This is a genomic window from Halorubrum ejinorense (assembly GCF_039522565.1).
GTDB classification, from domain to species: domain Archaea; phylum Halobacteriota; class Halobacteria; order Halobacteriales; family Haloferacaceae; genus Halorubrum; species Halorubrum ejinorense.
The window spans coordinates 217,481-271,673 of sequence record NZ_BAAADQ010000015.1; the positions used below are offsets into that span (position 1 = coordinate 217,481).

56 protein-coding genes, 1 tRNA gene and 3 pseudogenes (2 of these 60 cut by a window edge) are annotated in these 54,193 nt (G+C 69.8%); 27 read left to right on the forward strand and 33 right to left on the reverse strand.

What is annotated here, in order from left to right; all coding sequences use genetic code 11:
* A protein-coding gene (locus ABDZ89_RS14375) for a DUF7993 family protein (protein WP_343780280.1) crosses the window boundary here: on the forward strand, positions 1-85 show its end. Its footprint begins 350 nt before the window's first position; the window shows 85 of its 435 coding nt (coding positions 351-435); its start codon lies beyond the left edge, outside the window; its stop codon occupies positions 83-85.
* A 132-nt stretch (positions 86-217) separates the two neighbouring features.
* Here ABDZ89_RS14375 and ABDZ89_RS14380 read toward each other — a convergent pair whose 3' ends face one another.
* Entirely contained in the window at positions 218-2,125 is a 1,908-nt protein-coding gene (locus tag ABDZ89_RS14380; protein ID WP_371152416.1) for a methyl-accepting chemotaxis protein, read from the reverse strand.
* A 268-nt stretch (positions 2,126-2,393) separates the two neighbouring features.
* On the opposite strand from ABDZ89_RS14380, the gene ABDZ89_RS14385 reads away from it, so the two are divergent.
* Complete coding sequence (locus tag ABDZ89_RS14385) at positions 2,394-3,674, forward strand: DNA double-strand break repair nuclease NurA (protein ID WP_343780281.1); 1,281 nt, start codon at positions 2,394-2,396, stop codon at positions 3,672-3,674.
* Positions 3,675-3,734: 60 nt separating this feature from the next.
* Positions 3,735-4,607 carry a mechanosensitive ion channel family protein gene (locus ABDZ89_RS14390; RefSeq protein WP_343780283.1) on the forward strand — a complete coding sequence of 291 codons (873 nt, stop codon included), beginning with the start codon at positions 3,735-3,737 and terminating at the stop codon, positions 4,605-4,607.
* 48 nt (positions 4,608-4,655) lie between these two features.
* Here ABDZ89_RS14390 and ABDZ89_RS14395 read toward each other — a convergent pair whose 3' ends face one another.
* The 12 genes and pseudogenes from ABDZ89_RS14395 to ABDZ89_RS14450 all read right to left on the reverse strand — a co-directional run bounded on the left by ABDZ89_RS14395 (position 4,656) and on the right by ABDZ89_RS14450 (position 14,301).
* Positions 4,656-5,390, reverse strand: a complete 735-nt coding sequence (locus tag ABDZ89_RS14395) for a CPBP family intramembrane glutamic endopeptidase (protein ID WP_343780284.1) — start codon at positions 5,388-5,390, stop codon at positions 4,656-4,658.
* Positions 5,391-5,469: 79 nt separating this feature from the next.
* Positions 5,470-6,756 carry a glucose-6-phosphate isomerase gene (locus ABDZ89_RS14400; RefSeq protein WP_343780285.1) on the reverse strand — a complete coding sequence of 429 codons (1,287 nt, stop codon included), beginning with the start codon at positions 6,754-6,756 and terminating at the stop codon, positions 5,470-5,472.
* A gap of 92 nt (positions 6,757-6,848) precedes the next feature.
* Positions 6,849-7,952 carry a DoxX family protein gene (locus ABDZ89_RS14405; RefSeq protein ID WP_343780286.1) on the reverse strand — a complete coding sequence of 368 codons (1,104 nt, stop codon included), beginning with the start codon at positions 7,950-7,952 and terminating at the stop codon, positions 6,849-6,851.
* Positions 7,953-8,219: 267 nt separating this feature from the next.
* Positions 8,220-8,777 (reverse strand): class I SAM-dependent methyltransferase, encoded by a 558-nt coding sequence (locus tag ABDZ89_RS14410; RefSeq protein ID WP_343780287.1) that lies wholly within the window; start codon positions 8,775-8,777, stop codon positions 8,220-8,222.
* A gap of 94 nt (positions 8,778-8,871) precedes the next feature.
* Positions 8,872-10,014, reverse strand: coding sequence for an aminotransferase class V-fold PLP-dependent enzyme (locus tag ABDZ89_RS14415; RefSeq protein ID WP_343780289.1), 1,143 nt, complete (start codon positions 10,012-10,014; stop codon positions 8,872-8,874).
* A 122-nt stretch (positions 10,015-10,136) separates the two neighbouring features.
* Positions 10,137-10,478 carry a thioredoxin gene (trxA, locus tag ABDZ89_RS14420; RefSeq protein WP_343780290.1) on the reverse strand — a complete coding sequence of 114 codons (342 nt, stop codon included), beginning with the start codon at positions 10,476-10,478 and terminating at the stop codon, positions 10,137-10,139.
* Between the two features lie 163 nt (positions 10,479-10,641).
* The gene (locus tag ABDZ89_RS14425) at positions 10,642-10,926 is read right to left on the reverse strand and encodes a translation initiation factor eIF-1A (protein WP_137688795.1); all 285 of its coding nucleotides are present in this window, start codon (positions 10,924-10,926) and stop codon (positions 10,642-10,644) included.
* Positions 10,927-11,013: 87 nt separating this feature from the next.
* Positions 11,014-11,688: a P-loop nucleotide/nucleoside kinase family protein gene (locus ABDZ89_RS14430; protein WP_343780291.1), complete on the reverse strand. Its 675-nt coding sequence runs from the start codon at positions 11,686-11,688 to the stop codon at positions 11,014-11,016.
* A 64-nt stretch (positions 11,689-11,752) separates the two neighbouring features.
* Positions 11,753-12,031 (reverse strand): annotated as a pseudogene (locus ABDZ89_RS14435) (helix-turn-helix transcriptional regulator); the annotation flags it as partial.
* Between the two features lie 66 nt (positions 12,032-12,097).
* Positions 12,098-12,388 (reverse strand): annotated as a pseudogene (locus ABDZ89_RS14440) (DUF3006 family protein); the annotation flags it as partial.
* Positions 12,385-13,824, reverse strand: coding sequence for a lamin tail domain-containing protein (locus ABDZ89_RS14445; protein ID WP_343780293.1), 1,440 nt, complete (start codon positions 13,822-13,824; stop codon positions 12,385-12,387). The gene ABDZ89_RS14445 and the pseudogene ABDZ89_RS14440, both read right to left, overlap by 4 nt.
* Positions 13,825-14,226: 402 nt before the next feature.
* Positions 14,227-14,301 (reverse strand) — tRNA-Val (locus tag ABDZ89_RS14450).
* Positions 14,302-14,518: 217 nt separating this feature from the next.
* On the opposite strand from ABDZ89_RS14450, the gene ABDZ89_RS14455 reads away from it, so the two are divergent.
* Entirely contained in the window at positions 14,519-15,640 is a 1,122-nt protein-coding gene (locus tag ABDZ89_RS14455) for a M24 family metallopeptidase (RefSeq protein WP_343780294.1), read from the forward strand.
* Positions 15,641-15,682: 42 nt separating this feature from the next.
* Here ABDZ89_RS14455 and ABDZ89_RS14460 read toward each other — a convergent pair whose 3' ends face one another.
* The gene (locus ABDZ89_RS14460) at positions 15,683-17,071 is read right to left on the reverse strand and encodes an NAD(P)/FAD-dependent oxidoreductase (protein ID WP_343780295.1); all 1,389 of its coding nucleotides are present in this window, start codon (positions 17,069-17,071) and stop codon (positions 15,683-15,685) included.
* A gap of 162 nt (positions 17,072-17,233) precedes the next feature.
* Between ABDZ89_RS14460 and ABDZ89_RS14465 the strand changes: the two are divergent.
* Positions 17,234-18,589 (forward strand): annotated as a pseudogene (locus ABDZ89_RS14465) (sodium-dependent transporter).
* Positions 18,590-18,814: 225 nt separating this feature from the next.
* Here the strand turns inward: ABDZ89_RS14465 and ABDZ89_RS14470 are convergent.
* The 4 genes from ABDZ89_RS14470 to ABDZ89_RS14485 all read right to left on the reverse strand — a co-directional run bounded on the left by ABDZ89_RS14470 (position 18,815) and on the right by ABDZ89_RS14485 (position 21,542).
* Entirely contained in the window at positions 18,815-19,468 is a 654-nt protein-coding gene (locus tag ABDZ89_RS14470) for an AIM24 family protein (protein WP_343780296.1), read from the reverse strand.
* Between the two features lie 134 nt (positions 19,469-19,602).
* Entirely contained in the window at positions 19,603-20,268 is a 666-nt protein-coding gene (locus tag ABDZ89_RS14475) for a cytochrome c biogenesis protein CcdA (RefSeq protein ID WP_343780298.1), read from the reverse strand.
* A 36-nt stretch (positions 20,269-20,304) separates the two neighbouring features.
* Positions 20,305-20,850, reverse strand: coding sequence for a TlpA family protein disulfide reductase (locus ABDZ89_RS14480; protein WP_343780299.1), 546 nt, complete (start codon positions 20,848-20,850; stop codon positions 20,305-20,307).
* Positions 20,847-21,542 (reverse strand): SCO family protein, encoded by a 696-nt coding sequence (locus tag ABDZ89_RS14485; RefSeq protein WP_343780301.1) that lies wholly within the window; start codon positions 21,540-21,542, stop codon positions 20,847-20,849. Before ABDZ89_RS14485 ends, ABDZ89_RS14480 begins: the two co-directional genes overlap by 4 nt.
* Positions 21,543-21,749: 207 nt before the next feature.
* Here ABDZ89_RS14485 and ABDZ89_RS14490 point away from each other — a divergent pair, with 207 nt between their 5' ends.
* Together ABDZ89_RS14490 and radB are read left to right on the forward strand one after the other, a co-directional pair.
* Entirely contained in the window at positions 21,750-21,956 is a 207-nt protein-coding gene (locus ABDZ89_RS14490; protein ID WP_004595330.1) for a cold-shock protein, read from the forward strand.
* 240 nt (positions 21,957-22,196) lie between these two features.
* Positions 22,197-22,904: a DNA repair and recombination protein RadB gene (gene radB / locus ABDZ89_RS14495; protein WP_343780303.1), complete on the forward strand. Its 708-nt coding sequence runs from the start codon at positions 22,197-22,199 to the stop codon at positions 22,902-22,904.
* A 151-nt stretch (positions 22,905-23,055) separates the two neighbouring features.
* Here the strand turns inward: radB and ABDZ89_RS14500 are convergent, their stop codons facing one another.
* Positions 23,056-24,195 carry a CBS domain-containing protein gene (locus ABDZ89_RS14500; protein WP_343780305.1) on the reverse strand — a complete coding sequence of 380 codons (1,140 nt, stop codon included), beginning with the start codon at positions 24,193-24,195 and terminating at the stop codon, positions 23,056-23,058.
* 126 nt (positions 24,196-24,321) lie between these two features.
* On the opposite strand from ABDZ89_RS14500, the gene ABDZ89_RS14505 reads away from it, so the two are divergent.
* From ABDZ89_RS14505 to ABDZ89_RS14520, 4 genes are all read left to right on the forward strand, one after another.
* A complete protein-coding gene (locus tag ABDZ89_RS14505; protein WP_343780306.1) occupies positions 24,322-24,462 on the forward strand; it encodes a hypothetical protein in 141 nt (46 codons plus the stop codon).
* Positions 24,463-24,496: 34 nt separating this feature from the next.
* Entirely contained in the window at positions 24,497-25,180 is a 684-nt protein-coding gene (locus tag ABDZ89_RS14510) for an HAD family hydrolase (protein WP_343780307.1), read from the forward strand.
* 98 nt (positions 25,181-25,278) lie between these two features.
* The gene (locus ABDZ89_RS14515) at positions 25,279-26,055 is read left to right on the forward strand and encodes an aldo/keto reductase (RefSeq protein WP_343780308.1); all 777 of its coding nucleotides are present in this window, start codon (positions 25,279-25,281) and stop codon (positions 26,053-26,055) included.
* Between the two features lie 93 nt (positions 26,056-26,148).
* Positions 26,149-27,042 carry a bifunctional methylenetetrahydrofolate dehydrogenase/methenyltetrahydrofolate cyclohydrolase gene (locus ABDZ89_RS14520; protein ID WP_343780309.1) on the forward strand — a complete coding sequence of 298 codons (894 nt, stop codon included), beginning with the start codon at positions 26,149-26,151 and terminating at the stop codon, positions 27,040-27,042.
* A 29-nt stretch (positions 27,043-27,071) separates the two neighbouring features.
* Here the strand turns inward: ABDZ89_RS14520 and ABDZ89_RS14525 are convergent, their stop codons facing one another.
* Positions 27,072-28,505, reverse strand: a complete 1,434-nt coding sequence (locus ABDZ89_RS14525; RefSeq protein WP_343780310.1) for a bifunctional metallophosphatase/5'-nucleotidase — start codon at positions 28,503-28,505, stop codon at positions 27,072-27,074.
* 273 nt (positions 28,506-28,778) lie between these two features.
* On the opposite strand from ABDZ89_RS14525, the gene rpl7ae reads away from it, so the two are divergent.
* From rpl7ae to ndk, 4 genes are read left to right on the forward strand one after another with little or no spacing between them, the layout of a single operon-like run.
* Positions 28,779-29,141, forward strand: coding sequence for a 50S ribosomal protein L7Ae (gene rpl7ae, locus ABDZ89_RS14530; protein WP_343780311.1), 363 nt, complete (start codon positions 28,779-28,781; stop codon positions 29,139-29,141).
* A 6-nt stretch (positions 29,142-29,147) separates the two neighbouring features.
* Positions 29,148-29,372 carry a 30S ribosomal protein S28e gene (locus ABDZ89_RS14535; RefSeq protein ID WP_343780312.1) on the forward strand — a complete coding sequence of 75 codons (225 nt, stop codon included), beginning with the start codon at positions 29,148-29,150 and terminating at the stop codon, positions 29,370-29,372.
* Between the two features lie 3 nt (positions 29,373-29,375).
* Positions 29,376-29,570, forward strand: a complete 195-nt coding sequence (locus ABDZ89_RS14540; RefSeq protein WP_343780314.1) for a 50S ribosomal protein L24e — start codon at positions 29,376-29,378, stop codon at positions 29,568-29,570.
* The gene (ndk, locus tag ABDZ89_RS14545) at positions 29,567-30,046 is read left to right on the forward strand and encodes a nucleoside-diphosphate kinase (protein WP_343780315.1); all 480 of its coding nucleotides are present in this window, start codon (positions 29,567-29,569) and stop codon (positions 30,044-30,046) included. Before ABDZ89_RS14540 ends, ndk begins: the two co-directional genes overlap by 4 nt.
* A 170-nt stretch (positions 30,047-30,216) precedes the next feature.
* Here ndk and ABDZ89_RS14550 read toward each other — a convergent pair whose 3' ends face one another.
* The 3 genes from ABDZ89_RS14550 to ABDZ89_RS14560 all read right to left on the reverse strand — a co-directional run bounded on the left by ABDZ89_RS14550 (position 30,217) and on the right by ABDZ89_RS14560 (position 32,595).
* Positions 30,217-31,473: an outer membrane protein assembly factor BamB family protein gene (locus ABDZ89_RS14550; RefSeq protein WP_343780316.1), complete on the reverse strand. Its 1,257-nt coding sequence runs from the start codon at positions 31,471-31,473 to the stop codon at positions 30,217-30,219.
* Between the two features lie 107 nt (positions 31,474-31,580).
* Positions 31,581-32,366 (reverse strand): carbonic anhydrase, encoded by a 786-nt coding sequence (locus ABDZ89_RS14555; RefSeq protein ID WP_343780317.1) that lies wholly within the window; start codon positions 32,364-32,366, stop codon positions 31,581-31,583.
* Between the two features lie 94 nt (positions 32,367-32,460).
* A complete protein-coding gene (locus ABDZ89_RS14560) occupies positions 32,461-32,595 on the reverse strand; it encodes a hypothetical protein (RefSeq protein WP_343780319.1) in 135 nt (44 codons plus the stop codon).
* A 167-nt stretch (positions 32,596-32,762) separates the two neighbouring features.
* Between ABDZ89_RS14560 and phoU the strand changes: the two genes are divergently transcribed.
* Complete coding sequence (phoU, locus tag ABDZ89_RS14565) at positions 32,763-33,437, forward strand: phosphate signaling complex protein PhoU (protein WP_343780321.1); 675 nt, start codon at positions 32,763-32,765, stop codon at positions 33,435-33,437.
* A 117-nt stretch (positions 33,438-33,554) separates the two neighbouring features.
* On the opposite strand, the gene ABDZ89_RS14570 is transcribed toward phoU, so the two are convergent.
* Both ABDZ89_RS14570 and ABDZ89_RS14575 read right to left on the reverse strand, forming a co-directional pair.
* Complete coding sequence (locus ABDZ89_RS14570; RefSeq protein WP_343780322.1) at positions 33,555-35,240, reverse strand: histidine kinase N-terminal 7TM domain-containing protein; 1,686 nt, start codon at positions 35,238-35,240, stop codon at positions 33,555-33,557.
* A 196-nt stretch (positions 35,241-35,436) separates the two neighbouring features.
* On the reverse strand, positions 35,437-35,694 hold the full coding sequence (locus ABDZ89_RS14575) for a hypothetical protein (RefSeq protein ID WP_343780323.1): 258 nt from the start codon (positions 35,692-35,694) through the stop codon (positions 35,437-35,439).
* Between the two features lie 161 nt (positions 35,695-35,855).
* Between ABDZ89_RS14575 and ABDZ89_RS14580 the strand changes: the two genes are divergently transcribed.
* The 3 genes from ABDZ89_RS14580 to ABDZ89_RS14590 all read left to right on the forward strand — a co-directional run bounded on the left by ABDZ89_RS14580 (position 35,856) and on the right by ABDZ89_RS14590 (position 39,295).
* On the forward strand, positions 35,856-37,412 hold the full coding sequence (locus ABDZ89_RS14580; protein ID WP_343780324.1) for an MATE family efflux transporter: 1,557 nt from the start codon (positions 35,856-35,858) through the stop codon (positions 37,410-37,412).
* A 147-nt stretch (positions 37,413-37,559) separates the two neighbouring features.
* Positions 37,560-39,005: a sensor histidine kinase gene (locus tag ABDZ89_RS14585; protein WP_343780326.1), complete on the forward strand. Its 1,446-nt coding sequence runs from the start codon at positions 37,560-37,562 to the stop codon at positions 39,003-39,005.
* Positions 39,006-39,076: 71 nt separating this feature from the next.
* Positions 39,077-39,295 (forward strand): YgaP family membrane protein, encoded by a 219-nt coding sequence (locus ABDZ89_RS14590; RefSeq protein WP_343780327.1) that lies wholly within the window; start codon positions 39,077-39,079, stop codon positions 39,293-39,295.
* Between the two features lie 75 nt (positions 39,296-39,370).
* On the opposite strand, the gene ABDZ89_RS14595 is transcribed toward ABDZ89_RS14590, so the two are convergent.
* The 5 genes from ABDZ89_RS14595 to ABDZ89_RS14615 all read right to left on the reverse strand — a co-directional run bounded on the left by ABDZ89_RS14595 (position 39,371) and on the right by ABDZ89_RS14615 (position 45,561).
* Complete coding sequence (locus ABDZ89_RS14595) at positions 39,371-39,538, reverse strand: hypothetical protein (protein ID WP_343780328.1); 168 nt, start codon at positions 39,536-39,538, stop codon at positions 39,371-39,373.
* A gap of 225 nt (positions 39,539-39,763) precedes the next feature.
* Positions 39,764-40,714 carry a carbohydrate kinase family protein gene (locus ABDZ89_RS14600; protein WP_343780329.1) on the reverse strand — a complete coding sequence of 317 codons (951 nt, stop codon included), beginning with the start codon at positions 40,712-40,714 and terminating at the stop codon, positions 39,764-39,766.
* 172 nt (positions 40,715-40,886) lie between these two features.
* Positions 40,887-41,498 (reverse strand): peptide-methionine (S)-S-oxide reductase MsrA, encoded by a 612-nt coding sequence (locus ABDZ89_RS14605; protein WP_343780330.1) that lies wholly within the window; start codon positions 41,496-41,498, stop codon positions 40,887-40,889.
* Positions 41,499-41,645: 147 nt separating this feature from the next.
* The gene (locus ABDZ89_RS14610; RefSeq protein WP_343780332.1) at positions 41,646-44,090 is read right to left on the reverse strand and encodes a DUF2309 domain-containing protein; all 2,445 of its coding nucleotides are present in this window, start codon (positions 44,088-44,090) and stop codon (positions 41,646-41,648) included.
* Positions 44,080-45,561 carry a proton-conducting transporter transmembrane domain-containing protein gene (locus tag ABDZ89_RS14615; protein WP_343780334.1) on the reverse strand — a complete coding sequence of 494 codons (1,482 nt, stop codon included), beginning with the start codon at positions 45,559-45,561 and terminating at the stop codon, positions 44,080-44,082. The genes ABDZ89_RS14610 and ABDZ89_RS14615 overlap by 11 nt, the downstream gene beginning before the upstream one ends.
* 297 nt (positions 45,562-45,858) lie before the next feature.
* Here ABDZ89_RS14615 and ABDZ89_RS14620 point away from each other — a divergent pair, with 297 nt between their 5' ends.
* Positions 45,859-46,875 (forward strand): amidohydrolase family protein, encoded by a 1,017-nt coding sequence (locus ABDZ89_RS14620; RefSeq protein WP_343780336.1) that lies wholly within the window; start codon positions 45,859-45,861, stop codon positions 46,873-46,875.
* A 20-nt stretch (positions 46,876-46,895) separates the two neighbouring features.
* On the opposite strand, the gene ABDZ89_RS14625 is transcribed toward ABDZ89_RS14620, so the two are convergent.
* The gene (locus ABDZ89_RS14625; protein WP_343780338.1) at positions 46,896-47,387 is read right to left on the reverse strand and encodes an Lrp/AsnC family transcriptional regulator; all 492 of its coding nucleotides are present in this window, start codon (positions 47,385-47,387) and stop codon (positions 46,896-46,898) included.
* Positions 47,388-47,497: 110 nt separating this feature from the next.
* Here ABDZ89_RS14625 and ABDZ89_RS14630 point away from each other — a divergent pair, with 110 nt between their 5' ends.
* The 5 genes from ABDZ89_RS14630 to ABDZ89_RS14650 all read left to right on the forward strand — a co-directional run bounded on the left by ABDZ89_RS14630 (position 47,498) and on the right by ABDZ89_RS14650 (position 49,589).
* Entirely contained in the window at positions 47,498-47,896 is a 399-nt protein-coding gene (locus ABDZ89_RS14630) for an acyl-CoA thioesterase (protein WP_343780340.1), read from the forward strand.
* 142 nt (positions 47,897-48,038) lie between these two features.
* Entirely contained in the window at positions 48,039-48,278 is a 240-nt protein-coding gene (locus tag ABDZ89_RS14635; protein ID WP_343780341.1) for a glutaredoxin family protein, read from the forward strand.
* Positions 48,275-48,808 carry a cob(I)yrinic acid a,c-diamide adenosyltransferase gene (locus tag ABDZ89_RS14640; RefSeq protein WP_343780342.1) on the forward strand — a complete coding sequence of 178 codons (534 nt, stop codon included), beginning with the start codon at positions 48,275-48,277 and terminating at the stop codon, positions 48,806-48,808. The genes ABDZ89_RS14635 and ABDZ89_RS14640 overlap by 4 nt, the downstream gene beginning before the upstream one ends.
* A gap of 44 nt (positions 48,809-48,852) precedes the next feature.
* Entirely contained in the window at positions 48,853-49,179 is a 327-nt protein-coding gene (locus ABDZ89_RS14645; RefSeq protein ID WP_343780343.1) for a cupin domain-containing protein, read from the forward strand.
* Positions 49,179-49,589 carry a rhodanese-like domain-containing protein gene (locus ABDZ89_RS14650; protein WP_343780344.1) on the forward strand — a complete coding sequence of 137 codons (411 nt, stop codon included), beginning with the start codon at positions 49,179-49,181 and terminating at the stop codon, positions 49,587-49,589. Before ABDZ89_RS14645 ends, ABDZ89_RS14650 begins: the two co-directional genes overlap by 1 nt.
* Positions 49,590-49,677: 88 nt before the next feature.
* Here the strand turns inward: ABDZ89_RS14650 and ABDZ89_RS14660 are convergent, their stop codons facing one another.
* Both ABDZ89_RS14660 and ABDZ89_RS14665 read right to left on the reverse strand, forming a co-directional pair.
* Positions 49,678-51,867: a PGF-CTERM sorting domain-containing protein gene (locus ABDZ89_RS14660; protein WP_371152392.1), complete on the reverse strand. Its 2,190-nt coding sequence runs from the start codon at positions 51,865-51,867 to the stop codon at positions 49,678-49,680.
* 316 nt (positions 51,868-52,183) lie between these two features.
* A complete protein-coding gene (locus ABDZ89_RS14665) occupies positions 52,184-53,083 on the reverse strand; it encodes a Vms1/Ankzf1 family peptidyl-tRNA hydrolase (RefSeq protein ID WP_343780345.1) in 900 nt (299 codons plus the stop codon).
* 205 nt (positions 53,084-53,288) lie between these two features.
* On the opposite strand from ABDZ89_RS14665, the gene ABDZ89_RS14670 reads away from it, so the two are divergent.
* A complete protein-coding gene (locus ABDZ89_RS14670) occupies positions 53,289-53,942 on the forward strand; it encodes a PH domain-containing protein (protein ID WP_004595300.1) in 654 nt (217 codons plus the stop codon).
* Positions 53,939-54,193 carry the 5' end (the start) of a PH domain-containing protein gene (locus tag ABDZ89_RS14675; protein ID WP_086215401.1) on the forward strand. The gene runs 276 nt beyond the window's last position, so only the first 255 of its 531 coding nucleotides appear in the window; the start codon lies at positions 53,939-53,941; its stop codon lies off the right edge, out of view. Before ABDZ89_RS14670 ends, ABDZ89_RS14675 begins: the two co-directional genes overlap by 4 nt.

Here is a 54,193-nt window from a genome sequence, read left to right on the forward strand (position 1 = left end):
GCTGGTGTTCGTCGAGGACGGGGCGCAGGTGAAGCGGGCGCTGGCGGTCCTCGACGCGCTCCGAAACGAACGGGACGCCGACTGACCGGCCCGTCGCCGGTCGAACTCCGTACCGGCCGGCAGTAGAAGTCCCTACTCGTCGAAAAGAGTCCGTCGGGACCGGCAGACGGGGGAGTTCGCCGGCACCGACGCACGCTCGGTCCGCCGTCGCGGACGCCTACTCCGGCTGTCCGCCGTCGCCGACCGCGACGTTCGGCCCGGTCGGTCCCTCGGGGTCGAGCCCGTCGCCCGAGACCTCGAACCCGCGGATGAGCGACTGGAGCCGTTCGGCCTGCTCCGCGAGGGAGCCGGCCTCCGTGGTCGCCTCGCTCATCGCGGTGAGCTGTTCGTCCGCGGCCTCGGCGACCGCGTCGGCCTCGTCGGCCGTCGACTGACTGATGTCCGCGACCTCCTCGGCCATCGACACCGTCTCCTCCGTGCTGGCCGCCTGGTCGTCGGTCGCGCGACTGATCTCGCGGATGCCCTCGTCGGTCTCTTTCGCGTTGTCCGACACCTGCGAGAACGCGTCCGCGGCGTCCTCGACGGCCTCGGCGCCCGCGGCGATGTTCTCCTCCGCGCTCCGGACCGCCCGCACCGTGCCCTCGGTCTGCGACTGCGTGTCACCGATCAGTTCCTCGATCTCCGTCGCCGCGTCCTGCGTCTCCTCCGCGAGCTGTTTCACCTCGTCTGCGACGACCGCGAACCCGTCGCTTCCGCCGCCGCTCCCGCCGGCGCGGGCGGCCTCGATGTTGGCGTTTAACGCGAGCAGGTTCGTCTGCTCGGCGATGTCTCCGATGAGGTCGACGATCTCGCCGATGTCCTCCATCCGCTCGTCGAGCTGTTGGACGGTTCCCGCGGCGGAGTCGAGGGCCTCGCGGGACTCCTCGACGCGCTCGATCGCGGCCTCGGCGGTCTCCTCGCCGTCGTCAGCGATGTCGGCGGTCTGTTCGGCCACGTCGACGACCGTCTGCGTCGACGAGGCGACCTCCTCGATCGTCGCCGAGAGGTCGTTCATCTCGTCGGACACCTGCCGGAGCATCTCGCGCTGCTCGTCGGCGCCCTCGGCGATCTCGCTGACCGACTGACTGACGGTCTCGCTCCGGTCGGCGGCGGTCTCGACGCCCCGGACCGTGTTCTCGCTCGCGGTCGACACCTCCTGTGCGAACGAGCGGACCTCCCGCATCGCGCCGTCGATGTCGTCCATCATCCCGTTGAACGCCGCGCCGATCTGGGCCATCGCCTCGCTCTCGCTGTCCGCGTCGAGCCGGACCGTCAGGTCGCCGTCGGCCGCCCGGTCCATCGCCGCGCTGTAGGCGTCGGCCTTCGTCTCCAGGTGGCTGTTCAGGCGCTCGACCTCCTCGCGCCGGCTCTCGACCTCCGCCTTCGCCGCCTCGACGTCCTGTATCTCGGACTGCTTCTGCTCCGCCAGTTCGAGCTGCTCTTGTGCCGCCTCGCGCGACTTCTCGATCGAGTACCAGTTGACCATCAGCGCCCCGGCGAGCCCGAGGACGAAGAACGCGTGAATGCCGCCCCAGACGATGGGGTTCTCGATCGCCGCCGTGTGGTTGTAGACGAGACTCGAGTCGATCAGGCTGAACGCGCCGTGGCCGATCGCCACGTAGCCGACGCCGACGGCGAACGGGAGCCAGTCCTCGTACAGCGCGAGCACCCCGACGAACACGAAGAAGCTGAAGTGCGCCTCGATGTAGCCGCCCGACAGCTTCACCAGCGCCATCGAGACCGTCATCAGACTGAACGCCGTAAGGACCGTCCGCTGGCGGCGGCCGAGCCCCGACCAGGTCGCCAACCCCGCGGTGCCGAGGATGACGGCGACGAACCCGCCGAGCATCCACAGCGGCGCCGCTGGGATCTGTGCGCCGGTGAACGACTCCGTCCCCTCGTAGAGTCCGAGGCCGATCAGGAACGGGACTTGGACCACGGTGGCGATCAGGATATTCCGGTGGCGCGGCGCCCACATCTCTTTCGGCATCGAGGTGCCGTTCGGGATGTACTTGACCACCTCGCGAACCTTCTCCGCCAGCCCGTCCGGTTCTCCCGAGTGCGTCTCGGTCGCAATCTCTGCCATACCCAGAGATTGTCATCCAGTATATAAACACAACGACTCCAACTATTACCGCTGATACCGTCGTTTAGCGCCCGTGAATGGGAAATAAACCGATCCCGGTCTTGTTAGATAGCTGTCGGTATTCGCATATTTTGCTTCTTTCTCGGCAAAAACCGAACCGGTTCGTCGATCGGTCGGGGCGAGCGGCGCGAACCGCGATCGCCGGACGGGTCTCGGCGCCGACCGCGCGGCCGACGACCTTTATATCCGTCCGGCCCGGGGTACGGCCGTGACGCTCGATCCGATCCACGTCGAGAACATCGCGCAGCTCGCGTACGGCATCGGCGACGACGTGGACGCGACGGACCACGACGACCTCGCCGAGCGCGTGTGGCGCGAGTGGCTCCCCGAACTGCGACGCGAGGGCCGGGTCGTGATCGAGGCGCTCGGCGACCACGAGCGCCGCCGAGCCCCCATCGACAACGTCGCGCTCGCCGAGCGCCCGTTCGAGACCGTTCACGGGCTCGACTCGGGCACGATCAACCCCACCACGTTCAAGAACGGGCTCGTCGTCGACGTCGCGCACGCGGCGATGGCGAGTTCGCCGACGGATCTGGACCTCCACCGCGACCGGACCATCGTCGCCACCGTCCACGCAGGCGACTCGACCGCCGGTTTCGACAGCGAGTGGACCCGCCGCGACGAGGGACACACCCGACAGCGGGTGTTCCACGTCCCCCGGGTGAACCGCTACGCGGAGCGGGTCGTCCACGCGCTCGCGCTGTACCTCGCCGAGGGGACCCACGCGCTCGATCACGCCGACCGCGTCGACGACCTCCTCGTCCTCGACGGGCCCATCTACCCGAAGGAGCTGTTCACGTGGGCCGACCGCGACCCCGAACTCGGCGCGCTCGCCCGCGAGGCCAAGCCCCGCGCCGTCATCGAGCAGTACGTCCGCCTCGTCGAGCGGTTCGTCGAGCGCGACGTGCCGCTGGCCGGCTTCGTCAAGAACCCCGCGAGCGGCACCGCGGTGCGGGCGCTCGCCCGCGCCGGCGTCGAGTCGCCGTGGCCCGACGACACCGCGCTGTTCACGCGACTGCTGGAGCGTCGCGACCCAGACGACGGGTCCGCCGGAAGCGACGCGTCCGACGACCGCGGCGCCCGCCTCGACGACGACCTCACCTTCACCACGTGGTTCCGCAGTCGCGGCGGCGCTGACGCCCCGATGGCGGCCGACGGCGACGCGCTGGGCGTCGAGCGCGGGCTCGACCCCGAGCTGTACGAGCCCACGTTCATGGTCGTCTACGACCCCCGGACCGACGTGACGTACAAGCTGGAGTCGCCGTACGCGTTCACGCGCGACGCGGCGACCCGCGACCGGCTCACCCGCCAGGTCGTCGCCGAGGTGGCGGCCACGAGAGGCCCCCCCGAGCCGGTGGCGAAGGCGGACGAACTGGCCCGGATCTCGGCCACCGAGAAGGCGGCGCTCCGCCGGAAGTTCGAAGAGCGGCTCGGCAGCGACCAGCAGGCGACCTACGACGACCTCCGGTGGGGGAAGGCCGACTTCTGACCGGTCGGCTCGAACCGCGACCGGTCCGGGATTTTTGCCGGTGCGGCGCGACGCGGCCGTATGACCGGGCAGACGCCGCTGCCGAGATGGGTGACGGAACTCGTATCGGCGTACGACCGCGTGCTCTCCGAGCTGTTCTGGTTCCTCGTCGCGCTCGGGGCCGTCTACCTCCTCGGCCGAGTCGTCGTCGTGCCGTCCGTCATCCGGGTCGTGCGGGCGCGGAACCGCAACAACCCGACCATCGAGACGGCGGTGCGGACGTACGTCCGGGTCGTGCTGATCGGGTTCGCGACGCTGACGGGCGTGATAGCCGCCGGCTACGGGAGCGTGCTCGCCGACTCGGCGATCGTCGTCGCGGCGATCACGTTCGTCTTCGGCATCGCCGGGCAGCAGGTGTTCGGGTCGCTCATCAGCGGGATCTTCCTCGTGGCCGACCCCGACTTCAACGTCGGCGACTGGATCGCGTGGCCGGGGGGACAGGGCACCGTCGAGGCCGTCGACTTCCGCGTGACGCGCGTCCGGACGCCAGACAACGAGACGGTCTCGGTGCCGAACACCGAGCTCACGAGCAACGCACTTACCCGGCCCTACGGCCGGGACACGTATCGGATCACGGAGACGGCGTACGTCGCCTACGACGAGGACGTCGAGCGCGCGCTCATGGAGCTCAGAGCGGTCGCGACCGACACGGAGCCGGTCCTCGACGAGCCGACCCCGGACGCGCGCGTCCTCGACCTCGGGGAGAACGCGATCACGATACAGGCGGAGCTGTGGATCGACGACCCCGGAGACAGGGACGTGGCGACCGTCCGGTCGGACTTCCGCCGGGAGGTGAAGCGCCGGTTCGACGAGGCGGGGATCGCGATCGCGCCCCCGTCGGCGCAGTCGCTCTCGGGCGAGGTCGCCGTGACGGAGCGTTCGGTCCGCGACTGACGCAGACCGGAGGCGACGGGCGGTCCAGGGCTCCGCGGTCCGCCCCGCTCAGAGCGCCTCCGAGAGCAGCAGCAGGTAGGTGATCGCGTTGTAGATGCCGTGGACCAGCCCCGGCACCACCACGTTGTCCGTCCACTCGTAGAGCGCGCCGAGGACCGCTCCCAACACGACGACGACGCCGACGTACGCCCACCGCTCGGCCATCGTCCCGGAGACCGCCGGGAGGTGGATCAGCCCGAACGCGAGGCTCGCGATGAGGACCGCGGGGAGGGCGTCGAACGCGCGCCGGACGCCGCCCTGAACGACGCCGCGGAACAGCAGCTCCTCCACCGGGCCGACCACCGCGAGCGACACCGCGACCATCGCGAGGTAGTAGACCACGGGGTCGCCCGCGGGGACGACCGCCTGGTTCTGCCCGGTCGAGAGCCCGACCTGATCGAGCGCGATCAGGGCGCCGTACTGAAACGCGAAGAGGGCGATCCCCCCGCCGACGATGATCGCCGCCTCGCGGGCGTCCGGCCGGGCGATGCGGGCGATCTCCCACTCTCCGGTCACCGCGAGGTAGCCGACGACCGCGAGCGTGAATCCGGCGAACTGGAGCAGCGTCTGTAACAGCCGATAGCCGGTCGTCCCCTCCGACACCAGTCCGAGTGAGGCGGCGAGGGACACCCCGGGCACGGTGATCGCGTTCGCCACGAGGACCGCGAAAACCACCGCGAACAGCGCGCTCGCGACGCGGAACAGCCGCTCCCCGACCGCATTCGCGAGGGGGTCGTCGCTCATTGTCTGCGATAGCGGTTCCGAGAATTTAGACGCACCGGAACGGGACCGTCGGCGTCGACTCCGACTCGCGCTTCTGTTCTCAGTCGATCCGCAGTTCGCGCTTCTGTTCGACCGCCTCGGCCTCCGCGAAGTCGCCGCCGCCGAGCAGCCCGCGGGCCGCCTTCTTCCCCCACTCGACGGCCGGCTGCGTGAACGTCGAGACGCTCGCGAGTTCGCCGTACAGCACGCAGGCCGCCTCCATCCCGTAGAGGAGCTCGCCCAGCGAGCGCTCGTCGACGCGGTCGACCTCGACGCGCACGTTGGGGACGCCGGCCGCCGCGAGGCTCGCCTCCGTCGCCTCGAACTCGGCGTCGAGCAGCCCGCCGAGCGACGAGCCGCCGAGGTACGCGAGCCCGTCGAGGTCGGTCTCCGGGATCGACACGTCGGCGCGCTCGGTCGGGCGGACGAGCGTCACCAGCTTGTCCGGCGGACCGGCGCGGTACAGCTGGAGCTGGGAGTGCTGGTCGGTCGCGCCGAGGGCGCGCGCCGGCGTCTGCCCGAGTCCGTCCTTCCCGAGGCTCTCGGCCCACAGCTGGGCGAACCACTCCGCGAACGTCTCCAGCGACTCCGCGTACGGCATCACGGCGTTGGTGAGCGCGCCGCGCTCCGCGAGCGCGTACGTCGCCGCGCCGTAGGCGTAGGCGGGCGACTCGTACAGCGAGCCGGCCAGCGCGTCCATGCCGTCGCGGCCGCCCGCGAGGACGGCCTCGACGTCGTGACCTTGGAGCGCGGCGACCGCGAGCCCGACCGTCGACAGCGCCGAGAAGCGCCCGGGGACCCCGTCCGGCACCGGGAGCGACGGCAGGTCGTGTCGGTCGGCCAGCTGACGGAGGTTCCCCCCCTCGCCCGTGGTGACGAGGGTGCGGTCCGTCCAGTCGACGCCCGCGTCGCTCATCGCCTCGCGGACGACGAGGAAGTTCGCGAGCGTCTCCGCCGTCGTCCCCGACTTCGAGACGACGTTGACCACGGTCTCGGAGAGCGGGAGGTCCGCGAGCAGCGCCCGGGTGTCGTCCGGGTCGACGTTGTCGAGGACGTAGGCGTCCACGTCGCTCGACAGGGCGTTCGACAGCGTCGCCGCGCCGAGCGCGCTCCCGCCGATACCGACCGTCAGCACCGCCTCGGGGCGGTCGAACCCGTCGACCGCGGCGTCGATCGCGTCCGGGTCCGCGGTCTCGGGGAGGGTCAGGGCGGCGTAGCCGAACTCGTCGTCCGCCATCCCGCCCGCGATCCGCTCGTGTGCGGCCGCGACGCGGTCGTCGAGTCTGTCCAGCGTCTCCGTCGTCAGTCCGGGGGTCGTCTCCAGTGCGTTGCCGAGGTCCACTCGCATACGTGTCACACCGCGCGAGAGGGACTTAATAACCGCCGCCGGGAGCGGCGACGCTCGGTCGGCCGATCGGACCGACGCGCGAGCGACGCCGATCAGTCGGCCGCCGCGATCGGTTCCTCCTCCTCGCCGAGCGCGGGCCGACCGAACCAGCGGTCGAACGCGAGCGGGCCGGAGCCGAGCGTGAAGACGGCCGACGCCATCCCGAACAGCGCGACGTGCGCGAGGACGGGGTCGTCCGGGAGCCCGAACAGCGTCGTCGTGAACAGCACGAAGGAGAGCGCGGCCGCGCCGCGCGTGAAGAAGCCGGCTATCAGCGCCAGTCCCACCGCGACCTCGGTCACGCCCGCGCCGACGACCCACAGCCCGGCGTCGACCGGCACGACCGAGGTGAGGTCGTACTTCTCGACGACGAGGAGCGCGCTCGCGGGGTCCGCGAGCTTCTGGATCAGGCCGAGGTAGACGAACGAGACGCCCATCCCGACCCGGAGCACCGTCGGCACGTACCGGCGCAGCGGGGTCGTCGACCGGTCGAGGAACGACTTCAGGTACTGGACCGGGTCGATCCGACCGTAGTACGACCCCGGCGTGCTCGCGACCTCCAACAGCATGTCGTCGGCGCTCGGGCGCCCCCCGCCGAGGATCACCAGCGCGACGAACACCGGAACGTACTCCACCGCGAGGAAGACCGAGGAGTCGACGGCGACGAACACCCACGCGTACGTCGCCAGCCCCACCGTCGACACGATCCGCGTCGCCAGCCCGAAGAGGACGAAGAAGCCGAGTCCGATGAAGAGAATACGGAGGAGCGGGCTCGCGCCGGTGTCGAACGAGAGCGTCGGCGCGAACAGGTATCCCTGAAAGCCCGCCCCGACGAGGGGGAGACCGACCGCGAGCCGGAGCATCCACGGGACGAGGTCGCCGTAGCCGGCGAGTTTCTCCCGGAGCACGACGATGTCGACGATCGTGGGTCGCACCCAGAGGTACACGGCGAGCCCGGTGACCGCGAGGAGCCCGGAGCCGAGGAACAGCGCCGCGTTGAACGGCACCGACAGCACCTCCGTGACGAACGCCACCGCGTCGAGCGGGTCGCCGGGGTCTTCCGTGACGTAGTCGACGTGGGCCGCGACCGGTCGCGCGACGAGCGTCGCGAACAGGGCGAACACGGCTGCGGCGGCCGAGCGGGAACGGACGGACATACCCCGTCTACGCGCCGGACGTACCTAACGGTGTTTCCTCATGTTCGTTCGGGAGCGACTCTGTCGCGGTCGATCTCGACATCTCGCGGCGGTCGGTTCGATTTCGGACGCCGACTCGCGTCGCCGCCGCATCCCTCGGTTCGAGACGGGCGAGAGGCGGTCGCCGCTGGCCGTCGGGGCGAGAGTGGCCGCGGCCCACGCTCGTGCGGCGATCCCACAGCGACTGGGGCGTTCCGAACGCGTCCGACGACGTGAACCGAAGCCCTCCTAGGGCGCCCGGGCGACGACGCCGAACGTCTCCGTCCGCGTGGCCGCCGAGACGACGTCGAACCCGGCCGCCTCGAACGCGTCGACCGCGTCGTCGGCGGTGAACCGCTCCGCGACCGGCGGCCCCTGTTCGCCGTCGCCGTCGCCCGCCCAGTCGAACGTCACGACGACGCCGTCGGACCGGACGACGCGCGCGAGTTCTGCCATCGCCGCGTCGCTCGCGAACTCGTGATACGTCATCGTCGAGACGGCGCCGTCGAGTTCGCCGTCCGCGAACGGGAGGTCGGCCACGTCGCTCGTGACGAGCCGGACGTTCTCCGGGGCACCCTTCTCCCGGTAGTGGTCGTGCATCTCGGGCTGTACGTCGACGCCGTAGACGGTCTCGACGCGCTCCGCCACGTCGTCGGTGTAGAATCCGGTCCCGCTGCCGAGGTCGGCGACGAGCCCCGCGTCGGCCTCGACGAGCGGGCCGACCAGTTCCTCCGCGGACACCCACCGGTACCGGCCGGGACGCTCCAGCCGCTCGGCCTGCTCGGCGTCGAACGTGTGAAAACCCATGCGCGGTCTTGGGTGTCGAGCACCAAAACGCGTCCGATCGGCGGCGCCGCCGGGGCGCCGTCGCTCGACCGCTATCGGCCGACCGAGAGCGGCCTCACCACTCCGCGTCGAGCGCGTCGATGAGCCGGTCGACCTCGGCCTCGGTCGAGACGGCGTGGACCGACGCTCGAATCCCGTTCGGATGGGGCAGCGATCGGACGACGATGTCGCGTTCCGCGAGCCGTTCGACCGTCGCCTCGGGGTCGTCGACGTCGACGGTCACGAGTCCCGACTCGAACGAGCGCGGACTGAGGAGCCGGTCGTCGGGAACGCCGGCCTTCAGGCGGTCCGTGAGCGACTCGATCCGCGACTCGATGGCGTCGAGCCCCACCGCCTCGACCGCGTCGAGCGCCTCGACGAGTCCGACGTGGGCCGCGGCGGTCGTCGTGCCCACTTCGAAGCGTCCGGCTCCCGGCTTGAACGATATCTCGTCTGCGGTCGGGTCCTCGACGCTCCGGTAGCCGACCGCGCGCGGCGCGAGATCGGCCGCGGCGTCGCGGTCGACGTAGAGGAACCCGGCGCCCCACGGGCCGAGCGTCCACTTATGGCCGGCCGCCGCGACCGCGTCGGCGCCCCAGTCGGTCACGTCCATCGGCCCCTGACCGGGCGACTGGACCGCGTCGACGAGGGTGAACGCTCCCGCCTCCTTCGCGGTCTCGACGAGGTCGGCGACCGGCAAGCGGGTGCCGTGCGTCCAGGTGATCGCGCTGAAACAGACGAGGCGGGCGTCCGTCACCGCCTCTGCGTAGGCGTCGCGGTCGAGCCGGCCGTTCTCGGTCTCGACGACCCGAACCTCGACGCCCTCGCGTTCGAGGCGTTTCCACGGGAGGACCCCCGCGGGGTGTTCGAGGTCGGTCCGGACGACCACGTCGCCCGGTTCCCAGTCGATCGCACCGGCTATCCGGCCGATCCCGTCGCTCGTGCTCTCCGTCAGCGCGATCTCCTCGGGGTCGGCGCCGACGAACGCCGCGATCCGCTCGCGGACCTCCTCGTAGGTCCCGAACGCGTGGTCGTACGGGTCGGTCGTCGCGGAGCCGTACTCGTGTTCCTCGATGAACGACGCGGCCGCCTCGACGACGTACTTCGGGCTCGGTCCGTGCGCACCGAAGTTGAAGTACGCCGCGTCGTCGAGGGCCGGGACGTCCGCGCGGAGCTCTCTCGGGGTCATACGCTCGCCGTCGCGTTCTATGGTGCTCATTGTGTCGGTCTCTCTAATTCTCTCGGCTTCGGCGCTCCGGCCGGTCCGGAGCGCGTGCGAACGCCATCGGTCGGAGGACGGCTAGCGGCGGACGGAGGCGGACCGGCGACCGCGGCGGCCGTTCAGGCTGTGCGCGCGGTGACGGCGTCGCTGAGGACGTCCTGCGTCTGTGCGCCGATCATCTGATCGGCCGGTTCGCCGTCCGCGAACACGATCAGGGTCGGGATGCTCTGGACGCCGTACTCGGCCGCCAGCGCCTGATGCTCGTCGACGTCGACCTTCAGCACCGCCGCGTCGGTCTCGCTTGCGACCGCCTCGACGGTGGGTTCCATCATCTGGCACGGCCCGCACCAGTCGGCGTAGAAGTCGACGAGGACGACGTCGTGCTCGGCGACGTGTTCGTCGAAGGCGGTCGCGTCGCTCAGGTGGATCGGTGCGTCGGGAGCGGGTTCTGTCGCACTCATACTCCGTCGTACGCGCCCCGCGCTGATAATAGTTTTGAATGTAACGCACAATACTACGTGCGGAGCGGACCCGGCCACGCGGCTAACTGGGACAGCCCGTCCCCGCGGAGAAGTCGGCTCGAAAGGCGGTCAGCGGACGCGCGGCGCGCGAACGCGCGCTCGACTACTGGATGTGGCCTTCGCGGCGCAGCTGGTCGGCGTCCTCGTCCTCGTAACGCCACTCGACGTTCGCCTTCTCGTCTTGCCAGTCCCACGGTTCGGCGAGGACCACGTCGCCCTCGCTGATCCACGTGCGGTACTTCATGCGGCCGGGGATCCGACCGAGGCGCTCTTTCCCGTCGGCACAGCGCAGCTGAACGTGGTTGCCGCCGAGGTGTTCCGTCACCACGGCGAACACTTCGTCGTCGTTGGGCATTCGGAGGTTCTTCCGCCCGGATTCTTCGCTCATACCTTCCGTTGTGCGTTCGCCCGTATAAGTGATTTGAGACGTGTGCGCCCGCCCGTCACGCGATCCGTTCGCACGCCGAGCGCGGCCTCACTCCGCGTCCGCGACGGTCGTCGGCCGGTCGTCGGGGTCGGCCGCCACGCCCTCGGCGAACGCCGCGTCGACCTGTGCGAACGTCTCCGCCTGCGTCTCCGAGTTGTCGACGACCACGTGGTCGGTCGCGACCTCGTCGAACAGCTCCTTGAATCGGAGGTGGATATCGAAGTCCGCGTCGCTGATTCCGTCCCGACGCTCGATCCGGCGCTCGACGACCGCCTCGTCGCAGGCGACCTCGACGAGGTCGAACTCGGCCCCGGCCTCGGCCGCCGTCTCGCGGGCCGCCGTTCGGAATCGACCCTCCGCGAACGTGGCGTCGAGGACGACGGCCCCGCCGGCGTCGATATCGTCGCGAGCGCGGGCGAGCAGTTCGGCGTAGACGGCCTCGGTCTCCGCGTCGGTGTACTCGGGGTCGTCGAACAGCTCCTTCCGTATCACGTCGGTGCGCCGTATTCGGCCGTCGACGTGGTCTGCGATCCGTTCCGCGACCGTCGTCTTCCCGACGCCCGGCAGGCCGCAGACGACGACCAAGCGCCCGGTCGAGGCCTCGTCGTCGTCGTCGGTCGCGGCGGCCGAGTCCGACCGCGTCGGAGCGAGAGAACCCGCCGCGTCACCGTTCGAACTCGGCGATTCGGTCCGGTCCGGCGCTCGACCGCCTCGGTCACTCATCTACCGGTATCCTCCGGGGTGACGTAAAAGAAACTTCGCATCTAACGGTCGCTGCGGGCGACTCTCACGCTTCGCCCCCGGCCTCCCATGCGCGGCGCGCTTCGAGCTCGCGGCGGGCCGCCTCGCTGAGGCCGCACTCGTTGGTGCGCCTGTCGGGCGCCGCCTTGGCGACGAGGTCGCGCTCGACGAGCGCGTCGAGGATCTGGTAGAGGCGGCTGTGGTTGATCTCCTCGCCGTAGTAGTCCGCGACGTCCGTCTTCAGCGCGAGGCCCTTGCGGGCGTTCTCGCGGGAGAGCGCCCAGAGGAGGTCGCGTTGGAACGCGGTGAGGTCGGCGAGTCCGCTCGGCTCGTCGCCGTCATCGACGAAGACGTAGCCGAACGCCGATTCATCCGAAAATCTCGTCTTCCTCTCCTCGTCAGACGGCGGCCGCTTCGAGAGCCGATCGAACCGATTCTGTGCCGCCTCTTTTCGGCTCTCAGTCTGCTCGGGTTTGTACGAGGCAGACTCGATGCGCCCGCCACTGAGCCTCACCGAGAGAATCGCGTCCGCGTGCCGTCCGTCCGACGGGAGCCGCGAGGCGTCCAGCACCGCGTTCCCCACCTCCTCGCCGTCGCGCTCGAAGAACACGGTCGCGAGCCCGTCCTCGACGTTGTCGACGACCGCGGTGTACTCGCCGTCGGGAAGCTCGATATCGGTCACTCGTAGCTCACCTCGAGGACGTGTTCCCCGTCGGCGTTCGAGAGTATCACCGTGTCGCCGGCGTTGTTCCAGATCGGCGACCCGGACCCCCAGTACAGTTCGCTGTCGGTGTCCGTGCCGCTCCCCGTCCGGAGCGTCACCGTCGCGCCCGCGTCGAGCGTGAACCCCTGCGGGAACGCGTAGCCGTGTGCCGCCTCGTCTTCGACGGTCCACCCGGACAGGTCGATCGGTTCCTCGCCCGCGTTCTCGAAGACGACGTACTCGTCGTTGAGGTTCTCGCCGTCGTCGCCCTCGGCGTCCGCGTTGATCGCCGCGACCTCCAGCGCCGCGGCCGGGTCGGCCGACGTCGTCTCGTTCTCCTCGTCGGTGTCGTCGCCGCCGTCGTCAGTCCCGCCTCCGGAACCGCCGTCGACCGGGTCACTGCCGAGTCGCATGCGTTCGACGACCTCGCCGCTCGTGCCCGGTTCGATCGGCTCGGCGTCGCGGAGCGCCAGCGGGTCGGTGGGCGCGTCGCGTTGCGTCCGTACGGAGACGCCGTTCCCGTCGCTCACGAGGACGACGTTCCCGTGCGTGGCGGTCCAGTACGTCGGGATCGACCGGTCCGCGAAGCGCTGGAGGACCTCCTCGGTCGGGTGTCCGTACTGCGAGTCGTACGCGCTCGACACGACGACCGCCTGCGGCGCTACCGCGTCGATGAACGGCCCGCTCGACGAGCTCGACGAACCGTGGTGGCCGGCCTTCAGCACCGTCGACCCCAACTCGGCGCCGTACGTATCGATCAGGTACTCTTCCTGGTCGTCTTCGGCGTCGCCGGACAGCAGGAAGCTCGTCTCGCCGTGTGTGAGCCTGAGCACGATGCTGTTCTCGTTGCGCGCCGCGTTTTCGAGGTACGGTTCGGGCGGCCCGAGCACGTCGACGTCGACCTCACCGAACGAGATCGCGTCGCCCTCTCGCGTCTCGTACAGCGTCACGTCGTGCTCCTCGATCGCGTCGAGGTACTCGCCGTACGTCTGCGTACTCGCGGCGATTCCGGGGTCGTAGACGGCGCCGATCCCCTCGGCTTCCGTCTCGTAGTACTCGATGATCGCCGCGTTGCCGCCGATGTGGTCCGCGTCGTTGTGCGAGGTGACGAGGTGGCCGATCCGGGTGACATCGTGTCGCCGGAGGTACTCCAACACGTACTCGCCGTCGTCGTTGTAGTGACCGGTGTCGACGAGCATCGTCTCGCCCTCGGGTCCGACGACGAGCGTACTGACTGACTGCCCGACGTTGATGTAATGGACCTCGACGGTGCCGCTCGCGGTCTCAACGGTTCCCTCGTCGACCGTGTCCGGTCCCTCCGGTGCCTGTTCGGCGGGCACCGTACCGGCACAACCCGCGAGGAAGACGATCCCCACTACCAAGAGGATCTTGAACGCACCGCCCGTTCGTTTCATGTCTCGTTAATATTCTACACAGGCAAAGAGGTACGTATCTGTTAACTATCCGCATCAGAGGACCCGGAACCGCCTCGCGGGATCGGGAAAGCGCCAGACGGCAAGGAGTCGAGCCGCAATCGATTATCGAGTGCTGTGCCTGACACGCAGCGCAGGTGTCTGAGCCGCGATGCTACTCAGAACCGGTCCCGCGGCGCCGCCTCAGTGGCCACCCAGCACGCGCCGTTAACAGACCGATATCCCGTGAGCGATGCTACCGAAGTCGCGAAATCTCAAAGGTGGCTCGGGGCGGATTTGAACCGCGAGGACTCCGCTCCGCTCCTCCACTGGGTTCGAACCCGCGACACCGTTCTGTCGACACGGAGCGCTCGCTGTCGCTCACGGTTTCGGTGTCGATGAAAATGGGTTGGGGCGGATTTGAACCGCCGGCCTCCTCCATGTCAAGGAGGTGTCATAACCGGACTAGACTACCAACCCGCAGGGGCTTACTGACGCATTTCGTCGTTTCCGTGGAACGTAATTGAACCTTTCGTTTCGGACCGCCCACCGGCGCCGTCGCGGGCCTCGATCGGACGACGGCGCGGCGACGATTCCGAGAGTGTGAGGACTTCGGCCCGTCGACCGCCGTCGAACCAACGTCCGCGCACCGTCGCGGTTCCGACCGGTTTTACTGATTCGGCGTGAATTCGTCGGTATGGTCGACCTTGCCGCCCGTACCGACAGGCTCGACGCGTACCTGGCGGACCGCGGGCTCGAAGCGGTCTGGTTCGCGCGCCCCAACGGGTTCGCGTGGCTCACCGGCGGCGACAACGTCGTCGACGCCGATGCCGACATCGGCGTCGCCGCGGCGGGCTACGACGGCGAACTGCGCGTGATAACCGACAACATCGAGGCGGACCGGCTCGCCGACGAGGAGCTCCCGGACGCGTTCGCGGTCGAGTCGTTCCCGTGGCACGCCGACTCGCTCGCCGCGGCGGTCGCCGAGCGGTCGGCCTCGCCCGCGGCCGCCGACTTCGACGTACCCGGCTTCGAGCGCGTCGACGGGAGCCGACTCCGGCAGCCGCTCACCGACGACGACGTCGAGCGGTACCGCGAACTGGGCCGCGAGGTCGCCGCCGCCGTCGAGACCGTCTGCCGGAACCTCGAACCCGACGACCCCGAGTACGAGGTCGCCGCCGGCATCGACATCTCGCTCGCCTCCCGCGACGTGGACACGCCGGTCGTCCTCGTCGGCGGGGCCGAACGCGCGGAATCGTACCGCCACTACACGCCGACCGACGCGGCCCTCGGCGACTACGCGCTCGTCTCCGTCACCGCCGAGCGCGCCGGGCTGTACGCCTCGATGACGCGAACCGTCGCCTTCGACGCGCCTGACTGGTTCGAGAAGCGACACCGAGCCGCGGCGCGCGTCGAGGCGACCGCGCTCCGCGCCACCGAGGCCGCGGCGGCCGGCGACCTCTCCGACCGCGACGGGCCCGACACCGCCGGCGACGTGTTCGCGGCGGTCCGAGAGGCGTACGACGCCGTCGGCTTCGCGGACGAGTGGGAGCAGCACCATCAGGGCGGTGCGGCCGGGTTCGCGGGCCGGGAGTGGATCGCGACGCCCACGAGCGACGAACCGGTCCGACGGCCCATGGGCTACGCGTGGAATCCGACGGTTCAGGGAACGAAAAGCGAGGAGACCCACCTCGTCGCGTCCGACCTGACGGAGCGGCTCACGAAGACTGGTCGGTGGCCGACCCACGAGGTGGAGCCGGTCGCCGTCGCGGGGATCGACGACGATCCGGTCGAGTTGGCGGCGCCGGTCATCCGGTAGCCGAACCGACTCACAGACCGCGTTGACGCGGACGACCGCGCGTCAGTACACGTACTCGCTCTCGTCGATGCCGACGTAATCCTTCTTGACCCGGCGCTTGTTCCACTTGTAGCCGAGCAGGAGCTTCGCCGACTCCCAGCCGGAGCGGTACGGCTGCGACAGCAGGCCGCCGCTCGCGTCGGCGGCGAGCATCGCGTCGGCCGCGCCGATGACTCGGTCCCAGTCGTCCGGACCGTAGTCGGCGACCATGTCGGCCATCGTCACGTTGCGGACGGCCTCGTCGCCGATCGCCTCCTTCCAGCGTCGGTTGTACGAGGCCAGGTCGCCCTCCGCGGCGAGTTCGCCCGCGATGGCGCCCGTGCGGACCGCGACGTGGTCGCCTCCCTCGTGGAACGCCGAGGTGGTCCCCATCGCGCCGCCCGCGACCGCGACCCCGGCGTTCACCGGCGAGTCGATCGGCCGCGTCGACGAGATGGGGTACGTCTCCGTCCCCTTCCGCTTGCCGGCCCCCTCGACCAGCGGGAAGTCCTCCTCGATGTCGTACTCGTCGCCGTACTGCCACTCCAAGAGCCGTTTCACGTACTCGCCGCCCTGCGGGATCGACTCGTCGTCGGCTTCGAGCAGCGCGTACTCCGACGCGTCCACCTCGCCGATGTCGAGGCCGATCGGCATCGTGAGCCCGACCCGACAGACGCGGTCAGCGTTCGGAAAGATCCACGGGTACGCGGTCTCGCCCGGCATCACGCCCCACCAGAAGACGATCGCGTCTTTCACCTCCTCGAAGACGGCCTCCGGGACGCGCCGGTACTCCTGATAGGCGATGTGGTTCGCCGTCCGCGAGGCCAACCGTTCGGAGGCGGACGCGTCGGCGGGCAGGTACTCGTCGAGGACCCGGTTGGTCACGGTGCGTTGCGGCCCGTCGGCGAGCACGACGAAGTCGGCGCCGACCTCGCCGCCGTCCGCGAGTTCGAGGACGTGGCGCGGGTCGTCCTCGTCGGGCGTCACGGAGAGGTCGGTGTCGACGCCGCGGACCGAGGTCCCCACGCGGTACTCGGCGCCGGCCTCCTCGGCGCGCTCGCGGAGCCAGTCGTCGAAGCGCGCGCGCTGGAAGGTGTACCCGAACTTGTCGTACGAGGAGTCGATGCCGGTCGACGTGAGCGTCGCCCCCGACTCGGGGCCGCGGAACTCGGCGCGGTTCAACTCGCGTTGGATCACTCCGTCGTCGAACTCGTCGGGGTGGATTCCCATGATGTCCACCCAGTAGTCCAAGATACCGGCCGCGTCGGTCGAGTCGGGACCGAGTCCGTCGCGGTCGGCCCGAGGGACCCCCTTCTCGATGACGAGGGCGTCCGCTCCGTCGGTCGCGGCCGCGTGCGCAGCGGACGATCCGGCCGGCCCGCCGCCCACGATCGCGACGTCTACGCGTTCCATATCTCGTGAGGTTGCCGTCCGGCTATTAAATTCACGGTCCACGACGGTGTTCGCACGTCTCTCTGGCGGCGAAGGGGCACCGATCGTTCACTATCGTTCGGTATCTGATACGGAGGCAGAGAGACACGCTTTTACACGGACCGGGGAGTCTCTCCGACACCAATGGCACGCGAGACATGGGCGACGCGAGCGGGATTCATCCTCGCCGCGGTCGGCAGCGCGGTCGGGCTCGGGAACATCTGGCGGTTCCCCTTCATCACCGGCCAGTACGGCGGGTCTTCGTTTCTGATAACGTACCTCGCGTTCGTCGCGCTGATCGGGTTCCCGGCGATTCTCGTCGAGTTCGTCATCGGACGACGGACGGAACGGAACCCGGTCGGCGCGCTGCGCGAACTGGGCACGTGAGTCTGGTCGTACGCGGGGTGGCTGTTCGTCGTCACCGGCTTCGTCATCCTCTCGTACTACAGCGTGGTCGCTGGCTGGTTCCTCCGGTACACGCTCATCGGGATCACCGAGGGGTTCACGCGCAGCGACCCGGCGGCGGCGGAGGCGCTGTTCGGCACGGTCTCGACGGGGATCGACACGCTCCTGTTTCACGCCGCCTTCATGCTGCTCGTCGTCGGGATTATCGCCGCCGGCGTCAGGCGCGGCATCGAACTGAGCGTGAAGGTGATGGTCCCCGCCATCCTCGTCCTACTCTTAGGGCTGGCCGCCTACGGGTTCACGCTCGAGGGTGCGAGCGCGGCGTACGCGTACTACCTCTCGCCCGACTTCGGAACGATCGCCGCGAACTGGACCGAGATACTGCCGGCGGCCGCCGGGCAGGCGTTCTTCACCCTCTCGCTCGGGATGGGCGTGATGATCACCTACGCCTCCTACCTCGGCGAGGACCGGAACCTCGCGGCCGACGCCGGCATCATCGCGACGCTCGACACGCTCGTCGCGGTCCTGGTCGGCTTCGTCGTCTTCCCGGCCCTCTTCTCCGTCGGGATCGAGCCGGGGTCCGGCGGCCCCGGGGCGATCTTCGTCAGCCTCACCACGGCGTTCGCGGGCATTCCCGGCGGTCGCATCCTCGGCGTCGTCTTCTTCGGGATGGTCGGGATCGCGGCGCTCTCTTCCGCGATCAGCATCCTCGAGGTGCTGGTCTCGTACCTGATCGACGAGATCGGCGTCGCCCGCGTTCCGGCGTCGGCCGCGCTGGGCGCCGCGGTGTTCCTGCTCGGCGTGCCGGTCACGATCGACTCCATCTTCCTCGGCCTGTACGACGGGCTCGCGGACGGGATCCTGCTCGTCCTCGGCTCGCTGCTGCTCGCGCTGTTCGTCGGCTGGGTGATTCCGGACGTCGGCCGCGAGGAACTCCGGAACGGGCTCGGGGACGTCGGCGGCCTCGACGCCGCGTGGATCTGGGCCGTCCGAATCCCGATCCTGATCGTCGTGGTCGTCGTACTGTACCTCGGCGTCGTCGACTACGTCGGCTTCCTCACCGGCGACTTCGCCGACTGGCTGGCGGCGAGATAGGCACCGCCCGCGGGTTACCCCGGTCCGATCCGGAACGCGACTTACAGGAGTTCGACGACGACGTCGGCGACGAGGCCGGCGGCGTCCGCGGCCGCCGGCTTGACCCGACCGATCGGGCCCGCCTCCGCGTCGTCTTCGGTGTCGGTGCCGGGGTTCTCGGTCGGATTCTCGTCCGAGCACTCGGGGTCGAGTCGGTCGGTTATCCTCCGCCGGAGCGATCCGATTTCAGGCGTGTTCCTCGCGCGGCTGGACCACGACGAACCCGTCGCCGTCGAACCGCATCTGGTACCGCTCGCCCGACTCCTGACCGATCATGTCCGAGAGGCTCCGGTTGACCTCGACGTCCGGCGAGGTGCCGCCCCACGCGACGGTCGCCCCGGGGTCGGTCGCCACCGGCGGCTCCAAGACGATCGGATCGCCGTGCGTGGTGAGCGCGACGTAGCCCGGGCCTTCGAGGTAGACGTTGCTGAATCCGCCGGCGAGCGCGCCGGCGAGGCTGTCGATCGTGTTGATCTCGTACGAGAGCGACTCCTCGAACGCGAGCACGTCCTCGCCGTTGACCGTGATCGACTCGCCGGCACCGAGTTCGATCACCTGTACCTTCTTGCCGTCGTCGGCGAAGTAGACGTGTCCGTCGCCCTCGACGGCCATGATCGGCGTGCCCTCGCCGGTGGCGGCCTCCTTGAGGAAGCCGGTGATGCCCCCCTCGGCGGAGGCCTTCCCGGTGAACGAGACGTCGCCCGTGTACGCCACCATCGAGCCGGCCTTCGCCATGACGGTGCCGGCGACCTCGACGTCTAAGGTGTAGCTGTTCTCGCGTTGGAACGGTTCCGCGCTGTCCGTCGGTGCGTTCTCGGCGGTGAACTGGTCTAGGTTCATAGTACGGGGACCGAACCCTTCGGTTCGGCTGTGCGGAGATTCCGCGCTATCGGTTAAGAAGGTACGGGAGACGCAAGGGTTCGTTTCGCGGCCCGCCGCGCGACGGCGTCGGGTCTCGCCGTGCGGTTTCGGTCTCAGTACACGACCAGCGAGAGGTACAGCTGTCCGAGTCCGGCGACGACCATCACGGCGCCCGCGATCCGTTTCAACAGCCCGGCGTGGGCCATCACCCGGTTGGCGTTACTGACGAGTCCGACGCCGGTCGCGACGGTGGTCGCGGCCATCAGGACGGCGACGGTGCCGCCGTAGACCCCGAGGATGAGCAATGCCGTCTCGGGCGGGAGCGCGATCGCGCGGGCGACGACGCCGAGGAACACCGGGGCCACGCAGCCGGCACCGGCGAGCGCGTACCCCGCGCCGAACAGCCCAAACCCGAATATCCCGGTGCGTCGCTCCGGCAGCGGCACCGATATCGAGGGCGCCCGACCGGCGACGACGAGCAGGCCGAAAACGACGAGCAGTCCGCCGACGAGCGTTTCGAAGACGGTGATGTTCGAGAGCGTCGAGTAGCCGATTCGGACGGTGGCGCCGGCGAGCAGCGCGAACGTCGCCAGCACGCCGACCGCGGCCGCGATGCCCCGCACTCCCGCGCCGAAGACGGACGCGGAGTCGGCCTCGACGGAGTTCACGTAGAACCCGACGTACCCGGGCAGCAGTGGGTACGCGCACGGGGAGAAGAACGTCGCAACGCCCGCACCGAGCGCGAACGGGAGGTTCGTCGCGAGCGAGACGTCCGTCATCGGTCGCTCCGTCGGGCCATCGTCAGAATCGCCCCGTCATCGGTCGAGCGCCCGCTCGATGCCCGCGACGAACTCCTCGGTGGTGTGGGTCCCGGAAGTCGCCCAGCGGACTCGCCCGGACGCGTCGATGGCGCGCGCGCTCGGGTAGCTTCCGATCGGGAACCGCGACGCGAGTTCGGCCGTCACGTCGGCCGCGACGACCCAGTCGCCGTCGTTCTCGCGCCACCAGTCGACCACCGTCTCCTCGCTGACCCCGTCGCCGACGGGTTCCGTCGTCACCGAGACGAACAGCACTTCGTCGCCGATCCGATCGTGGGCCTCCGCAAGGGCGGGCATCTGCTCGGCGCAGGGCGGACACCACGTCCCGAAGAAGTCGACGAACGTCGGTCGGTCAGGCGCCGGGAGCGTCACCTCTCCGTCGCGACTACCCGGTGCGTCGATAGCGTCGATCGTCACCGGCTCTATCGGCTCGGGGGCATCGCCGCCGCCGAGCGCCTCGGGTACCCCACCCGTCGCGACGGCTCCGGCGCCGCCGAGAATGCCGGCGCTCGCGAGCCCGGCCAACAGGTGCCGGCGCCTCACGCCGTGATCACCCGTCGGAAGTCGTCGACGATCCGTTCCACGTCGGTTGCCGGCCCGCGCGGGTACGCTCGCTCGACGATACCCCGCTTGTTGACGAGAAGGATGAGCCCGTAGTGCGGGAATGCGTACTCCAAGCTCTCGTACTGTTCCCCGTCCGTCTTCTGGACCTTGAGCCCGAAGTTCTCGTCCATCAGCTCCACGCCCGCCTCGTAGCTCTCGGGGCGGAGGAAGTGCCAGTTGCCGGCGTCGAGGTCGACTCCGCGCTGGCTCGCGTACTCGCGGAGCACCCCCTCGGTGTCGCGCTCGGGGTCGAACGTGAGCGGCAGAAACGCCGCCTCGTCACCGAACCCCTCCTCGGCCGCGACCTCCTGAACGCGCCGGAGCCGGAGGATCAGCGCCGGACAGACGCCGTCCGGGCAGTTGGTGTAAAACGACGTCCACAGGAACGCGCGCTCGCCCTCGAACTGCGCCGTCGATATCTCCTCGCCCGAGATCGGATCCGGCACGGTGAACTCGGGCATCTCGTCGCCCTGGATCGGGTGGACCGGATCGCCGCGGGTCTGCTCCGGCGGGCCGAGGACCGTTCCCTCGGGACCGGAATCGCCGATGACGCCGGCGCAGCCGGCCGTGGCGGTCGCGCCGGCGGCGGCGCCCGCGGCGGCGAGCGAGCGGAGGAAGTGACGGCGTTCCATGTCGTTGTCCGACCTACGTGGTCGCGCGTAAATGAACCCCGCGGCTGATGGCACGCGGTGAACACGACCGGGAGCGCCCGGAGAGCGGTTCCAGCGGCCGTGAGGCACCTATACGCCGACCCAGCCCGGTGGACGAACGTCCGGAACCCCCGTGGTACCGTGACCCTCGCAAGGGTTATGCCCGGACGGGCAGTGTGTTTAGTCGCAATGGCAAACGGTAAGGTTGATTTCTTCAACGACACTGGCGGCTACGGTTTCATCTCGACTGACGACGGCGACCTCGACGACGACGAAGACGTGTTCTTCCACATGGAAGACGTCGGCGGCCCGGACCTCGAGGAGGGTCAGGAAGTGGAATTCGACATCGAATCGTCCCCCAAGGGACCCCGCGCGACGAACCTCGTCCGCAACTAACCCCCGAGTCGCGGACGACGCGTCCGCACGAACTACCGGATTTCGGCCGTCGCTCGACGTGATCGACGCCATCTCCGTTTCTTTCACACTTATCGCCCCTCGACGAGCGACGGCGCCTTCCTCGGTGAGCGACTGCGCTCCAACTGGTGAGCGACGGCGCTTCAGCCGACGACCGGCGCGCGTCGCCCGCTCCGCGCCGCGATCGACCGTTTAAATACGAGCGCGGGCCATGACCCTCCAGTGAGCGATCCGATCCCGACCGGCTGTCCCCCGGTCGACGGGCTGTTGGGCGGCGGCTTCGAGCGCGGCGTCGTCACGCAGGTGTACGGACCGCCGGCCGCGGGCAAGACGAACCTCGCGCTCGCCGCCGCGGTCGAAGTCGCGGCCGCCGGCGACCGCGCGCTCTACATCGACACGGAGGGGCTCTCCATCGACCGGTTCGAGCAGATGGCCGAGGGGCGACTCGACGGGAGCGACGGCGGCGACACGCTCGAAGAACTCGCCGCACGGCTGGTGATATCGGAGGCGTACGACTTCGACGACCAGCGCGAGGCCGTTCGCGACGCGGAGGAACTCGCCGAGGAGGTCGAACTGATCGTGTTAGACTCCGCGACGGGCTTCTACCGGCTGGAACGCGCCGGCGACACCCAGGGCGGCGAGTCGCTCCGCAAGGTCGCGAAACAGGTGACGCACCTCCTCTCTTTAGCCCGCCGTCACGACCTCGCGGTCGTCATCACCAATCAGGTGTTCACCGACCCCGAGGGTGACCGAGACCGCGCGCTCGGCGGCAACACCCTCAACCACTGGACCGGTGCGATCGCCCGCGTCGACCGGTTCCGCGGCGGGAACCGTCGGGTGACGTTGGAGAAACACCGCTCGAAGCCCGCCGGCGACACCGCGACCTTCCGGATCGTCGCCGACGGACTCGCCGAGGGCGCGGATGGGTAGCCTGTCGGCCGAAGTCGTTCAGCCGGCAGATAAGTCGGACTGTGTGCGACGTGCGGCGCTACCCGGCGGTCTTCGAACGACGGAACGGAATCAAAAATACGGTCGCGGTCGGCGTTCGGCGGGGATCCGAGCCGTCGAACGCGCTATCGGCTCACAGCTCGCCGAGCTTCCGCAGGAGCTGGCCGCGGTACTCCTCGTCGGCGTTGACGCCTTTGATCTCTAAGACGTTCCGTTCCAGCTTGTCGAGCGCGACGTGGAAGGCGTGTTCGGCGCCGTACCCCTCGCCCGACCCGCCGACCTGTCCCTCGTTGGTTCGGAGGCGGATCTGACACTGGATCAGTGGCGTGCCGCGGAGCTTCTCCTTGTGCGCGTGAAGCCGGACGTGCGCGTGGATGACGTGCATCGCCGCGTACTTGTCCGCGACCTGCTCGATGGACTCGACGATGTGTTCGCGGGAGGTCCCCTCCAGCAGGTCGACGTTCGTGATCTGGACGTCCATCGAGTCCTGCTCGGTGAACGTCAGCGCGCGCAACACGTCGGTCTTCGTCACCATGCCGGCCACGGTGTCCGCCCCCTCGGGCGTGACGACCAGCCCAGATACGTCGTTGTCGAACATGCGCTCGACGACCGCCTGCGCCGTCTCGTCCTCCGTCGCGGTGACGACCGGGCTCGACATGATGTCGTAGACGGGGATATCGAGCATGCGGTCGATGTCGCCCGCGCGGTCGCCGCTGCCCTGTCGCTCGTGGTCGCGGACGACGAACTCCACGATGTCGTTCGTCGTGACGACGCCGACGAGGTCGCCGTCCTCGTTGAGCACCGGGAGCCGCGAGACGCCGTTCTCGCGGAGGCGGTTGATCGCGCGGCCCACGCTGTCCTTCTCGCTGATCCCGATCACGTCCTCGGTCGCGATCTGGCCGACGGTGATCGCGTCGAGGCTGTCGAGGACGGCCTCCAGAATCTGGTCGACCGTGATGATGCCGTAGAGCTTCTCGCCCTCGTAGACGGGAGCGATCTTCACGTCACCCTCGACGAGGAGCCGAGCGGTCTCGCGGACGTCCTCGTGTCTGTCGACCGAGGGCGCCGGTTTCATGACGGCCGACACCTTCGTGTCGTCCTCCATGCGCGAGCGCATGAGCTGTTTCTCACCGACGACGCCGGCGTACTCGCCGTCGTCTGCGACGATGATCCCCTTGGGGTTCTCTCGCTCGAAGATAGAACGGACCTTGGCGAGTCGCTCGTCAACGTCCACCTCAACGTATTCAGGCACTGCGATATCAGCGATGTTCATGGTCCAGTTTAAGCGTTCGACGGGCCGGGTATTGAAAGTGCGGGGGTCGTCGCCCGCGCCGGCAGTGGTCGTCCGGTAGTCGGAATCGGCCTGAAGGTATTTCACCACGTCGGCCGAAGTACCGTCATGAAGCTCTCGACCGCGCTGATCGCGGTCGGCGTCGCGCTGATCGTGATCCCGCTGCCGGTCCCCATCCCCTTCGTCGGCGTGATCGTCGGAACGCTCCTGCTGCTCGCGGGGCTCTTCGTCCGGCTGTTCGGGGTGTGAAACCTTTTTGCCCGCTACCGACGCAGGGGAAGGCGTGTACGACGCCGTCGTCCTCGACAACGACGGGGTGTTGGTCGGCCGGACGCCGTTCGACACCCTCCGCGAGGCCGCGTGGGACGCGTTCGTGAGCCTCGGCGTCGAGGATCCTGACCTCGCCCACGTCGACGACGTGGCGGTCGGCGTCGACCCCGCGACCCTGACCGACATCTGCGAGCGCTACGGGCTGGACCCGACCGAGTTCTGGCGAGTCAGAGACGAGACCGCGGCCGCCGCGCAGATCGCCGCCGCCCGGAAGGGACAGAAGACCCCCTACGAGGACGTCGACGCCCTCCGCGCGCTGGACGCCTCGCTCGGCATCGTCTCCTCGAACCAGCAGGCGACCGTCGACGCGCTCCTCGACCACTTCGGTCTGACCGGCCACTTCGAGGCCGTGTACGGCCGCGAGCCCTCGGTCGCGAGCCTCTCGCGGAAGAAGCCCTCACCGTACTACCTCGAACGGGTCCTCGAAGACCTCGGCGCCGAGACGGCGCTGTTCGTCGGCGACAACGAGTCGGACGTCCGCGCGGCCGACAACGCCGGCATCGACTCCGCGTTCGTCCGCCGCCCCCACCGCCGGTCGACGGAGCTCACCTGCCACCCGACCTACGAGATCGACGACCTCCACGACCTCGTGAGCATCTGCGGGCGGGCTCCGGTCGACGACCCCGACCCGATCTGAGTGGGCCGTCTGGCGGCGGTCGGGGGTCTCTGTGCCCCCTCGCGCCCTCGGGCCCGCGTGACGGGGATTTTTTGTCCGTCTCGCGAGGAAATCCGGACGTGAACCTCCCACCGATCGGCCTCGGGACGATGGGTATCGACGATCCCGACACGGTCGCGACCGCGCTCGACGTCGGCTACCGCCACCTCGACACCGCTCGGATCTACGACAACGAGGCGGTCGTCGGGGAGGGACTCGCCGCCGGCCTCGCTGGAGGAGACCTCGATCGCGAGGACGTGACGGTGGCGACCAAACTCTGGATCGACGACCTCGCGGCCGACGCGGTCTCGCCCGCTGCCCGCGAGAGCGCGGACCGGCTCGGTGTCGATCGACTCGACCTCCTCTACGTCCACCGCCCTCGCGGGGAGTACGACCCCGACGCGACGCTCCCGGCGCTCGACCGACTCGTCGACGAGGGCCTCGTCCGCGGCGTCGGCGTGTCGAACTTCGAGCCGAGCGACCTCGACCGCGCGGTCGACGCCCTCGACGCGCCGATCGCGGCACACCAGACGGAGCTTCACCCGCTGTTCCACCGCCCGGAACTGCTCGAACACGCCCGCGAACACGGCTACGCGGTCGTCGCCTACTCGCCGCTCGCCGGCGGTCGCGTCCGCGAGGTAGATCCGGTCGTCGAGGCCGCCGAGGCCCACGACGCGACGCCGGAGGCGGTCGCTATCGCGTGGGCGACCGCGAAAGAGCCCGTGGTGGCGATCCCGAAGGCGTCGAGCGAGGCGCACCTCCGCGCGAACCTCGCGGCGACCGGCGTGGAACTGACCGACGCGGAGGTCGCCGCCATCGACGCGGTCGAACGCGAGGAGGAGCTGTTCCCGGAGTAGCCGATCCAAAATAATGGATCGAAATCAGATTCGGATCGACTCGATAAGCACGATCCCGGACGATTTTTACCCCGGCGACACCGACATCCGCGCATGACGGAGATCATCGACGGGGAGGCGGTCGCGGCGGACGTGCGCGACGCGGTGTCCGAGGAGGTGAGCCGACTGTCCGACGCCGGCGTCGAACCGGGGCTCGCCACGGTCCTGATGAGCGACGACCCCGCGAGCGAGACGTACGTCTCGATGAAACAGCGGGACTGCGAGGAGGTCGGCATCGAGAGCTTCCACGTCGAGATCGACGCCGACGCGCCGGCCGAGGAGCTGTACGAGACCGTCGACGACCTCAACGAACGCGACGACGTCCACGGGGTGCTCGTCCAGATGCCCGTGCCGGACCACGTCGATAAGCGAACGGTCCTCCGGCGGATCGCACCGGAGAAGGACGTCGACGGGTTCCACCCGGAGAACGTCGGCCGCCTCGTCGCCGGCGACGCGCGATTCAAGCCCTGTACCCCGCACGGCGTTCAGAAGCTGCTCGACGCGTACGACGTGGAGACGGAAGGGGCCGACGCGGTCGTCGTCGGCCGTTCCGACATCGTCGGCAAGCCGATGGCGAACCTGCTGATCCAGAAGTCGCCGACGGGGAACGCCACCACGACCGTCTGTCACTCCCGCACCGAGGACTTGGAGGGGAAGCTCGCGGACGCCGACATCGTCGTCGTGGCCGCCGGTATTCCGGAGTTCGTCGACGGCTCGATGCTCAAACCGGGCGCGACCGTGATCGACGTGGGGATCAACCGCGTCGACGCGGACACGGAGAAGGGGTACGAGCTGGTCGGCGACGTCGACTACGAGTCGGCGGCGGACGTCGCGGGCGCCATCACGCCCGTCCCCGGCGGCGTCGGGCCGATGACGCGCGCGATGCTGCTCTTCAACACGGTGCGGGCGGCCGGCATCCAGCACGACGTCGCGGTCGACCTGGACTGACGGCGGGGAAACGAGGTCGCGTTCCGGAGTCAGTCGTCGTCGCCCACCGCTCGGTTCCGGATCTCGATCCGACCCTCTATCTCGGGGTCGATGCCGCGTTCGCGGGCGTACTCCGCTAACACCTCGTACTGGATGTCGGCCTCGTCGATCCGGTGCCGCTGTGCCAGCGTCGGATACTCGTGTTCGGAGTGGAGGAGGTACTCGGAGACCGCCACCGTGTAGCGCCGGTCCGGGTCGATCGGCTCGCCGCCGACGGTGGCCTCCAAGATCAGCTCGGCGTCGTCGTCCCAGACCACCCGGGCGTTCGAGAGGTGACCGTGCCACCAGTCGTCCTCGCCGAAGTCGACGTCCGGGGCGGCCATCTCCCGGAACACGTCGTGTAGCTCCGCGCCGCTGACCGACACCAGCGCGACCGGCTCTTCGAACGGGATCAGACTGATCAGGTCGGCCTTCGTCACGCCGCCGTCGAACGCGTCGCCCTGCCGGATCCCACCGGCGTTAGAGAGCCCGACGTCGGCGTCGTGGACCCACCGGAACGCGTCGGCGACGAAGTTGCCGACCCGACACTCGCCGCCGTGAACCACGTCCCCGGAGCGCTCGATGGGCTCGGTCACCGTGTCGACGACCTCGTCGAGATCGGCCGCGGCCATCCGCTCGGCGAGCGCGTCCGCCAGCCCGGGTGCCGGCGCGGCCCCGTCGGGCTCGTGGAGCGTCGCGGTCGGCGGGTCGTCGCCGAGGTCGACCTCGCTGACCGCCTCGCCGTTGACTCCGGGGCGAACCAGCCGCGTGCCGGCGACCGTCTCGTTCCGGCGGCTGTGGACGTGGCCGCCGAGGATCGCGTCGGCGTCGAGTTCCCGGGCGAGGTCGTCGTCGCCCGCACCGAGGTGCGAGAGGACGACGGCGTGGTCGAGCCCGCCGCTCTCGCCCCCGTGGTCCCCGTCCGCGCCGTCACCGCTCCCGGCGGCCGCGGCGCGCATCTCGGCGAGCGCGTCGCGCGCGGCGACGACCGGGTCGTCGAACGAGAGGTCGGCCGCCATGGGGTTCAGCGAGTCGGTCGCGGGGTCGGTGACGCCGACGAACCCGACGGTCTCGTCGCACACCTCGCGGACCGCCCACGAGACGACCCCCTCGTCGCGACCGAACGGGTCGCCGTCCTCGTCACGAACGTTCGCGGAGACGAACGTCGCCGAAGCCTCGGCGACGAGACCGCGGAGCGCGTCCGGGCCGTAGTCGAACTCGTGGTTGCCGAAGGTGTCGAGTCGGGTGTCGGTCGCGTCGTAGAAGTCGAGGACCTGCCTGCCCGTCGCGACCAGCGAGAGGACGCCCGGCGCCGTCGTGTCGCCCGAGGCGACGACCGCCGCGTCCGGGCCCGAGAGCGCCCGAATGCGACCGGCGAGGCGGGCCGCTCGCTCGGGGGCGTCGAAGACGTTCTCGATGTCGGAGTAGTGAACGAGACGGACCATTCGATACGCGACCGGAGGGGCGAGCCACGGTTAAAAATCGCGGAGTCCGGCTCGGTTCGACGGTTTCGCCCCGAGCGCGCTGCGGTCGCCGTTCCGCGGGCGGAATTCGCTCCGTGAGCCGCGCTCGCATACGCACGAGACATTGAAAGCGCTTTTATGGATGTCCTGACTACCACGGGGCACAGCCTCTGTGGGGTTGATGATGTGCCGTTCCGTTAGGGACCGACCACGGGACGGGCACGCGAGCCCGCACGGAGGATAGGTGAACAACACATGCCCGTTTACGTAGACTACGACACCCCAGCAGACCTCGCGGAGCGATCCCTCGAAGCGCTCGAGGTCGCCCGAGACACCGGTACCGTCAAGAAAGGAACCAACGAGACGACCAAGGCGGTCGAGCGCGGTAACGCCGACCTCGTCGTCGTCGCCGAAGACGTCTCCCCCGAGGAGATCGTCATGCACCTCCCCGAACTCGCCGAAGAGAAGGGTATCCCCGTCGTGTTCGTCGACACGCAGGACGAAGTCGGTCAGGCCGCCGGCCTCGAAGTCGGCTCGGCCGCCGCCGCCGTCGTCGACGCCGGCGACGCCGATGAGGACGTCGAGGACATCGGCGAGAAGGTCGCGGAGCTCCGATAACCACCCATGAGCGCAGAAGAGGGCACCGGCGACTCGACGGTCGCGGAGGTCATCGAGGTCGTCGGCAAAACCGGGATGCACGGCGAGGCCATGCAGGTCAAGTGCCGCATCCAGGAGGGATCGAACCAGGGCCGGATCATCACCCGGAACGTCCTGGGTCCCGTCCGTCTGGGCGACGTGCTCCAGCTACGGGAGACCCAGCGCGACGCCGACTCCATCGGAGGCCGATAACCAATGGTCGAGACACGCACCTGTGACTACAGCGGGGAGGAGATCGAGCCCGGTACGGGCACGATGTTCGTGAAGAAGGACGGACAGATCCTCCACTTCGTCGACTCGAAGGCGGAGAAGAACTACTTCCTCGGGCGCGAGGCCCGTGACCTCGAGTGGACCGAAGAGGGCCACCGAGCCGGAGGAGACGACCAGTGAGCCACCACGACGAGCGCACCTTCGTGATGGTCAAGCCCGACGGCGTCCAGCGCGGTCTCATCGGCGAGATCGTCTCTCGCTTCGAGGACCGCGGGCTCAAGCTCGTCGCCGGGAAGTTCGTCCAGCTGGACGAGGAGCTCGCGAAAGACCACTACGGTGAACACGAGGACAAGCCGTTCTTCGACGGCCTCGTCGAGTTCATCACCTCCGGCCCCGTCTTCGCGATGGTGTGGGAGGGCGCGGACGCGACTCGACAGGTCCGCGCGATGGTCGGCGAGACCGACCCCGCCGAGTCCGCCCCGGGCACGATCCGCGGCGACTTCGGCTTAGACCTCGGCCACAACGTGATCCACGCGTCGGACCACGAGGACGAGGGCGCCAACGAGCGCGAGATCGACCTGTTCTTCGACGAGGACGAACTCGTCGACTACGACCTCGACACCTCGGCGTGGGTGTACGAGGACGAAGACCACTGACGCGGCCGCGCCCCGTCTTTTCGGACTGTCGGTTGCTGTACGCTCCGTGACGCCCGGCGAGCCCTCGGTCTGCCGACACACCTCGTTTCCGGTGAACTCGCCCGCAAAATCACCCGCGCGTGTCCGTTTTCCGATCGAACCCGAGAGATAAACGGGCCGTTCGCGACGGCTCAGGTGTCGATCGCGAAGGCGGTCCCCTCGTCGGTGACCACGATCACCTCGTCGCCGCCGTCGCCCGTGACGTCGGCGAACAGCGGGCCGCCGTAGACGACGGCCTCGGCGGGGCCGCCCCGAGCGATCACCCTGCCGCGTTGCGTCATCGCGAGCACCTCTCCGTCCCGGTTGACCGCCACGGGGGCGAGTTCGCCGTCCCCGTCGACGTCGCCGACGCCCGGCGCGTTGATCCGAGTCGACGCGCCGTACTGCTGTTTCCAGACGACCTCGCCGTCGAGGAGGTCGACGGCCCACACGCTCCCGGATCCGCCGACGTACACGTTTCCGGGGTCCGCGTCGCCGATTTCGACCGGGAGGTCCTGAAGTCCGACCTCGTACCGGCCCGACCCGTCGCTCGTCTCGACGGTCTGGATGTTCCCGTTCGCTCCGCCGAGCGCGATCACGGGGCCGTCCCGGCTGTCAGCCGCGTTCCAGCTCAGCGGATTGACGCTCGGCGTGGTCGTCCAGCGCGCCTCGCCGCGCTCGTCGAGCATGTGGATCGTGGCGGGGTTCCCCGCGTTCGTCAACACCGCGAGACCGCCGCGTTCGCCCGCCTCTGCGTCGGGCTCGACGACGAGCGGCCGACGAGTGACTTCTCCCGGGAGCGAGGTCTCGACGACCGACTCTCCCCCGCCGTCGACGACGCGGACGGTCCCGTCGGTCGCGAGCGAGGCGACCTCGGCGTTCCCGTCCCCGGTGAGGTCACCGATCGCGGGCCGGAGTCCGCCGGGGCCGTCGAGGTCGACCGCGAACCGCACCGTCCCGTCGTCCGCATCGAGGACGACGAGCGTGCCGGGCGCCGTGGTGAGCGCGACCACCGGGTCCCCGCCGAGGGTTCCCGCGGTGAGCCCGCTCACGGCGACCGGACCCTCGGACGCGTTCCCGTCGTCGCCTCCGGCGGCGTCGCCGCCGCCGCGTTCCGCGTCGGGTCCCGAAATCGGCGTCGTCCACGCCGCGCCGTCGGTCCCCGCGACCGTCGCGCGGACGACCCGCGACTCGTTCTCGACGGCGGGTCGGAGGAGCAGCGGGTCACCGTCGACGGTCGCGATCACGGCCCCGCTCCCGTCGTCGCCGGCCGCCGGCTCGGACTCCCAGACGACCGTCGCCTCCGTGGTGGCGTCGTCGACGCCGACGAACGCGAACAGCGCGACGCCGACGCCGGTCGCGCCGCCGGCCAACAGGATCAGCATCGCGAACAGGACGCGTCGGTCCATTTGATCCACGTTCGGGCGTCGCCGTGAAACGGTTGTCGGATGTGGCCCCGCCCACAGACTGGCTCGGAGCGCGGTCTCGCGGAGTGCGTCGTTCTGACCGCGGCCGACTACAGCAGCGTCGCCACGTGCTCGGCGTGCGCGTCGCCGACGAGGTCCCGCAGCGCCGCGGGGTCCCGCTCGCCGTCGGCGTTGACGAGGTAGACGGTGCCGTTGCGGTCGCCGTACACGCCGTGGAAGTCGTAGACGAACCCGTAGACGGTCGCGTCCGCCGTCTCCTCGCACTCGACGGCGAACGCGACCTGTTCGTGGACGTTGTACTCGACGAGCCGGTCCCGAACCGAAGCGTCATCGGCCGCGTCTCCGTCGCCCGTTCCGTCACCCGCGTCCCCGTCGCCCGTTCCGTCACCCGCGTCCCCGTCGCTCGTTCCGTCGCGCTCACCGTCGGCGGCCGCACCGACGACGCTCGGGTCCGTCAAGCCGGCCTCGACGATGGGGAGCAGCGTCTCGACGTCGGCGCGGACTCCCGGTTCGGGCGGGAACTCACCGGTCCGAGCGGCCGTGAGCGCGGCGCCGATCGCTCCGCACCCGGTGTGGCCGACCACGGCGAGGACCTCGGTCTGGGTGTGACGGAGCGGGTACGCCACGCTCCCGTCGAGGACGCGCTCCCCGTCGACGACGGTGCTCACGCTGTTCCCGATGGCTCCTGAGGTGAAGAGGAACCCCGGCTCCTCGACGGCGAACATCCCCTCTTGAGAGACGCGCGAGTCGGAACAGCAGACGGAGACCACCCCGGGACGCTGGCCCTCCTGGTGACGGTCGAAGGCGTCGGGCCGGAGCGCAGCGACGTGAACGTCGTTGCGGCCGAGGAGGTCGACGAGTAGATCGTGACCCATACTCGCGCAACTCCCCGCGGGAATAAAAAACGACCCCGGCGCGTGCGTGGCCTGCCGGCCTGCCGCGTGTCGCCGCCGGAACGGTCGGTCCGCGTCAGGCGACGAGCCCGACCACGGAGACCAGAACGCCGAAGACGAACACCGCGAGGAGCGCGACCGTCGCGACCACGACCGCGGGCGCGAGCATCTCCTCGTTCTCGTTGAGAACGAAGTCTTCCATGTTTACCATGTCGGAGGCGTCGTCGCGGCGGGGTTTGAACGCTTCGCTCGGACGCGGCCCGTCGAGCGCTCGGGCCGGGTCGTTTCCGGGTCCCCTCCGGGGCGGTCACTTCGGGGGCGGGCGTCGACCTCGCCGACGTGTTTTTGTGCGTCCGGCGTGGCGGTTACGCCAACACTATGCCACGCGAACAGTACCAGACGAAACTGGAAGGCCTCCGCGACGACGTCCTCTACATGAGCGAGGTCGTCGCAGAGCGCCTCAGGATGGGGCTCGACGCCCTCGAACAGCAGGACAGCGAACTCGGTGAGGAGGTGATCACCGGCGACGCCGAGATCAACGACCTGTACCTCGAACTGGAGGGCCAGTGTACGGACCTCATCGCGCTCCAACAGCCGGTCGCCGGCGACCTGCGGTTCATCGCGGCGTCGTTCAAGATCATCACCGACCTCGAACGGATCGCGGACCTCGCGACGAACCTCGGGGAGTACGCCAAACGGGCCGACCGCGAGGTGTTCCCCGACGTCGACGTCCAGCGCATCGGCGACGACACGCTGGACATGTTAGAGCAGGCGATGGACGCGTACGCGGAGTCGAGCCCGGAGCACTGTTACGCCGTCGCCGAGGCTGACGACGACCTCGACGCGGCCTGCGAGGCGGCGAGCGACCTCGTCGTCCGCGACCTGATCGAGCGCGACGAACTGCGCGAGGACGCCGACGTGGAAGCGACGATGCAAAACGTCTCGCGGCTCCTCCTCACCGTGCGCGACCTCGAACGCGTGGGCGACCACGCGGTCAACATCGCCGCCCGGTCGCTGTACATGATCGAGAACGACGACGAACTGCTGTACTGACCGTCGGCTGGCGGTTTTTTCGTTCGGAGCGATCCCGACAGATAGACCCCCGCCTTCGTGACCTACACCCCCGAGAGCTATACGGAATCCGTCCCCGACCTCGGTTCCCACCTCCGGTTACAGATTCGGAATCGTGACGACGGCCACGTTGCCGTCCTCGTACCTGAACGTCAACTCCCCCCGTAGCTTCTGGACGCTCCAGTAGACGAGCCACAGCCCGATTCCCTGTCCGTGCTGGAGCGGCGTCTCGCCGCCCGCTCGAATCGTGTCGAGTTCGTGTTCCGGTATCCGCTCGTTGTCGTCGCGGACCTCGAAGACGAACCGCCCGTCCGTCTCCGGCGACTCCCTGACGCTCACCCGAACCGTCGGGTCCGACTCCGCCGAGTGGACGACGGCGTTCTCGATCAGGTTCGACAACGCGGTCGAAAGCAGCAGCGAGTCGGTCCGGATCCGAAGGTCCGAAGGCCGTACGGTGCGCTCGACTGACGGGTCCTCGTCCGCGTCCCCCCACGTTTCGTCGATCGAGTCCAAGACCGCGGAGGGCGAGCAGGCCTCAGGCCGGACGCCCCGCTCTTGGATCTTCTCGAACTCGCGTACCTTCTCCGCGATCGAGAGCAGCCGGTCGCTCGCGGCCGCGATCGTTCCCGCCTGTTGTGACCGTTCCGAATCCCGCAGGTCCGAGGTGAGCAGCCTCGCGTGGCCGCCGATCAGCGTCATCTCGTTCCGGAGGTTGTGTCTGAGAACCCTGTTGAGCACCGAGAGCTGCTGTTCGCGCTGCCGCTCCTCTGTCACGTCGTATAAGACCAGCATGGTCCCGACTGTCTCGCCGCCCGGGTCGGTCAACACCGTGTCGGACACCGCGAACGTCTTGCCGCCCGCCTCGTCGGCCGACACCTCACCCGCTTCACGGAGCGCCGCTAAGTCGAAACCGAAGACGGCTTCGAGCGGTCTCGGGAGCGCTGCCGACGGTTCATCGAAGAACAGCGCCGCAGCGCTGTCGTTCACCCGGACGATCCGGCGTTCGGTGTCGAGGACGAACACCGGCTCGGACAGCGAGTTGAGCCCGGTCCGTTCCGCCATCCGTTGGGTGGCCGGGTTGCTCTCGAACATGTGCGTCCCGACGAACGCGTACGCGTCGAGTGACACGTGAACGAGCATCAGGGGCGCCGTGAGATGTAACTGCGGGACCGGCCCCACCTCGAACAGCCACAGCGACACGCCGACGGTGGGGGGCACGGTGCTCAGGACGACCGCCGTGGCTTCGCGCCGATACAGCGGCCCGTAGCTCGATATCGCGCCGACCAACAGGAGCGACCCCACGCCGCCGGTTCCGATGGAGAACAGGAGCGCGACGATCCCTACCGGCTGGACCGCGTAGGAAACGGTCGCGAGACCGAACGCCGGCGCGAACTGAAAGTCGGTCCAGATCAGGTGATGGACCGGGTTCGTCACCGCCGCGACGCCCGCCACGAGCGGGACGGCACCGACGAGTGCGAGGAGCGGCGCGTTGACGAGGTCCCGGCGCCCGGTGTAATCGAGTCCGAACACGAGGAAAAACGGCCCCATGAAACAGAGGGCCGTGAACGAGACCACGCCGAGCGCGACCCGGACCGACTCGTTGCTGACGAGCAACGAGGCGCCGTACGAGCCACAGAACACCGCGACGGCCGCCATGTTCCCCATGAACCAGTCCGACCCCGACCTCCCCTCTTGGAGGTGTAGATACCAGAGTAGGTACGACGCGCCGACGGCGGCACCGAACGAACCGAGGACGACCCCGATTCCGATGGCGCTCGCGTTCATCGAAGTACCAGTCGGTTAAATGGAGCCTGTGATAAACTTGTGGTCACGGCCGTCCGATCGCGTCCACGCCCTTCCGTGATCGAACCCGCACTCCCGCACGGGGACACCGTTCTCCGGCGTGCCGCCGTCGCCCCCGCACCGAGAGCGACGGGGTACCGGAGCTCCCTCCCCCGCTGCTCGACCCGTGTCCGCCCCCTCAGTCTCCCTTTCCGCTCGACAGGAGCGCGACCCCGGTGACCGACATCGAGACGCCGAGGAGAACGAGGCCGAGGTACGCGACCGCTATCGTCCCCATGTCTTGGATCGCCGAGTGGTACTCGCTGGTCGCGTGGAGGAACAGCAGCAGGGTACCGACGGCGCTGACGAGGAGCCCTCCAACGCTCGTCAGTAGTCCTAATTTCGCCATGATGTCATCTCGCTTCCGTCGGTCCGAAACGGGGTCGTCGTCGTTCATTACCTTTTTCGTTTTTCTCTCGGCTCGACGGCCGACGGGAGTCGTTCTCGCCGGGGACACGATTTAATTACCTCAGTACCGTACGGATCGTCGTTGATTCTCCACACGTCTCGCTGTCGAGCCGTCGAGCGTCGGGCGGCCCTCCGCGCCGGAGGTCACCGGTGAGCCTCCGCGAGCGCGTCGGGAGCCTGTTCAAGTCCCAGTCGGAACTCGACCTGACCGACGGCTCGATCCCGTGGTCGCTGTTTTTCCTGTCGCTGCCGATCGTCATCACCAATCTCCTCCAAGTCGGCTACAACCTCGCGGACACGTTCTGGCTCGGCCGGTACAGCACCGAAGCGCTGGCGGCGATCAGCCTCGGTTTCCCGCTCGTCTACCTGTTCATCTCGCTGGGACTCGGCCTCACGGTCGCCGGAAGCGTCCTGGTCGCACAACACACCGGGGCGGAGCAGTCCGAGCGCGCGGAGTACGCGGCCTCGCAGACGGTCGCGTTCACGCTGTTGGCCGGCGTCGGCCTCGGCGCCCTCGGCTTCCAGTTCGTCGCCGACCTGCTGAACGTCTTCGAGGCGGAACCGGCGGTGCTGGGGTTGGCGACCGAGTACATGGAGGTCATCAGCCTCGGACTGCCGTTCCTCTTCGGTTTCACCGTCTTCATCGCGCTGATGCGCGGCGCCGGCGACACCGTCACGCCGATGCTGGTGATGTTCGGCACGGTCGTCCTCAACGTCGCCCTCGATCCCCTGCTGATCTTCGGCGTCGGACCGCTGCCCGAACTCGGCGTCGAGGGGGCGGCGATCGCGACCGTCTTCTCCCGGGGATCGGCGATGGTCGTCGGACTCTGGATCATGCTCCGCGGCGCCCACGGGATCCAGATCCACCCCAGACAGATGGTGCCCGACCTCGGGTACAGCCGGAAACTGCTGCGGATCGGCGTCCCGGCGTCGATCGAGAACACCGGCCGGGCGGTATCGATCAACGCCGTGTTGGTCATCGTGACGCTGTTCTCGACCCCGGTCGTCGCGGGCTTCGGCGTCGGCGTCCGCGTCTTCTCGATGATCTTCATGCCCGCCATCGCCATCGACCGCGGCGTCGAGGCGATGACCGGACAGAACATCGGCGCCGGCCGCGAGGACCGCGTCGTCGCGACCAACCGGTTCGCCGCGAAGACGTCGTTCGTCCTCCTGTCGCTGCTCGGCGTCGTCACCTTCGCGTTCGCGCCGGACATCATCGCCGTGTTCGACGACTCGCCGGCCGTCGTCGCCGAGGGGGCGTCGTTCCTCCGGTGGATCGCTCCGACGTTCGGCTTCGTCGGCGTGCTCCGCGCGTACAGCGGCGGGTTCCGCGGGGCCGGGAAGACGCTGACCGCCGCCGCCATCGCGGTCGTGCTGTTCGGCTTCATCCGGCTCCCGATCGCGTACGTCGCCTCGCAGGGGCTCGTCCCGACCGACGCGTGGTTCTTCGGTTCCCCCAGCCCGACGGGCATCTGGTTCGCCTTCGCCGTCTCCGGGGTCGTCGCGGCGGTCGTCGCCGCCGGCTGGTTCGAGAGCGGCGGTTGGCGCGGCAGCGCCCTGACCGACGGAGCCGACGCCGACGCGACCGACGAGTCCGGGAACGGGGAGGACGCCGGCGGCACGGCCGCCGTCGGCGACGACTCGACTACCGCCGGCGACGAACCGACCCCCGCGGCCGACGAATCGACGACGACCGGTGACGACTGAGGTCGCGGCCGCGCGCGCGACCCGGGCGCACGACACCGGCCGAATCCGATGCTGATCGCTGCTCGCGCACCCCGTCGGTTCGGCCGATTCCAATCGCGTTGATCCCGTGTTTTTAGTCGGTAGAGCCCGTTAGAACTGATATACTGAATGTCGATCGAAAACCCACAGCGAGCCTCGTCTGCGCCGATCGAGGTGCTCCACGTCGACGACGATCCGGCGGTTCTCGACCTCACGCAGTCCTTCCTCGACGAGGAGTTGGACGCGGTCACCGTCGCGACGACGACGGACCCCGACGAGGCGCTCGAACGGCTCGACGCGGAGACGTTCCACTGCGTCGTCAGCGACCTCGAGATGCCGGGGCGCGACGGGCTCGAACTGCTCGAAGCGGTGCGTGACCGGTACCCCGACCTCCCGTTCGTCCTCTACACCGGGAAGGGGAGCGAGGAGATCGCCGCGGAGGCGATCAACGCCGGCGTCACGGGCTACCTCCAGAAGGGCGGGCCGGACCAGATCCGTCGGCTCGCGAACCGGGTCCAGCACGCGGCGGCGGAACACCGCAGTCGAATCGAGTCCGAGCGCTACTCGACGGTCTTGCGGGCGCTCGGCTACCCGGTTTACGTCGTCAACGAGGACGCCGCGTTCGAGTACGTCAACGAGGCGTTCGTCGAGCTGACCGGCTACGACCGCGAGGAGATACTCGGCAGCACGCCGGGTCTGATCAAGACCGACGAGGGAGTCGAGACGGCGAACGACATGCTCTCGCAGATCGTCTCCTCGACCGGCCCGGACAGACAGAAGTTCAAAGTCGACATCCGCACCGCCGACGGCGACGTCGTGCCGTGTTACGACCACATGGCCGCGCTCCCCTTCGACGACGAGTTCCGCGGCTCGGTCGGGATACTCAGGGACGCGACCGCCGAGCAGCGGCGACGCCAGGAGCTGCTCCGACAGAACGAACGCCTCGACGAGTTCACGTCGATCGTCTCACACGACCTCCGGACGCCGCTCGGGAACGCGAAGACGGCGGCTGACCTCGCTCGGGCGACGGGGGACGAGGACGCGTTCGACCGGCTCGAAACGGAGCACGAGCGGATGGAACAGATGATCGAGGACCTGCTGACGCTCGCCCGCGAGGGGCAGACGGTCTCGGAGACCGAGCCCACGGACGTGACCGCCATCGCCGCCGAGGCGTGGGAGCCGTTCTGCTGTGCGGACGACTCGCTCGACCTGCCGGACGCGGAGCTGGTCGTCGACGGCGACCCGTCCCGACTCCGTCAGCTGCTGGAGAACCTCATGCGGAACGCGGTCGAACACGCCGACTCGCCGGTCACGGTGACGGTCGGTCGCGTCGGCGACGGATTCTACGTCGCCGACAACGGGCCGGGGATCGACCGGGAACGCCGCGAGCAGGTCTTCGAGCCCGGCTACACCACCGCCGCCGGCGGAACCGGATTCGGCCTCTCGATCGTAAAGCGGGTCGCCGACGCGCACGGCTGGGAAGTGACGATAACCGAAGGCGAGGCGGGCGGTGCGCGGTTCGAGTTCGTCGACCAGCGGTCGGACGCGACCACCGAGGCGCTGTCCGTCTCGTAGCGACGCGGTCTCGGAGCCGAGGCCCGTCGGCCCACTCAAGCTTTTAGCCGCTGTGGCGCCTCCTATCGTTCGTGAAACGAAACGTCGGACGACTCGACGCGCTCGCCCGGATCGTCGGCGGCGTCGCTATCGCGGCGCTGGCACTGCTCGCCGCGACCGGCCGCGTCAGCGTCCCGGTCGTCTCCGCGGTCGGGCTCGGCGTCGCCGGTGCGGTGTTGATCGTCGAGGGCGCGACACGGCGGTGTCTGCTGTACCGCGCGCTCGGCATCGACCGCTGCCCGGTCGACTGACGGGCCGAAGCGACCGAGGTCAGGGCGACTGACGGCGGAGACGCGCCGACAGGAATCGACGCGGTCGCCTTCCGGTCACTTCGCGAAGTAGCTCGTGAAGTAGCCCGAAAAGAACGAGCTGATAGCGACCGCGACGAGGAGGTCCGACGTGTCGTGGTCGTCGCCGGAGACGGTCAGCCACGTGATCGCGATGCCGAGCACGAGCGAGATAACGCCGTTCGCGAGGTCGTCTTTGAACGCCATGTTCGGCCGTTCGTCTCATATCGACAAAACGTATGGGGTGATCCGCCCCCGCGCGAACCCGGCCGCGCCCGGCGTCCGGACCCACCTCACCTGAACCCGGCCGCGCCCGGCGTCCGGACCCACCTCACCTGAACCCGGCCGCGCCCGGCGTCCGGACCCACCTCACCTGAACCCGGCCGCGCCCGGCGTCCGGACCCGCCGTCGCCCGAACCGATCGGCGACCGATCAGGGGTCGTCGAGCCGCTCCGCGACGACCGCTGCGGCGTCCGGATCGAACGGTGCGACCGTCGCGGCCGCCGCCGCGCCGGCCGCGTTACCGACCGCGGCGAGTTCGCACAGGTCCGTGACGCCGCGCCGCCGCGCCGCGAGGACGGCGCCGGCGAAGGCGTCCCCGGCTCCGGCGGTCGTCGCGACCGAGACACTCGGCGGCGACGCTGCGACGCGCTCGACGACCGTCCCGTCTCGGAGACGCAGCCCGACCGTCGGCGACGCGCCGTCCGTGAGAAACGCCACGCCCGAGTGGTCCGCAGGGAGTCGGTCGACGAGCCCGTCGGGAGTCGGGGCGACGCCCGCGACCGCGAGGTCGTCGGTGCCCGCGAACACCAGATCGCAGTGGGGGAGCACCTCCCCGAGCGCCCTCCGGTACGCCGCGGCGCTCTCCCACTGGTTCGTCCGCCCGTTCAGGTCGAAGGCGACCTTCGTTCCCCCGTCGCTCGCCGCCGCTGCGAGCCGGCGGACCGCCGACCGGTTCACCGTCGGGGGGAGCGTGACGCCCTCCAGGTGGAGCCAGTCGAACGACCCGACGAGCGACGCCGGGTCGTCCGGCGGCGTGAAGCCGTAACAGCTCCCGCGCACCCACGCGTCCCACCGGTCTCCGTCGTCGCTCGGCACGCAGAGCGTGAGCGGCGAGGGCGCGTCGACGCGCGCGACGCGGTCCGTGTCGACCGGGCTCTCGTCGAGGTGGTTCGCGGCCATTTCCCCGGCGGCGTCGCTCCCGACGTCGGTCACGAGCGCGGCGTCACACCCGAGTCCGGCGGTCCACCGCGCGACGTTCGTCGCCGTCCCGCCGACGTGCCACTCGAAGCGGCTCCCGCTCGCCAACGGTCCCTCGCCGACCGGGTACAGGTCGACGGTCGTGTCGCCGACGACGAGGACGCCGCTGTCGGCGTCGGTCACCGCCGCTCACCGCGAGCGACGGGTCGAGTTCGAGCCTGCCGCGTCGACTGACGCACTCCGTTCACGTCCGGTCGTAGTTCCGTGGACGCCATAAACTCGCAGGGGTCCGGCCGTCGCGCGTCGCGTTCGCCGTCGGCTCTCTCGCACCTGCCCGCTCTCCCGCTCCCGCGCACTACTCGGCGGCCAACAGCTCGTCGGCGATGCCGCTCCCGTTCCCGGCCACGTAGCCGTTCAGCTTCGCGGCCGCGGGGGACTCACGCAACGCTGCGTCGTCGTATCCCGCCTCGTCGAACGCGTCCATGAACTCCGCCTCCGACCGGAGCTTGTACTTCTGATGGTACGCCTCCGCCGGGTAAAAGCGCGAGAGCTGCTCGATTCGGGTGCCGACCGCGTCCGGCTCCAACCCGCGCTCGCGGAGGAACTCGGCGAGCGCCGCTCCCTGCGCCCGCGTCTCGGTGAGTACCACGTTCTGGTACTGGGCCTTCCGGGTCTGCGAGTGCGGGTCGTGCTGGCGGAAGACGCGCTCGACGAGGTCGGCGTATCCGATCGCGTCGGGGTCGAACGCGACCTGAACCACCTCGGTGTGGTCGCCCAGCGACTGGTACGTCGGGTCGGTCTTCGTGCCCCCGGCGTAGCCGGCTCGGGTCCGGACGACGCCGTCGAGCGCGCCGAAGCTCGCGTCGGGACCCCAGAAGCAGCCGAGCCCGAACGTCGCCGTCTCGGTCTCTTCCGGCTCCGGGGCTCGCTCGTCGTACTCGCGTATCGCGCGTGGTGTGAGTGTCATCGGTCGTACTCTCCGGTAGCGCCGCCGTCCCGGTCGCGACAGGCGGCGCCACATACGTCTCTCGTCCGGGCTCCGACGGGCAAGAGCGTGTCGGCGGTCCGGGGGCGCGACGGACCCCGGCGACCCGTCTCCGCTGGCCGACCTCCGTCAGTCGTCCGCGACGGTCGGTGCGTTCGCCTCGCCGGGCGCTTCGACCCGCGCCGACTCGGTCGCGGCCGACCACTCTAACTCCGACTCGTAGCGGAAGGCGCGGTGGTCCCGCGTCGGATCGACGACCGTCAGCGAGAGCCAGTCGTTGTCGAGCAGTTCGGCCACCGCCCCGTGGTCGGCCAGGACCGACTCCGCACGCTCGACCGGCGCGTGAACGACCGTCGAGAGGCGGAGCGGCTGGTGGTACGGCTCGTCGGTCCCGGCCATGACCGACTGGAGCGGCAGTCCGCTCATGAGGTCGCCGCCGTTCCCCTGGTAGACGCCGACGTTGCCGACCGGATTCTGGGTCACCTTGGACCCGCTCCCGTAGGCCGCGTTGTCGACCGTCGAGAAGTAGTACTGGGCGTTGATCCACTGGGTGACGACCATCGGTCCGGTGAGGATCGCTTCGAGCGCGTCGCCGTCGGGGTCGGTCGCCCAGTCGTACGAGTGGAGGAAGGCGCGCCCGTCGAGGTCGAGGTCGCTCGTCAGTCCGCGCGGCCCGACGACGAACCCGGCGTTGCCGGCCAGTCCCCACTCGGGGCGCGTCTCGGCCCAGTCGGCCGCGCGGCGCTCCGTCTCGCGCACGCCCGAGGAGCCCTCGGCGCCCATCGACGCGGCGCGCTCCGTGGCCGCTCCCTCGCGCGCCTCGGCGAGGTCGGCGCGCAACCGATCGAGGTCGTCCGCGTGCGACTCGGGGACATCTTTGTCGTACAGGTCGACCTCGTCCGTCGTCGTGTTGTGTTGGGCCGCGAGGAAGACCGTGTCCTCGGGCACGTCGATGCCGCGCTCGCGGAGCGCCGCCTTGACCTCCCGGTCGTTACAGATCGCCGCGAGGACGCGCGCGCTCGGCCCGCCGGGGTTGCCGGCGCAGGCGCCGCAGTCCAGGCTCGACGCGTAGGGGTTGTTCGCCGTCTCGCCGGCGTGGCCGGTGAACACGACGAGCCGCCCGAACCGCTCCCAGCCCATCAGTTCGAAGGCCGTGGCGGCGTACTCGACCCGCTCCTCGCGGGTCAGCCCCGCCGGGAGGTCGCCGTCGGACGCCGGCTCGTGGTCGAGGCGCTGATCGCAGAACTCGTGGTCGTCGGGCACCGCGTCGTCGGCGACGTCCAGCAGGTCGTGGACGCGGCCGGGAAGGAGCGTCCGGGCCGCCAGCGCCAGCCCGTACCCGCCTCCGGCGCTCTCGACGAAGCTGAACGCGGTCCCGGGGTTCGACCGCAGCGTCTCAACCGTCTCGCCGACGGCCTCCCGGAGCCGGGACCAGCGGTCGCGCTTCGCCCGCGTGTCTCCCTCGTTCGGGACCTCCGAGATCCGGTGTTCCGCGTCGAGGATCGGGGGACAGGCGTCGACGGTCACCTCGGAGTCGTAGCCCTCGTACGCCATCGGCACGCCGAAGAAGCCGGCGTAGCCGTGAGTCTCGTAGTCGCCGGTCGCCTCGACGTGACGCCGGATCACCTCGGAGCGCGTGTCGATACAGAACACCAGTTGCGCGTCCGGCCTGTCTCCCGCGTCGCCCTCGTCGGGGGCCACGCCCTCGCCTCCCACCGCGCCCCCCTCCCGGTCTTCGCTCTCGGCGGCGACCCGCTCGACGAGGTCGCCCCGGTAGCTCGCCTCCCACGCGGTCAGGAACGCGTCGGCGAGTTCGTCCGCCGGCTCGACGCTCCGGTCGGTCGCATCGGCCGACGCCGCGAGGTCGACCTCGAAGGCGTCCGCCAGCGCGAGGCGGACGGCGAGGTAGTCCGAGAGCGTGATCGGGTACGCGGACTGCCACGCGCCCTCGTCGGCGGCGCGACGCTTGAGGAGGCCGGTCCACCCCGGCAGCGCGGCGAACTGCGCCTCGAAGACCGACTCCCACCGCCCCTCGGCATACGGCGCCATGACGGACTCGACGGCGTCGAGCGCCGACTCCGGCAGGTCGGCGACGACCCCCCGGTCGGGAATCTGCTCGTCGTGTCCGGCCACCGAGCGGAACGCCTCGTAGAACCCGTCCTCCCGGTTCGGCATCGGCCACTGCGCCCGTCCCTCGTCGAGGAACGCCGACAGCCACTTCGTCAGCACGCGGTCGACCCCCTCCGTCTCGTCGGTCGGACGCTCCGGCACCTCGGCGGCGTCCATGCGCTCCAGCAGGGCCTCCGGGTCGTCGTCGTGGCCGCGCTCGGCCAGTTCCGATTCGAGACGCTCGCGGTCGATCCGGCCCGCGTCGAGGGCGGCCCGGAAGGTCTCCGTCCGGGGATACCCGCGGCCGCCGAGGAGGTCGGACGCCTCGGCGACGGCCTCCGTGAACGGGCGGTCCTCGAACCCGGAGAGCGGGTTCGCCGTCACGAACGAGTGGGCGGGCCAGACCGACCCGACGGCCGCTGCCGCGTTCTCCACGCTCTCCCGGAGGGCGCGCTCAGTAGTCATCGTACTCCTCCGTGGCGGTCAACACGGCCTCTGGAGCGGGTTGGCTCGCGTTCAACAGCGCGACGTAGAGCCGCCGGCTCCGCCGGTAGGCCCCGGCCTCGACGGCGACGTACGCCGCGAGAAAGACGACGCCGACGAGCGCGTGGAGCGCGCTCAGTTCGGTCGGCGCCGAGACGACCGGCAGCCCGGCGAGGAGCCCGGACACGGCCTCGTACGCGAGCGCGTAGACGGTGATCGCCGGGAGGAAGACGGCCGGGACCGCCGCGTAGCGCCCGGTCGCGGACAGGGCAGTCCGTCCGACGGCGCTCCGGGCCGCGTGGAGCGTCGTGAGGACGACGAACAGCGCGAGCAGCAGTCCGCTGTCGAGGGCCGTTCCCTTCCCGGTCAGGACCGCGAACGCCGCGCCGCCCGCCAGCCCGGTCAGGAGGACGACGACCCCGCCGACGAGGCCCGTTCCCTCGCGCTCGCGGTCGCCCGGTTCGACGCGTTCGATCGCTTCGCCCGAACTGAGGAAGTGGTACGCCTTGTAGAAGCCGTGGAGGACGAGGTGCGTGACGGCGGCGGCGAAGAACCCGAGCCCCGCCTGCATGATCATGAAACCCATCTGTCCGACCGTCGAGCAGCCCAGTTCCCCTTTCACGTCCGACCGGACGGTCTTGAGCAGCTTTCCGAGGAGGGCGCTCGCCGCGCCCACGACCACGATCCCGAGCATGAGGGCGGTCTCCGCGGTCACCACCGGAGCGAACCGCGTCAGGAGGATGCCGCCCGCGTTGACGAACCCGGCGTGCATCAGCGCCGACGCCGGCGTCGGCGCGGTCATCGAGGAGAGCAGCCAGCCGTGGAACGGGACGAGGGCGGACTGGATCATCGCCGCGAGGACGAGCGCCACGCCGGCGACGACCAGTGCGGCCCCGCCGAGGTCGTCGGCGGCCGCGGCGACGCCGGACACGGTCGTCGCGTCGGTCGCCCACCACAGCGCCGTCAGCGCGACCGCGAGGAGCGCGCTGCTGGCGAGGAAGTACCTGCGAGCGACGCTCGCTGCGGCCCGCGCCTGCGCCCACCCCTCGACGGTGCCGACGAGCCGCGCCATCAGGAGTCCCATCGCCAGCCAGCACGCCGCGAACAGCGCGAGGTGGTCGGCCGCGACGAGACACATCACGGCGACGGTGAACGCGAACACCGTGGCGAAGAACCGCGTCTGGTGGGCGCTCCCGGCCATGTACCGGCGAGAGTAGCTGTGGACGACCCCGCTGAAGAACGTGACGACCACCCACATGAGAACGGTCAGGCCGTCGACGGCGACCGCGCCGGGGATCTCCCACGCACCCCCGAGTCGGACTCGGATGACGAGCGCGGCGACGCTCGCGGCGAACAGCGACCAGACGAGCCACGTCAGTGCGGCGGGCACGGACGGCGATTCAGCCGTCGCCCGGGGCGTTCCGACCGTCGGTTCCGAGGTGCGTCCTGACATCGTTTAGTCCATCACACGACCGGTCTCTGGAGGCGAACCGACTTCGCTTCCGTCTTCGGTCGTCTCTGGACGTGTTTGAGAACGTAACGTCTATTAAAACTGTCTGTATTCACAAATCGTTCGAAAGAAGTGTATTATAGAACATTATGGTTATTGCGTTCCGGCGGCAACCGCTCGGAGGTCCAGCTCCGCGGCGGAGCGGGTCCCGCGTCTTCAGGCGCGAGCGGAGGTCAATTCCCAAACCGTTCGGTGTGGGCACTCAGGAAATCATATCGTTCCCGAGTCCGGAGTGGTGGTATGGAAGAACTCTCGGGGACCGTCCTCGCCGGGGAGTCGTTCGAGCCGGTCCGCGGTCGGGTCGTCGTCGAAGGCGGTCGGATCGATGCCGTCGAGGAGACGAACACGGCGTCGACCGACATCGTGGTACCGGCGTTCGTCAACGCGCACACCCACCTCGGGGACTCGGTCGCGAAGGAGGCCGCGGTCGGGCTCTCGCTCGACGAGGCGGTGGCCCCGCCCGACAGCCTGAAACACCGGCGGCTGGCGGCCGCGGACCGCGCGGAACTCGTCTCGTCGATGCGGCGCACGCTCCGGTTCATGCGCCGCACCGGCACGGTCTCGACGCTCGACTTCCGGGAGTCGGGGACCGCCGGCGCGCGGGCGCTCCGCGAGGCGGCCGAGGGCGTCGGCGTCGACCCGTTCATCTTCGGGAGCGACGAGCCGTCCGTCCTCGACGTCGCGGACGGCTACGGCGCCTCCGGCGCGAACGACGACGACTTCGCCGCGGAGCGCGCCGCCTGCGAGGAGCGCGGTCGCCCCTTCGCGATCCACGCCGGCGAACCGGACGCCAGCGACATCCACCCGGCGCTCGACCTCGACCCGGACCTCCTCGTTCACATGGTTCACGCCGCCGACGAACACCTAGAGCGCGTCGCGGCGGAGTCGGTGCCGGTCGCGGTGTGTCCCCGCGCGAACGAGGTCCTCGGCGTCGGCACGCCGCCGGTGCGGGAGCTGCTCGATCACACGACGGTCGCGCTCGGCAGCGACAACGTCATGTTGAACCCGCCCTCGATGCTCCGCGAGATGGCCTACGCGGCGAAGCGGTTCGACGTGAGCTCGCGGGAGGTGTTGCGGATGGCCACCGCCGCCGGGGCCGAGATCGCCGACCTCGACTGCGGCGTCATCGAGCCCGGTCGGCGGGCGGCGCTCGTCGTCTTCGACGGCGACTCGGACAACCTCGCGGGCACCGACGACCCGGTGCGCGCGGTCGTCCGGCGGGCGACGGCGCTAGACGTCGACCGCGTGCTCGTCTAGTCGCCGTCAGCGCTCCTCGTCTAATCGCTGTCGCCGTCGCCGTCGCGGTCTCCGGCGTCGAACCGACCGAACGGCGTGGTCTCGTGGGTCCGAACGAGGACCTCGTCGGAGACGGTGAGCCCCATGTCGAGGAGCTCTTGCGCCACCGGCGTGATGTCGCTGTCCGACTCGCCCACGACGGTCACGAGGAGGTTCTCCTCGCCGGTGACCAGTTCCTGGACCGAGACGACGCCGTCGACGGCGAGGATCTCGGGGATCATCTCACCGCGTTCGGGTATCGACGCGGTACAGTAGAGCAGCATCCGGAGCGGGTAGCCGGACCGCTGGTAGTCGACGCTGGCGCTGTACCCTTTGATCACGCCGTCGGACTCCAGCCGCTGGATGCGCTTGCGGACGGTGCTGTCCGAGGTGCCCGCCCGCTCCGCGATGTCCCCGGACGACGTGTTTCGCGCGTCCTCCTGTAACGCGTACAGGATCGCCCTGTCGACGTCGTCGATTTCTCCGTTATCCATACCTGTCCGTTCGTGATAGGCGCGTGCCGTTTTTATACGTTGTCGGGCGTCGGCGCGGGGCGGCGATCCGATCCCGACGCCTACATAGGGTCCCCGCCAATGGGTCGGACATGGCACCTTACACCGTGGACATCGACGTGCGGTTCCGCGACATCGACGCGTTGGGCCACGTCAACAACGCCGTCTACGCGACGTACGTCGAGCAGGCCCGGACGCGGTACTTCCGTGACGTCCTCGACATGGACATCTCCAAGTCGTCGAGCGTGCTGGCGTCGCTGTCGATCGACTTCCGGCGACCGATCGAACTGACCGACGGGGACGTGACCGTCACCGTCGAACTCGCCGATCTCGGCCGGTCGAGCGCGACGATGACCCACGAGATCCGCGTCGGCGACGCGGTCGCCGCGGAGGCCGAGGCGACTATCGTCTCGCTGGACCCCGACACCGGCGAGCCGATGCCGATCCCGGAGGCACACCGGACCGCGATGGAGTCGTACCACGAGCTCTGAGGAGCCACGCGGCTGCGCAGACCGCTGAACGGACGCGAGCGTGACTCGCGGCCCGACCGAGCGACTCGCCCCCCGACCGAGCGGCTCGCCCCCGACCGCGACGGACGCACACCTTCTTGACGCCGCGGACGGATCGATCTGTATGAGCGTTCGACTGTACGCCCTCGACGGGTGTCCCTTCTGCGAGACGGTCCACGAGGCGCTAAACGACGCGGGCGTCGCCTACGAGATGGAGTGGGTCGGCGCGCTCCACTCCGAGCGGAACGAGGTCAAGCGGGTCAGCGGCCAGCGCGGCGTGCCGGTGCTCGTCGACGAGGATCGCGGCGTGACGATGGCGGAGAGCGCGAACATCGTCGAGTACGTCGAGAGGACCCTCGCATGAGCATCTACACCGGTCGCGGCGACGAGGGCGAGACCGACCTCCGCGACATGAGCCGGGTGTCGAAGTCGAGCCACCGGATCGAGGCGTACGGCACCGTCGACGAGGCGAACGCGCTGCTCGGAACGGTCCGCCCGACCGGCCACGACGACCTCGACGACCTGTTGGAGACGGTCCAGAACCACCTTCACGTCGTCCAAGCCGACCTCGCGAACCCCGATCCCGACCCGGACGACCCGCAGGTCGACGCCGGCCACGTCGACGAGCTGGAAGACCGGATCGACGCCTTCGACGAGGAGTTGGAGCCGCTCACGTCGTTCATCCTGCCCGGCGGCGGCGAGGCGGGGGCGGCGCTCCACCACGCGCGCGCCGTGGTTCGACGCGCGGAGCGTCGCGTCGTCGACCTCGCGCGCTCGGAGCAGATAAACGAGGCCGTCGTCACGTACCTCAACCGGCTCTCGGACCTCCTGTTCACGGCCGGTCGCGTCGCGAACGCCCGCGACGGCGAGCCGGAGGAGTCGCCGTCGTACTGACGCCCGAGCGCGCGACTTTTCACCGTCCCGCGCGAGATACGGGTATGACGCTCGACAGCTACGCGACGGCGGTCGCCGACCTCGACCCGGCCCGCGGGGAGGTCGAGACCGCGGAACTCCTCGTCACCGACGACGTGCTCGTGAAGGCGTTCGTGCTGGGGCCGGACGCGGCCGTGGACCCGCACGAACACGCCGACGCCACCAACGTCTTCCACGTTCTGGAGGGGGAAGCGACCGTGTCTCGCGACGGCGAGGAGGAAACGCTCGCGGCCCCCGCGGTGGTTCCGAACGAGCGCGGCGCGGTCCACGGCGCGCGAAACGACACCGACGAGCGAGCCGTGCTCACGGCCAGCCTCGCTCCCCTCCCCTGATGGACGGCGAAATCGATCCCGAGGAGCTGTCGTCGCTGCTGTCGGAGCGCGGCGACGGGTCCGCCGACGAGCCGCCCCGCATCGTCGACATCCGCGACCAGCGCGCCTTCGACCGGGGCCACCTCCCCGACAGCGAGTGTATCCCGTTCCCCGAACTGACGAGCCGGATCGCCGAACTCGACGGCGCCGACCGGATCGTCACCGTCTGTCCGCACGGCGTCGCCAGCCAGCAGGCGGCCCAGCTGATCGGCAGCTACGAGGGGACCGCCGACGCCCGCGTCGACAGCCTCCGCGGCGGGATCGAGGCCTGGGAGCGCGAGGTCGGCGAGCTGGAGACGACGGACGCGGAGCCGCAGGACGAGGCCGGCGGAGTAGCCGAGACCGACGAGGGGCCCGAGGCGCCGTTCTGATCGCTCCGTCCGCACCGTTCTAATCGCTCCGCCCGCACCGTTCTAATCGCTCCGTCCGCACCGTTCTAATCGCTCCGCCCGCGCCGTTCTAATCGCTCCGCCCGCGCCGTCCGAACAGCCCCGTAGCCGCCAGCAGCGCGACTACGGCCGCGACGATCCCGAACCCGGGCACGGCGTCGTCGGTCGCGCCGCCGATCGGGCCCGCCCCCTCGATCGTGACCGTCGTCGACGCCTCGCCTTCGGGGCCGACGACGCTCACGCTCACCTCTCGGTCTCCGGCACCGATTCCGCCGGAATCCCCCGACTCACCGAGCGTCAGGCTCCGCTCGACCGACGCCTCGGCGCCGGCGTCGAGTCGGACGGGCGCCGTGTCGACCGTCTCGCCGTCGACGCGGAACTCGACGTCGCCGCCCGCCGGGAGTTCGGCGTCGTTGCCGACGGTCGCGGTCACGCGCACCGACTCGCCGGCGGTCACGCGGTCGGCGTCGATCGAAACGTCACGGACCGACGGCGGCGCGGGCTCCGAGACGACGACCCGCAGGCGCTCGCCGCCGACTCGGACCGCGTACGTTCCCGGCTCGGAGAACGCGTACTCGAACTCCTCCGTCGTCGCCGCGCCGGCGTCGACGGTCCCGACTCGCGTCGCGACGGCCTCGCCGTCGACGGTCAGCGAAAGGTCGTACTCGCCGGCGACGCCGCCGGTATTGGTGACGTCGACGGCGACCGCGAGCCGCTCGCCCGCGACCAGTTCGACCGGATCCACGTCGACCGGGCGGTCGCGGTACTCGCCCGTCGCCCTGACGCCGTCGTCGGCGAGCACGTACCCGACCTGCGCCGGCGTCTCGCCGAACGCTTCCGCGTGAGCGTCGCGGCCCCAGGTCTCGGGAGCGTCCCGGGTGGTCGTCAGGCGCTCGGCCTCCGCCCGGATCGCGGCCGCGGTCTCGTCGTCGGCCCCCTCGGCCGCGGCGGCCTCGACGGCGTCGAGCACGTGTTCGTTGGTGATCGGCTCCCCGGCGGCGTTCAGGTCGCGGAGGACCGTCGCGAGCGAGGCGCCCCCGTCGGTCGCGACCCGGAGCCGCCGGTCGATCGCCCCGGCGACGAGCGCCCCCTTCGTGTAGTCCGGGTTCCCCTCCCACGTCCCGGGGTCGGCGAGCACCGCCGAGGCGTCGGGATCGCGTTCGCCGCGCGCCAACGTCCGCTCGAACTCCGCGAAGTTTGCGGCGCCGCGGTCGAGCGCGAACAGCGCGGCGTAGTACGTCGCGCTCGCCTCGGTGATCCACCGGCCGCTCGCGTCGGTACCGAACGCCTGCCGCGTGTGGACGTACTCGTGAGTCCAGACGTCGTCGGCCGTGCCCGCGGGCTCGACGTCCCGGACCCACAGGTCGGCGTCGCCGATCTGAATGCCGCGGACGCCCCACTCGACCCCGTCGGTGGGAGCGGCGACGGCGAACACCGTCTCGTCGCGCGCGCCAACTCGCAGCGCGGCCGACGCATAGTCGAAGGCGCCGAACACCTCCTCCGGCGTCGCCTCGGTGTCGGCCGCCTCGGGGACGATCAGCCGGTAGCGCCGGCCGTCGGCCTCCCGGACGCGCTCCTCGTAGGGGCCGAGGAACGCCATCGCCTGCGAGGCGACTCCTTCGCCGTCGACGACGTTCTCGCGCGTCAGGCCGACCTGCCCGTCGTACTGTCCGGTGTACGACCAGCTCGCACTCGTCCGCGGCGTCCGGACCAACGCCCACTCGCCGGCGTCGGCGAACCGGTAGGTCCCGCGGGTAGCCAGCGGCCCCGACTCCTCGACGGTGACGTTGACGTCCGTCGCGTACGTGAGCGAGGGCGTCGGCGTCTCGCCGTCCCACACCCACGCCGACTCGTCGGGGCCCGCGTCGTCCGCGCGCTCGAACCCGTCGGCCTCGACCGCGCCGTCGTTCGCGCTCAACAGGGTCACGCGGAGCTCCGTGACGCGGTCCGGGATCGCCGCCCGAGTCGTGACGCCAACCGTTCCGGCCTCGTCGGTCTCGGACAGTTCGTTCCGCAGGCGGATCGTGTCAGAGTCGTCGGTCTGTCTCGCGTCGCCTCCTCGGTCCCCGTCCGCGACCGCGGCGCTTCCGGCTCCGTCGGTCGGTTCGAGACCGATCGATCCGTGGTAGGTGTCCTCGTCCGACGCGTCGAGGTCCCCGACCGTGGCGCCGCCGGCCGGCAGCGCGGTGACCAGCAGGACTGCGACGAGCGAGGCGGCGACGACAGATCGGACCGATGGGCCCGAACCCGACCGTGTCATGGACGCACCACGTCCGTCGCCGATATATGGCTGTTCCTCGCGTTCCGTCCGGGCCGCCGGGAACCGGCGCGGAGCCGGGGCGACGGAGGCGTCGAAGAGCCGCGAAAAAGAGGGGGGAGGAGGGAGCGAGTGACTTTCCCTCCGTGCGTCAGTGTGCTATCCGATATCAAAGGTATGCGCGGCTTACCGCCGGCGAAGCGACGGCTCTGGGTGGATTCGGGCGAGTCGTGCGTCGGCCGAGTCGTGCGTCGAGTGAGTCGTGCGTCGAGTGAGTCTCCCGGTCGAGCGAGTCCCGACGGGGCTGGCCGACGCGGCGTCAGATCGCGTGTACCCTGACGGTCCAGAAGTCGCGGAACGCGTCCTCGAGGGCCGCCTTCGGCTTCCCGGTGGCGTCCGACACGTCGGTGACGTCGGCGTGGTCGCGAACCCGCCCCAACACGCTGCGCTCGCCGACGACTATCGTCCGGTCGACGTTCTCGACTCCCGCGAGCGCCTCGTTCGCCCCGTCGAGATGGTCGTCGATCTGTCCCTCTCGGCGGCGCTCGAAGCGGCCCTGCGAGAAGCCGCCCTTCGAGTGGGCCTCTTTCACGTCGGAGCTGAACCCCTCGTACGCGACCCGCTCGCCGCCCTCGTAGGTGCCGAGCGCGAACGTGTCCGCCCGAACCAGCGCGAACGCGAACCGCCCGGTCGGCCGGAACCACGCGTCGTCCAGCCGGAACCGGTCGCTCCACTCGTCGAAGGGGTCGGGCGCTATCGGCGGCGACAGCGCCGCGCTGGCCGCACCGGTGTCGTCGGCCACGACGACCGCCGGCGCCGCGCGCCGGACGAGCGCCGTGCGGTCGCCGAACCAGTCGGCGACGGTCTCCGGAACCGAGTCGGCGTCGGGAACGAACGCGGTGAGCAGTCCCTCGGGGTCGTCGCTCTCGACGGCGCGGAAGCGGTCGAGCGCGTCGGCCAGTCGCGGGCCGCGGAGGTCGCTCACGCGTCGGAACTCGACGGACGCCTCGGTTCCCTCGGCCCGGTCGAGCCGCTCCTCTAACGACTCGATCCGGTGTTCGAGCTCGTTGACGCGCTCCTCGGCGCGCTGGCGGTCGGCGACCGCGTCGGACCGCCGCTCCTCCTCGGCCTCGGCGCGGCGTTCGAGGTGACGCTTCTCCTCCTCCAACTCCTCGATGCGCTCCTTCAGTTCGGCGCGCCCGAGCAGCCTGTCGATCATACCGAATTCGCGACCCGCCGCGACGTAAAAGGTGCGTCTGCGGCGGAGACGGACGCCGCTCTCCGGGCCGTCCGCGCGTCGCGCCACCGTCCGCCGCCGTCTCCCGCGCGACCGTTCGTCGCCGCGTTCACGTCGTCCGCTTCGCGCGTGATCCGATCGGTGCGCCTCCGCCACCGTTTTAGCGTCTCCCGACGCTTCGGGGGATATGTCGTCTCCGTCCCTCCAAGAGGAACCGAAGACCGGCAACGGCGTCACCGCCGACCTCGACCTCGACTGGCTGTCGCTCGAGGACGACGAGGAGATCCGCTGGGCGAGCACGCCGCACAGGTACAGCGTCGTCCCGGCGCTTCTCGTCGGCGTTCCCCTGTCGCTCGTCCTCGTCGGGATCCCGATCGTCGCCGCGAGCTACCTCCAGTACAAGAACACGAACTACGTCGTCACGAACAAGGGGCTCTACAGCAAGCGGGGCATCCTCTCCCGGGACGTGAAACAGATCGGGTTCGAGAAGGTACAGAACATCTCCTACTCGCAGTCGGCCATCGGTTCGTCGCTCGGGTACGGGTCGGTCGAGGTCAGCACCGCCGGCGGCTCCGGCGTCGAGCTACGGTTCCGGAGCATTCCGGACCCGGCGTCGGTCCAGGAGCTGATCGCCAGGGAGATCGACGCCGGAAAGCGGGACAGCGCCGACGGCGACGGCGACGCCGACGACGTGCTCGCCGAGATCCTCGTCGAACTTCGCGCGATCCGCTCCGCGGTCACCGACGACGGTGCCGGCGGCGACGCCGAGACGCCGACCGCGACCGGCGAGGACGTCGGCGCCGAGCGGACCGCGTCGGAGACGGCGCGCGAGGACCGATGACCGGCGACTGGTGGTTTCGGCACGACGACGAGACCGTCGTGTGGACGGGTCGCCCGCGGCTGTCGGCGGCGCTCGGCGGGGGCGTCGTCGGCGTCGCGACCGTCGCCGTCGCGCTCCTCGCGGCGGCCGCGGTCGACCCGCGCATCGCCGCGGCGAGCCCGCTGGGCGTCGGCATCGCCGGCTGGGAACTGCTCCGCGTCACACGGACCGACTACGTGGTCACGACTCGAGCGATCTGGTCGAAACGCGGC

What these genes read in the sequence shown, in the direction of transcription:
- ABDZ89_RS14380 (WP_371152416.1), bottom strand. Translation starts at nt 2,125, where the DNA reads ATGGCAGAGATTGCGACCGAGACGCACTCGGGAGAACCGGACGGGCTG.
- ABDZ89_RS14390 (WP_343780283.1), top strand. Translation starts at nt 3,735, where the DNA reads ATGACCGGGCAGACGCCGCTGCCGAGATGGGTGACGGAACTCGTATCG.
- ABDZ89_RS14395 (WP_343780284.1), bottom strand. Translation starts at nt 5,390, where the DNA reads ATGAGCGACGACCCCCTCGCGAATGCGGTCGGGGAGCGGCTGTTCCGC.
- ABDZ89_RS14400 (WP_343780285.1), bottom strand. Translation starts at nt 6,756, where the DNA reads ATGCGAGTGGACCTCGGCAACGCACTGGAGACGACCCCCGGACTGACG.
- ABDZ89_RS14405 (WP_343780286.1), bottom strand. Translation starts at nt 7,952, where the DNA reads ATGTCCGTCCGTTCCCGCTCGGCCGCCGCAGCCGTGTTCGCCCTGTTC.
- ABDZ89_RS14410 (WP_343780287.1), bottom strand. Translation starts at nt 8,777, where the DNA reads ATGGGTTTTCACACGTTCGACGCCGAGCAGGCCGAGCGGCTGGAGCGT.
- ABDZ89_RS14415 (WP_343780289.1), bottom strand. Translation starts at nt 10,014, where the DNA reads ATGAGCACCATAGAACGCGACGGCGAGCGTATGACCCCGAGAGAGCTC.
- trxA (WP_343780290.1), bottom strand. Translation starts at nt 10,478, where the DNA reads ATGAGTGCGACAGAACCCGCTCCCGACGCACCGATCCACCTGAGCGAC.
- ABDZ89_RS14425 (WP_137688795.1), bottom strand. Translation starts at nt 10,926, where the DNA reads ATGAGCGAAGAATCCGGGCGGAAGAACCTCCGAATGCCCAACGACGAC.
- ABDZ89_RS14430 (WP_343780291.1), bottom strand. Translation starts at nt 11,688, where the DNA reads ATGAGTGACCGAGGCGGTCGAGCGCCGGACCGGACCGAATCGCCGAGT.
- ABDZ89_RS14445 (WP_343780293.1), bottom strand. Translation starts at nt 13,824, where the DNA reads ATGAAACGAACGGGCGGTGCGTTCAAGATCCTCTTGGTAGTGGGGATC.
- ABDZ89_RS14455 (WP_343780294.1), top strand. Translation starts at nt 14,519, where the DNA reads ATGGTCGACCTTGCCGCCCGTACCGACAGGCTCGACGCGTACCTGGCG.
- ABDZ89_RS14460 (WP_343780295.1), bottom strand. Translation starts at nt 17,071, where the DNA reads ATGGAACGCGTAGACGTCGCGATCGTGGGCGGCGGGCCGGCCGGATCG.
- ABDZ89_RS14470 (WP_343780296.1), bottom strand. Translation starts at nt 19,468, where the DNA reads ATGAACCTAGACCAGTTCACCGCCGAGAACGCACCGACGGACAGCGCG.
- ABDZ89_RS14475 (WP_343780298.1), bottom strand. Translation starts at nt 20,268, where the DNA reads ATGACGGACGTCTCGCTCGCGACGAACCTCCCGTTCGCGCTCGGTGCG.
- ABDZ89_RS14485 (WP_343780301.1), bottom strand. Translation starts at nt 21,542, where the DNA reads ATGGAACGCCGTCACTTCCTCCGCTCGCTCGCCGCCGCGGGCGCCGCC.
- ABDZ89_RS14490 (WP_004595330.1), top strand. Translation starts at nt 21,750, where the DNA reads ATGGCAAACGGTAAGGTTGATTTCTTCAACGACACTGGCGGCTACGGT.
- ABDZ89_RS14500 (WP_343780305.1), bottom strand. Translation starts at nt 24,195, where the DNA reads ATGAACATCGCTGATATCGCAGTGCCTGAATACGTTGAGGTGGACGTT.
- ABDZ89_RS14505 (WP_343780306.1), top strand. Translation starts at nt 24,322, where the DNA reads ATGAAGCTCTCGACCGCGCTGATCGCGGTCGGCGTCGCGCTGATCGTG.
- ABDZ89_RS14520 (WP_343780309.1), top strand. Translation starts at nt 26,149, where the DNA reads ATGACGGAGATCATCGACGGGGAGGCGGTCGCGGCGGACGTGCGCGAC.
- ABDZ89_RS14525 (WP_343780310.1), bottom strand. Translation starts at nt 28,505, where the DNA reads ATGGTCCGTCTCGTTCACTACTCCGACATCGAGAACGTCTTCGACGCC.
- rpl7ae (WP_343780311.1), top strand. Translation starts at nt 28,779, where the DNA reads ATGCCCGTTTACGTAGACTACGACACCCCAGCAGACCTCGCGGAGCGA.
- ABDZ89_RS14535 (WP_343780312.1), top strand. Translation starts at nt 29,148, where the DNA reads ATGAGCGCAGAAGAGGGCACCGGCGACTCGACGGTCGCGGAGGTCATC.
- ABDZ89_RS14540 (WP_343780314.1), top strand. Translation starts at nt 29,376, where the DNA reads ATGGTCGAGACACGCACCTGTGACTACAGCGGGGAGGAGATCGAGCCC.
- ABDZ89_RS14550 (WP_343780316.1), bottom strand. Translation starts at nt 31,473, where the DNA reads ATGGACCGACGCGTCCTGTTCGCGATGCTGATCCTGTTGGCCGGCGGC.
- ABDZ89_RS14555 (WP_343780317.1), bottom strand. Translation starts at nt 32,366, where the DNA reads ATGGGTCACGATCTACTCGTCGACCTCCTCGGCCGCAACGACGTTCAC.
- ABDZ89_RS14560 (WP_343780319.1), bottom strand. Translation starts at nt 32,595, where the DNA reads ATGGTAAACATGGAAGACTTCGTTCTCAACGAGAACGAGGAGATGCTC.
- phoU (WP_343780321.1), top strand. Translation starts at nt 32,763, where the DNA reads ATGCCACGCGAACAGTACCAGACGAAACTGGAAGGCCTCCGCGACGAC.
- ABDZ89_RS14570 (WP_343780322.1), bottom strand. Translation starts at nt 35,240, where the DNA reads ATGAACGCGAGCGCCATCGGAATCGGGGTCGTCCTCGGTTCGTTCGGT.
- ABDZ89_RS14575 (WP_343780323.1), bottom strand. Translation starts at nt 35,694, where the DNA reads ATGAACGACGACGACCCCGTTTCGGACCGACGGAAGCGAGATGACATC.
- ABDZ89_RS14585 (WP_343780326.1), top strand. Translation starts at nt 37,560, where the DNA reads ATGTCGATCGAAAACCCACAGCGAGCCTCGTCTGCGCCGATCGAGGTG.
- ABDZ89_RS14595 (WP_343780328.1), bottom strand. Translation starts at nt 39,538, where the DNA reads ATGGCGTTCAAAGACGACCTCGCGAACGGCGTTATCTCGCTCGTGCTC.
- ABDZ89_RS14605 (WP_343780330.1), bottom strand. Translation starts at nt 41,498, where the DNA reads ATGACACTCACACCACGCGCGATACGCGAGTACGACGAGCGAGCCCCG.
- ABDZ89_RS14610 (WP_343780332.1), bottom strand. Translation starts at nt 44,090, where the DNA reads ATGACTACTGAGCGCGCCCTCCGGGAGAGCGTGGAGAACGCGGCAGCG.
- ABDZ89_RS14615 (WP_343780334.1), bottom strand. Translation starts at nt 45,561, where the DNA reads ATGTCAGGACGCACCTCGGAACCGACGGTCGGAACGCCCCGGGCGACG.
- ABDZ89_RS14620 (WP_343780336.1), top strand. Translation starts at nt 45,859, where the DNA reads ATGGAAGAACTCTCGGGGACCGTCCTCGCCGGGGAGTCGTTCGAGCCG.
- ABDZ89_RS14625 (WP_343780338.1), bottom strand. Translation starts at nt 47,387, where the DNA reads ATGGATAACGGAGAAATCGACGACGTCGACAGGGCGATCCTGTACGCG.
- ABDZ89_RS14630 (WP_343780340.1), top strand. Translation starts at nt 47,498, where the DNA reads ATGGCACCTTACACCGTGGACATCGACGTGCGGTTCCGCGACATCGAC.
- ABDZ89_RS14635 (WP_343780341.1), top strand. Translation starts at nt 48,039, where the DNA reads ATGAGCGTTCGACTGTACGCCCTCGACGGGTGTCCCTTCTGCGAGACG.
- ABDZ89_RS14640 (WP_343780342.1), top strand. Translation starts at nt 48,275, where the DNA reads ATGAGCATCTACACCGGTCGCGGCGACGAGGGCGAGACCGACCTCCGC.
- ABDZ89_RS14645 (WP_343780343.1), top strand. Translation starts at nt 48,853, where the DNA reads ATGACGCTCGACAGCTACGCGACGGCGGTCGCCGACCTCGACCCGGCC.
- ABDZ89_RS14650 (WP_343780344.1), top strand. Translation starts at nt 49,179, where the DNA reads ATGGACGGCGAAATCGATCCCGAGGAGCTGTCGTCGCTGCTGTCGGAG.
- ABDZ89_RS14660 (WP_371152392.1), bottom strand. Translation starts at nt 51,867, where the DNA reads ATGACACGGTCGGGTTCGGGCCCATCGGTCCGATCTGTCGTCGCCGCC.
- ABDZ89_RS14665 (WP_343780345.1), bottom strand. Translation starts at nt 53,083, where the DNA reads ATGATCGACAGGCTGCTCGGGCGCGCCGAACTGAAGGAGCGCATCGAG.
- ABDZ89_RS14670 (WP_004595300.1), top strand. Translation starts at nt 53,289, where the DNA reads ATGTCGTCTCCGTCCCTCCAAGAGGAACCGAAGACCGGCAACGGCGTC.